Source organism: Vogesella mureinivorans (assembly GCF_007644035.1).
Lineage (GTDB): Bacteria > Pseudomonadota > Gammaproteobacteria > Burkholderiales > Chromobacteriaceae > Vogesella > Vogesella mureinivorans.
In genome coordinates, this window is record NZ_VMTV02000047.1 from 57,672 (window position 1) to 114,824 (window position 57,153).

General features: G+C 62.1%; 52 protein-coding genes (2 of these 52 running past the window's edge). 16 read left to right on the forward strand and 36 right to left on the reverse strand.

Going from position 1 to position 57,153, the window contains the following annotated elements; genetic code table 11:
• Nucleotides 1-1,645, reverse strand: the beginning of a protein-coding gene (locus tag FLQ44_RS01295; RefSeq protein WP_147692711.1) for a pilus assembly protein. 2,018 nt of this gene lie to the left of the window's left edge; 1,645 of the gene's 3,663 nt are visible here — the first part of the coding sequence; the start codon lies at nt 1,643-1,645; its stop codon lies off the left edge, out of view.
• A gap of 298 nt (nt 1,646-1,943) precedes the next feature.
• Nucleotides 1,944-3,800, reverse strand: a complete 1,857-nt coding sequence (gene ilvD, locus FLQ44_RS01300; protein ID WP_147692712.1) for a dihydroxy-acid dehydratase — start codon at nt 3,798-3,800, stop codon at nt 1,944-1,946.
• Between the two features lie 220 nt (nt 3,801-4,020).
• On the opposite strand from ilvD, the gene lgt reads away from it, so the two are divergent.
• Both lgt and FLQ44_RS01310 read left to right on the forward strand, forming a co-directional pair.
• Complete coding sequence (gene lgt / locus FLQ44_RS01305; RefSeq protein ID WP_147692713.1) at nt 4,021-4,815, forward strand: prolipoprotein diacylglyceryl transferase; 795 nt, start codon at nt 4,021-4,023, stop codon at nt 4,813-4,815.
• A gap of 10 nt (nt 4,816-4,825) precedes the next feature.
• Entirely contained in the window at nt 4,826-5,167 is a 342-nt protein-coding gene (locus FLQ44_RS01310; protein WP_147692714.1) for a hypothetical protein, read from the forward strand.
• Nucleotides 5,168-5,263: 96 nt separating this feature from the next.
• Here the strand turns inward: FLQ44_RS01310 and FLQ44_RS01315 are convergent, their stop codons facing one another.
• Complete coding sequence (locus tag FLQ44_RS01315; protein WP_017508524.1) at nt 5,264-5,707, reverse strand: Lrp/AsnC family transcriptional regulator; 444 nt, start codon at nt 5,705-5,707, stop codon at nt 5,264-5,266.
• A gap of 121 nt (nt 5,708-5,828) precedes the next feature.
• On the opposite strand from FLQ44_RS01315, the gene FLQ44_RS01320 reads away from it, so the two are divergent.
• On the forward strand, nt 5,829-6,443 hold the full coding sequence (locus FLQ44_RS01320; protein ID WP_147692715.1) for a LysE/ArgO family amino acid transporter: 615 nt from the start codon (nt 5,829-5,831) through the stop codon (nt 6,441-6,443).
• Nucleotides 6,444-6,552: 109 nt separating this feature from the next.
• Here the strand turns inward: FLQ44_RS01320 and FLQ44_RS01325 are convergent, their stop codons facing one another.
• Nucleotides 6,553-7,440 (reverse strand): LysR family transcriptional regulator, encoded by an 888-nt coding sequence (locus FLQ44_RS01325; RefSeq protein WP_147692716.1) that lies wholly within the window; start codon nt 7,438-7,440, stop codon nt 6,553-6,555.
• A gap of 83 nt (nt 7,441-7,523) precedes the next feature.
• Here FLQ44_RS01325 and FLQ44_RS01330 point away from each other — a divergent pair, with 83 nt between their 5' ends.
• Together FLQ44_RS01330 and FLQ44_RS01335 are read left to right on the forward strand one after the other, a co-directional pair.
• Nucleotides 7,524-8,543 (forward strand): YeiH family protein, encoded by a 1,020-nt coding sequence (locus tag FLQ44_RS01330; protein WP_240801149.1) that lies wholly within the window; start codon nt 7,524-7,526, stop codon nt 8,541-8,543.
• Nucleotides 8,544-9,121: 578 nt separating this feature from the next.
• Nucleotides 9,122-9,475, forward strand: coding sequence for a helix-turn-helix domain-containing protein (locus FLQ44_RS01335; protein ID WP_147692717.1), 354 nt, complete (start codon nt 9,122-9,124; stop codon nt 9,473-9,475).
• 154 nt (nt 9,476-9,629) lie between these two features.
• Here the strand turns inward: FLQ44_RS01335 and FLQ44_RS01340 are convergent, their stop codons facing one another.
• From FLQ44_RS01340 to FLQ44_RS01385, 10 genes are all read right to left on the reverse strand, one after another.
• Nucleotides 9,630-11,972, reverse strand: a complete 2,343-nt coding sequence (locus FLQ44_RS01340; protein ID WP_147692718.1) for a heavy metal translocating P-type ATPase — start codon at nt 11,970-11,972, stop codon at nt 9,630-9,632.
• A 61-nt stretch (nt 11,973-12,033) separates the two neighbouring features.
• Nucleotides 12,034-13,098 carry a magnesium/cobalt transporter CorA gene (gene corA, locus FLQ44_RS01345; protein ID WP_147692719.1) on the reverse strand — a complete coding sequence of 355 codons (1,065 nt, stop codon included), beginning with the start codon at nt 13,096-13,098 and terminating at the stop codon, nt 12,034-12,036.
• 104 nt (nt 13,099-13,202) lie between these two features.
• Complete coding sequence (gene ppx, locus FLQ44_RS01350; protein WP_369126589.1) at nt 13,203-14,696, reverse strand: exopolyphosphatase; 1,494 nt, start codon at nt 14,694-14,696, stop codon at nt 13,203-13,205.
• A gap of 83 nt (nt 14,697-14,779) precedes the next feature.
• Nucleotides 14,780-15,496 (reverse strand): phosphate signaling complex protein PhoU, encoded by a 717-nt coding sequence (phoU, locus tag FLQ44_RS01355; protein WP_017508517.1) that lies wholly within the window; start codon nt 15,494-15,496, stop codon nt 14,780-14,782.
• Nucleotides 15,497-15,630: 134 nt separating this feature from the next.
• Nucleotides 15,631-16,293, reverse strand: a complete 663-nt coding sequence (rpiA, locus tag FLQ44_RS01360) for a ribose-5-phosphate isomerase RpiA (RefSeq protein ID WP_017508516.1) — start codon at nt 16,291-16,293, stop codon at nt 15,631-15,633.
• Nucleotides 16,294-16,321: 28 nt separating this feature from the next.
• A complete protein-coding gene (ispF, locus tag FLQ44_RS01365; protein ID WP_147692720.1) occupies nt 16,322-16,807 on the reverse strand; it encodes a 2-C-methyl-D-erythritol 2,4-cyclodiphosphate synthase in 486 nt (161 codons plus the stop codon).
• A 35-nt stretch (nt 16,808-16,842) separates the two neighbouring features.
• Nucleotides 16,843-17,523 (reverse strand): 2-C-methyl-D-erythritol 4-phosphate cytidylyltransferase, encoded by a 681-nt coding sequence (gene ispD / locus FLQ44_RS01370; RefSeq protein ID WP_147692721.1) that lies wholly within the window; start codon nt 17,521-17,523, stop codon nt 16,843-16,845.
• Nucleotides 17,520-18,251: a DNA polymerase III subunit epsilon gene (gene dnaQ / locus FLQ44_RS01375; RefSeq protein WP_147692722.1), complete on the reverse strand. Its 732-nt coding sequence runs from the start codon at nt 18,249-18,251 to the stop codon at nt 17,520-17,522. Before dnaQ ends, ispD begins: the two co-directional genes overlap by 4 nt.
• Nucleotides 18,252-18,296: 45 nt before the next feature.
• Complete coding sequence (rnhA, locus tag FLQ44_RS01380) at nt 18,297-18,743, reverse strand: ribonuclease HI (protein ID WP_017508512.1); 447 nt, start codon at nt 18,741-18,743, stop codon at nt 18,297-18,299.
• Entirely contained in the window at nt 18,736-19,479 is a 744-nt protein-coding gene (locus FLQ44_RS01385) for a methyltransferase domain-containing protein (protein WP_170252707.1), read from the reverse strand. Before FLQ44_RS01385 ends, rnhA begins: the two co-directional genes overlap by 8 nt.
• A 16-nt stretch (nt 19,480-19,495) precedes the next feature.
• On the opposite strand from FLQ44_RS01385, the gene gloB reads away from it, so the two are divergent.
• Together gloB and FLQ44_RS01395 are read left to right on the forward strand one after the other, a co-directional pair.
• Nucleotides 19,496-20,260 carry a hydroxyacylglutathione hydrolase gene (gene gloB, locus FLQ44_RS01390; protein ID WP_338117446.1) on the forward strand — a complete coding sequence of 255 codons (765 nt, stop codon included), beginning with the start codon at nt 19,496-19,498 and terminating at the stop codon, nt 20,258-20,260.
• A gap of 153 nt (nt 20,261-20,413) precedes the next feature.
• Nucleotides 20,414-22,369, forward strand: a complete 1,956-nt coding sequence (locus tag FLQ44_RS01395) for a LysM peptidoglycan-binding domain-containing protein (protein ID WP_206208607.1) — start codon at nt 20,414-20,416, stop codon at nt 22,367-22,369.
• Nucleotides 22,370-22,498: 129 nt separating this feature from the next.
• On the opposite strand, the gene FLQ44_RS01400 is transcribed toward FLQ44_RS01395, so the two are convergent.
• From FLQ44_RS01400 to ndk, 15 genes are all read right to left on the reverse strand, one after another.
• A complete protein-coding gene (locus FLQ44_RS01400) occupies nt 22,499-23,794 on the reverse strand; it encodes an adenylosuccinate synthase (protein WP_147692724.1) in 1,296 nt (431 codons plus the stop codon).
• A gap of 31 nt (nt 23,795-23,825) precedes the next feature.
• The gene (locus FLQ44_RS01405) at nt 23,826-24,977 is read right to left on the reverse strand and encodes an ATP phosphoribosyltransferase regulatory subunit (protein ID WP_147692725.1); all 1,152 of its coding nucleotides are present in this window, start codon (nt 24,975-24,977) and stop codon (nt 23,826-23,828) included.
• Between the two features lie 96 nt (nt 24,978-25,073).
• Nucleotides 25,074-25,949, reverse strand: a complete 876-nt coding sequence (hflC, locus tag FLQ44_RS01410; RefSeq protein ID WP_147692726.1) for a protease modulator HflC — start codon at nt 25,947-25,949, stop codon at nt 25,074-25,076.
• A 12-nt stretch (nt 25,950-25,961) separates the two neighbouring features.
• On the reverse strand, nt 25,962-27,173 hold the full coding sequence (gene hflK, locus FLQ44_RS01415; RefSeq protein ID WP_147692727.1) for an FtsH protease activity modulator HflK: 1,212 nt from the start codon (nt 27,171-27,173) through the stop codon (nt 25,962-25,964).
• A complete protein-coding gene (gene hflX, locus FLQ44_RS01420) occupies nt 27,160-28,296 on the reverse strand; it encodes a GTPase HflX (protein WP_147692728.1) in 1,137 nt (378 codons plus the stop codon). Before hflX ends, hflK begins: the two co-directional genes overlap by 14 nt.
• Nucleotides 28,297-28,363: 67 nt before the next feature.
• The gene (gene hfq / locus FLQ44_RS01425; RefSeq protein ID WP_017508502.1) at nt 28,364-28,621 is read right to left on the reverse strand and encodes an RNA chaperone Hfq; all 258 of its coding nucleotides are present in this window, start codon (nt 28,619-28,621) and stop codon (nt 28,364-28,366) included.
• An 88-nt stretch (nt 28,622-28,709) separates the two neighbouring features.
• Entirely contained in the window at nt 28,710-30,074 is a 1,365-nt protein-coding gene (gene der / locus FLQ44_RS01430) for a ribosome biogenesis GTPase Der (RefSeq protein WP_147692729.1), read from the reverse strand.
• Between the two features lie 10 nt (nt 30,075-30,084).
• On the reverse strand, nt 30,085-31,224 hold the full coding sequence (gene bamB / locus FLQ44_RS01435; RefSeq protein WP_147692730.1) for an outer membrane protein assembly factor BamB: 1,140 nt from the start codon (nt 31,222-31,224) through the stop codon (nt 30,085-30,087).
• Between the two features lie 2 nt (nt 31,225-31,226).
• Nucleotides 31,227-31,859, reverse strand: coding sequence for a YfgM family protein (locus tag FLQ44_RS01440; protein ID WP_147692731.1), 633 nt, complete (start codon nt 31,857-31,859; stop codon nt 31,227-31,229).
• 16 nt (nt 31,860-31,875) lie between these two features.
• Nucleotides 31,876-33,147: a histidine--tRNA ligase gene (gene hisS / locus FLQ44_RS01445; protein WP_147692732.1), complete on the reverse strand. Its 1,272-nt coding sequence runs from the start codon at nt 33,145-33,147 to the stop codon at nt 31,876-31,878.
• A gap of 56 nt (nt 33,148-33,203) precedes the next feature.
• Entirely contained in the window at nt 33,204-34,478 is a 1,275-nt protein-coding gene (gene ispG / locus FLQ44_RS01450) for a flavodoxin-dependent (E)-4-hydroxy-3-methylbut-2-enyl-diphosphate synthase (RefSeq protein WP_147692733.1), read from the reverse strand.
• Between the two features lie 6 nt (nt 34,479-34,484).
• Complete coding sequence (locus FLQ44_RS01455; protein WP_147692734.1) at nt 34,485-35,327, reverse strand: RodZ domain-containing protein; 843 nt, start codon at nt 35,325-35,327, stop codon at nt 34,485-34,487.
• Nucleotides 35,328-35,349: 22 nt separating this feature from the next.
• Nucleotides 35,350-36,090: a type IV pilus biogenesis/stability protein PilW gene (gene pilW / locus FLQ44_RS01460; protein WP_147692735.1), complete on the reverse strand. Its 741-nt coding sequence runs from the start codon at nt 36,088-36,090 to the stop codon at nt 35,350-35,352.
• On the reverse strand, nt 36,090-37,181 hold the full coding sequence (rlmN, locus tag FLQ44_RS01465; protein WP_147692736.1) for a dual-specificity RNA methyltransferase RlmN: 1,092 nt from the start codon (nt 37,179-37,181) through the stop codon (nt 36,090-36,092). The genes pilW and rlmN overlap by 1 nt, the downstream gene beginning before the upstream one ends.
• Before the next feature lie 87 nt (nt 37,182-37,268).
• A complete protein-coding gene (gene ndk, locus FLQ44_RS01470) occupies nt 37,269-37,694 on the reverse strand; it encodes a nucleoside-diphosphate kinase (RefSeq protein WP_147683833.1) in 426 nt (141 codons plus the stop codon).
• A gap of 185 nt (nt 37,695-37,879) precedes the next feature.
• Here ndk and FLQ44_RS01475 point away from each other — a divergent pair, with 185 nt between their 5' ends.
• Nucleotides 37,880-38,740: an SPOR domain-containing protein gene (locus FLQ44_RS01475; protein WP_240801150.1), complete on the forward strand. Its 861-nt coding sequence runs from the start codon at nt 37,880-37,882 to the stop codon at nt 38,738-38,740.
• Nucleotides 38,741-38,810: 70 nt separating this feature from the next.
• Here the strand turns inward: FLQ44_RS01475 and zapE are convergent, their stop codons facing one another.
• From zapE to FLQ44_RS01500, 5 genes are all read right to left on the reverse strand, one after another.
• Nucleotides 38,811-39,929, reverse strand: a complete 1,119-nt coding sequence (gene zapE / locus FLQ44_RS01480; protein ID WP_147692738.1) for a cell division protein ZapE — start codon at nt 39,927-39,929, stop codon at nt 38,811-38,813.
• Between the two features lie 83 nt (nt 39,930-40,012).
• Nucleotides 40,013-40,909: a cysteine synthase CysM gene (gene cysM / locus FLQ44_RS01485; RefSeq protein WP_147692739.1), complete on the reverse strand. Its 897-nt coding sequence runs from the start codon at nt 40,907-40,909 to the stop codon at nt 40,013-40,015.
• Between the two features lie 217 nt (nt 40,910-41,126).
• Nucleotides 41,127-42,497, reverse strand: coding sequence for an esterase-like activity of phytase family protein (locus tag FLQ44_RS01490; RefSeq protein WP_170252708.1), 1,371 nt, complete (start codon nt 42,495-42,497; stop codon nt 41,127-41,129).
• Nucleotides 42,498-42,648: 151 nt separating this feature from the next.
• Nucleotides 42,649-43,893 (reverse strand): serine hydroxymethyltransferase, encoded by a 1,245-nt coding sequence (glyA, locus tag FLQ44_RS01495; protein ID WP_017508488.1) that lies wholly within the window; start codon nt 43,891-43,893, stop codon nt 42,649-42,651.
• Between the two features lie 124 nt (nt 43,894-44,017).
• Nucleotides 44,018-45,061 carry a hypothetical protein gene (locus FLQ44_RS01500; RefSeq protein ID WP_240801151.1) on the reverse strand — a complete coding sequence of 348 codons (1,044 nt, stop codon included), beginning with the start codon at nt 45,059-45,061 and terminating at the stop codon, nt 44,018-44,020.
• Nucleotides 45,062-45,890: 829 nt separating this feature from the next.
• Between FLQ44_RS01500 and sbcB the strand changes: the two genes are divergently transcribed.
• From sbcB to FLQ44_RS01535, 7 genes are all read left to right on the forward strand, one after another.
• On the forward strand, nt 45,891-47,315 hold the full coding sequence (sbcB, locus tag FLQ44_RS01505; protein ID WP_147692742.1) for an exodeoxyribonuclease I: 1,425 nt from the start codon (nt 45,891-45,893) through the stop codon (nt 47,313-47,315).
• A gap of 152 nt (nt 47,316-47,467) precedes the next feature.
• Entirely contained in the window at nt 47,468-48,238 is a 771-nt protein-coding gene (locus FLQ44_RS01510) for a sulfite exporter TauE/SafE family protein (protein WP_147692743.1), read from the forward strand.
• Between the two features lie 95 nt (nt 48,239-48,333).
• A complete protein-coding gene (gene miaA, locus FLQ44_RS01515; protein WP_147692744.1) occupies nt 48,334-49,278 on the forward strand; it encodes a tRNA (adenosine(37)-N6)-dimethylallyltransferase MiaA in 945 nt (314 codons plus the stop codon).
• A gap of 28 nt (nt 49,279-49,306) precedes the next feature.
• Nucleotides 49,307-49,819, forward strand: coding sequence for a MarR family transcriptional regulator (locus FLQ44_RS01520; RefSeq protein WP_147692745.1), 513 nt, complete (start codon nt 49,307-49,309; stop codon nt 49,817-49,819).
• Between the two features lie 121 nt (nt 49,820-49,940).
• A complete protein-coding gene (locus FLQ44_RS01525; protein ID WP_147692746.1) occupies nt 49,941-51,344 on the forward strand; it encodes an efflux transporter outer membrane subunit in 1,404 nt (467 codons plus the stop codon).
• Nucleotides 51,345-51,369: 25 nt separating this feature from the next.
• Nucleotides 51,370-52,566 carry an HlyD family secretion protein gene (locus tag FLQ44_RS01530; protein ID WP_240801152.1) on the forward strand — a complete coding sequence of 399 codons (1,197 nt, stop codon included), beginning with the start codon at nt 51,370-51,372 and terminating at the stop codon, nt 52,564-52,566.
• Nucleotides 52,567-52,575: 9 nt separating this feature from the next.
• Nucleotides 52,576-54,120, forward strand: coding sequence for a DHA2 family efflux MFS transporter permease subunit (locus FLQ44_RS01535; protein ID WP_147692747.1), 1,545 nt, complete (start codon nt 52,576-52,578; stop codon nt 54,118-54,120).
• An 87-nt stretch (nt 54,121-54,207) separates the two neighbouring features.
• On the opposite strand, the gene FLQ44_RS01540 is transcribed toward FLQ44_RS01535, so the two are convergent.
• Together FLQ44_RS01540 and FLQ44_RS01545 are read right to left on the reverse strand one after the other, a co-directional pair.
• Nucleotides 54,208-54,552, reverse strand: coding sequence for a RidA family protein (locus tag FLQ44_RS01540; RefSeq protein ID WP_026107885.1), 345 nt, complete (start codon nt 54,550-54,552; stop codon nt 54,208-54,210).
• 112 nt (nt 54,553-54,664) lie between these two features.
• The gene (locus FLQ44_RS01545) at nt 54,665-55,846 is read right to left on the reverse strand and encodes a DesA family fatty acid desaturase (RefSeq protein ID WP_147692748.1); all 1,182 of its coding nucleotides are present in this window, start codon (nt 55,844-55,846) and stop codon (nt 54,665-54,667) included.
• Between the two features lie 223 nt (nt 55,847-56,069).
• On the opposite strand from FLQ44_RS01545, the gene FLQ44_RS01550 reads away from it, so the two are divergent.
• Nucleotides 56,070-57,153: the 5' portion of a YdgA family protein gene (locus FLQ44_RS01550; protein ID WP_240801153.1), read on the forward strand. Its footprint extends 497 nt past the window's final position; only the first 1,084 of its 1,581 coding nucleotides appear in the window; its start codon is at nt 56,070-56,072; its stop codon lies off the right edge, out of view.

Consider the following 57,153-nt stretch of genomic DNA (forward strand, 5'->3'; position numbering starts at 1 on the left):
AAGCCGCACCGCTTACCGCACCGGCACTGTGGCTGGACACACTATTGTCGATATCCTTGAAAGCATCTACCAAGCCAAGACGTAGCTGCTCCGGGTCTTCGGCAGAAATGAAACTGCCACGGCTATTAATAGTGGCATGCCACAGGTCATCGATCTTGGCTGCCCCGCTGCCAAACGGGTCCGGCCACGCGAGTGCCCCACTTTTCAGGGCTGGCAGATCGGTTTTGGGGTCCAGTAGGCCATGCTTGCCCAGCGTTAAACCTATGGTGGTCATATGTTGCTGGGTTTGCGGGTTACTCTCTTTGGCTGGCACCAGGTTAGCCAGTGCAGAAAGGTCGGTCTTCCAGTAATGCATCGCCACGTCGGCCAGTGTATCCGCGACCGTATCAGCATACGGGCGGCCTTCATCACTATCGACATTCCCCATCGACAAGCCTGCTTCAGCATTCCAGCTGCCATCGGTAGTCATCAGGGCGAAGGCGCGGCGACACTCGATATTATCTTTCCAGTATTCACTCTGGTACTTATCACCAGCCCAGCGTAAAGCCCCCCGCAATGGGGTTCCGTTCAGGCTGATGGGCAAAGCCAATAGCCGGTCAAAAAAGGTCTGCCGATTGGTGCCGGAAAAATCACCACTCTGCGGCACAAGAAACTCATAGCTGCTGGTGCCACGCAGATTGATGCTGGCCAAGCCTATGCGGTAAGCCGTGCCTAGGTCGGCAAACGCATGGCTACTGGCCGCTTTGAAAGCCAGAAAACGCGAGCGGTAATACTGGAACCAGTTGGCAAAGTTGATCTGTTCCTCTGCTATGGTGCGGCGTATCTTGCCATCCGCCCACGATAACTCGGCACCGGCATTGATCTCGGTGCCATTGGGCAATTTGCGCTTGTACAGCGTGTTGCCGCGCATCTGGTAGCGGGTATAACTACTGGCAAGATTTGGGTTACCCGATGGCCCGGCATCATAGACATAGAATGTCATCGGGTAATAGCTCACCCCGGTAAGCTGCGACACGCTGCGGCTGGCGGCTGCCTGGCGATAATCGCTGGCCGTCGAGCTAAACCAGTGCACGGCAGGCTGCCCAGCACTGGTGCTGGTGTTGGACACCGTCAGGTTAATACTGCCACTACCTTTTTTAGCCGGGTTCCAGTAAGCCTTGCGCGGGTTGGCATTTTGCAACGGCGCATCGACACCAAAGGGCAGGCCATTACTATCCAGCCAGGGGCGATAAGTTCTGGCCGGGTCGTAGTAAACACTATTATTATGGCTAGACCGCAAGTAAATACTATAGATATTATTATCAGCAAAACTAGGCAGGGCCATATAAATCTGATACCAATCATACTTACCGCCATAGGCTGTACTTAAATCGGGGGTGGTATAGTAAAGCGAGGCACCATAAGTATCGTCCGGCAGCGGAAACAGCCAGCCGTGGTAACTATTAGTCACGCCCTCATCCGGCATGATGTCCCACATCATCGACCCGGAATCATCCAGCAAATACAGCACATTGGGCTCTACCACCTGGCCGGCGCCCAACGGTGTAGCCGGAATGGTGAGCGCCAGCGCGCCCCCTGCCAGCCACAAACACCCCGCCATGAAGGCGCTACGCAGCCACCACTCCAAATTTATCAATAAACGCATGCCAGCCCTTTCCTGCGCCAGGCATGGCTAATAAGCACCAAACAGCCTGACATATTACAGACCAACCTATTCATATCGAAAGCACAAGCGATATAAAAGGCAGCCACGGTATTAAACATAAACCTGCATTTCAGATTGCAGCTTATTATGCACAGCCCGCAGCAAGGCATTTATCGACGGCAATAAAAGTAAATGGCCCAGCCAACAGAAAACAACAATGCGGGTGCCAAATAAAAAACCGCCGCACTGCCCGGGGGCAATACGGCGGTTTTTTTAGCGTGATCGCGTGATCGCGTGCTTACTTGCGCTCTACCTGCGATACATCGCGCACCGCGCCGGTATCGGCACTGGTGGTCATGGCGGCATAGGCGCGCAGCGCCGGGCTGACGACGCGCTGGCGGTCCAGCGGCTTCCAGGCCTGGGCGCCACGGGCTTCCTGTGCAGCGCGGCGTGCGGCCAACGTTTCGGCACTTACCGCCAGCTGGATGCCACGATTCGGGATATCGATCTCGATGGTATCGCCCTCTTCCACCAGGCCAATGGCACCGCCTTCGGCGGCTTCCGGCGACACGTGGCCGATGGACAGGCCGGAGGTACCACCGGAGAAACGGCCGTCGGTGAGCAGCGCGCAGGCTTTGCCCAGGCCTTTGGATTTCAGGTAGCTGGTGGGGTACAGCATTTCCTGCATGCCCGGGCCGCCTTTCGGGCCTTCGTAGCGGATCACCACCACGTCACCGGCCACAACCTGGTCGGCCAAAATGGCTGCCACGGCGTCGTCCTGGCTTTCAAACACGCGGGCGCGGCCGGTGAATTTGAGGATGGAATCGTCCACGCCAGCGGTTTTCACGATGCAGCCACGCTCGGCGATATTGCCGTACAGCACGGCCAGGCCGCCGTCTTGCGAGTAGGCGTTGGCCTGGTCGCGGATGCAGCCTTCCGCGCGGTCGTCGTCCAGCGTGGGGTAGCGCATGCTCTGGCTAAAAGCGATGGTGGTGGGCACGCCGCCTGGTGCGGCGCGGTAGAAGCGGTGCGGCTCGCTATCCGGGCCGTGGCGCATGATGTCCCAGGCCTCGATACCAGCGCCCATGCTGGGGCTGTGTACGGTGGGGATGTCGCGCTGAATCAGGCCGGCGCGGTCCAGCTCGGCCAGGATGGCGATCACGCCACCGGCACGGTGCACGTCTTCCATATGGTACTTCTGCGTGGCCGGTGCCACCTTGGACAGGCAAGGCACGCTGCGCGAGATGCGGTCGATGTCGGTCATCTTGAAATCCACCCCGGCTTCGCTGGCGGCGGCCAGCAGGTGCAGCACGGTGTTGGTGGAGCCGCCCATGGCCACGTCCAGGCTCATGGCGTTCTCGAACGCGGCCTTGGTGGCAATGCTGCGTGGCAGCACGCTGTAGTCGTCCTGCTCGTAGTGGCGTTTGGTGATCTCCACAATCAGGCGGCCAGCCTTCAGGAACAGCTCTTTGCGGTCGGCGTGGGTGGCCAGCAGGCTGCCGTTACCCGGCAGGGACAGGCCCAGCGCTTCGGTCAGGCAGTTCATCGAGTTGGCAGTAAACATGCCGGAACAGGAGCCGCACGTCGGGCAGGCGCTGCGCTCTACCTTGTCTACATCCGCGTCGGATACAGCGCTGTTGGCCGCTTCCACCATGGCGTCGACCAGGTCCAGCTTGCGGATGTCGTTGCCCCACTGCACTTTGCCGGCTTCCATCGGGCCGCCGGACACAAACACCACCGGGATGTTCAGGCGCAGCGCGGCCATCAGCATGCCGGGGGTGATCTTGTCGCAGTTGGAGATGCACACCAGCGCGTCGGCGCAGTGGGCGTTTACCATGTATTCCACGCTGTCGGCGATCAGGTCGCGGCTGGGCAGGCTGTACAGCATGCCGCCATGGCCCATGGCGATGCCGTCGTCCACGGCAATGGTGTTGAATTCTTTGGCTACGCCGCCGGCGCGCTCGATTTCACGCGCTACCAGCTGGCCCATATTGTGCAGGTGCACATGGCCGGGCACGAACTGGGTAAAACTGTTGGCAATGGCAATAATGGGCTTCTGGAAGTCTTCGTCCTTCATGCCGGTAGCGCGCCACAGCGCACGGGCACCGGCCATATTGCGGCCTGCGGTAGAGGTTTTGGAACGGTATTGCGGCATGGCTTTATCCTTTGGGTCTCTTTGCCTGCGCCACGGGGGCACAGCCTGAATCTTGTCCTGTTTACGCGCATCGCCGCTTCTGTGAGCAGCTGGCAGGAACTTCCGGGTGCGTGAAGTTTCTGTTAATGGCACCATCCCGTCATGATCGCGTCGGGACGCCACCTGGCGCTTTCCGTATAATTTAGATCTTCCTTTTACCGCAAACACACATTACTGACAAATGCTGATCCATCCTCAGTTTGACCCCGTAGCCATTCACCTGGGCCCGCTGGCCGTGCACTGGTACGGCCTGATGTACCTGCTGGGCTTTGGCCTGTTTCTGTGGCTGGGCAATCTGCGCGTAAAAAGCCAGCCATGGAGCGGCTGGTCTGCCAAAGACCTGGACGACTTCCTGACCTGGGCCGTGCTGGGCGTGGTGCTGGGCGGCCGCCTGGGCGAGGTGCTGTTTTACCAGCCCGGCTACTACCTGCAGCACCCGGCAGAAATCCTGATGGTGTGGAAAGGCGGCATGAGCTTCCACGGTGGCTTTATCGGCGTGCTGGTGGCCATGGCGCTGTTTGCGCGCAAGCAAGGCAGCAGCTTCTGGCAGGTGGCCGACTTTGTCGCCCCGCTGGTACCCACAGGGTTGGCCGCAGGCCGCGTGGGTAACTTCATCAATGGTGAGCTATGGGGCCGCGTGGCACCGGCCGACCTGCCGTGGGCGATGGTTTTCCCGCGCGTGGACATGCTGCCGCGTCACCCGTCGCAGTTGTACCAGGCGCTGCTGGAAGGCGCGGCGCTGTTTGTCATCCTGTGGCTGTTCTCGGCGCGCCGCCGCCCGGTGGGGCAGGTGTCGGCGGTGTTCCTGATGGGCTATGGCAGCTTCCGCTTTATTGCCGAGTTCTTCCGCACCCCGGACGCCGGCATTTTCGGCCAGTCCGACGTGATCAGCATGGGCCAGTGGCTAAGCCTGCCGATGATCGTGGCCGGCATTGCGCTATACCGCTGGGCTGCCCGCCAGCCGCAAACTGCCTGAGGAGCCTGCCATGAAAGCCTTTATCCCGCTGCTGCTGTGCAGCCTGCTGGCCGGCTGCGCCACCTACCAGTGGCGCCACGGCGACGGCACCCGCAACTTTGATGCCGAAAGCTACCCGTGCAAACAGGAGGCCGCCAAAACCTTCCCGCCCGAGATGCGCGAGCGCGTAGCGCGCCCGGCGTCGTTTCAGCCGCCACGGCAGGTCTGCGGTGCCAACAACCAGTGCACCTGGACGCCGGGCTACTGGGAGCCAGAGCGCCGCGAAAGCTTTGACGCCAATGCCGAGCAGCGCGAAGACATGTACCGCAGCTGCATGAAAGCCAAAGGCTGGGCGTACATCCGCGTGGATTAAGCGCCTGCGGCTAACCTTGGCCGCAACGAACAAGGCCCTGCCGCATGGCAGGGCCTTGTTGTTTGTAGAGTGACCGTACTAGCAGGCGGCCACCACCTAACGTGGCGGGCACACCGGCCGTGCCGATAGCGGCGTAGACAGAATGATGCTGGTGCGCGTCTCGCCCAGGTCGTTCAGGTGCGACACCAGCAGCTCCAGGTGCTGCACATCGCGCGCCAGCACGCGAAACACATAGGAATCCACCCCGGTCACGTGGTGGCACTCTTGCACCTCCGGCATGGCGGCCAGCCTGTCCAGCAGCGTTTTCTTGGCCGGCTGCGGCACGGTAATGCCCACCAGCGCCGACAGCGCATACCCCGCCTTCAGCGGCGCCACTACCGCGTGGTAACCACGTATCACCCCCGCCTCTTCCAGCCGTTTGACGCGCTCCGACACCGCCGGCACCGACAGCCCCACCGCCTGCGCCAGCTCGGTCAGCGATTGGCGGGCGTTGTCCTGCAGTGCGGCCAGAATGGCCCACGATTTGGCGTCTACTTCCATTTGTTAAGCCTTTCTGCCGTTTGGCCTGAATTTCTTAGGCCAGCATAGCGCATCGCCTGCATCACGGCATGGGCAGCCACCGCACGCCACGCCACACTATGCAGCAGCAAAGGAGAACACCATGAGCCTGTTTCTGGAAGCGGCCGCCATCGGGCTGGCCATTGCCGCGCCGGTGGGCCCCATCGGCCTGCTGTGCATTGAACGCACGCTGCGCCGTGGCCCGGCCACCGGTTTTGTCACCGGCCTGGGCGCCGCCAGCGCCGATGGCCTGTACGCCAGCGCCGGTGCCGCCGGCATGGGCACGCTGCTGCACCTGCTCAGCGCTATCGCCACGCCGATGGCGCTGGCCGGTAGCGCCCTGCTGCTGTACATGGGCGTGGGCTCGCTGCGCCGTGCTGCGGCCAACCATGCCGCCCAGGCGAGCGAAAACGGCGGGCTGTTGGCGGCCTACCTGTCGGCACTGGGGCTCACCCTGAGCAACCCGATGACCATGCTGTCGTTTATTGCGGTGTTTGCCAGCCTGGCCGGCGGCCAGCAACCCGGCCCGGCGGATGCGGTGCTGATGGTGGCCGGCGTGTTTACCGGCTCGGCGCTGTGGTGGCTGCTGCTGGCCTACGGCGGCGGGCGCCTGCTGGCCCGGCTGGGGCCGGCCGGGCAACGGCGTATCAACCAGCTGTGCGGCGTGCTGCTCATCAGCTTTGCCGCGCTGATGGCCTGGCGCACGCTGGCAGGCTAAACACGGTTAGCAAGCACCGCTAACACAAGCTGGCAGCGCACCTGGGCCAAGGCGCGGCGACGCAGACAGTAACCGTGGTACGGCAAGGCAGCGCAGGATCTGGGTTGGGTTAGCGGCCCTCAGGCGCCAGGCCGTCCAGCTGCAGGAAGGCGCGCATGCTGCTGCCCGGCGCCTTATCGCGGTGGCGGATGCACCACAGCGTGCGCTGCAACGGCGGCAAGGCGGTGTGCAGCGGTACCAGCGCGCCGCTGTCCAGCAGCTCGGCCACCACGCGGCGCGACAGGCAGCTCACCCCCAGACCGGCGGCCACCGCACGTTTGATGGCCTCGGAATCGCCCAGCTCCATTTCCACGTTCAGGCTACCCAGATGCGGCAGCAGCACGCGCTCTACCTCCTCGCGGGTGCCGGAGCCCGCCTCGCGCAGCAGCCACGGCGCACCAGCCAGCTCGGCCAGGCTCACCGGCCGCCCCGCCAGCGGGTGGTTGGCCGCAGCAAACACCAGCAGCTCGTCTTGCTGCCACGGCAAGCTGTGCAGCGCCGGGTGGTGGCACGGGCCTTCTATCAGGCCAAAGTCGGCCTGCAGTGCCGCCACCGCCGCCACGATGTCGCGGGTATTGGCCACCTGCAGGCTGACGCGGCATTGCGGCCAACGCTGGCGCAAGGCCGCCAGCCGCTGCGGCAGCAAATAGTTGGCAATGGTGGTACTGGCGCCCAGCCGCAGCGACAACGCCGCCTCGCCAAACAGGTCTTGCAGCGCCGCGGCGTCGTCCAGCAGCGCCCGCGCCCGTGGCAATAGCGCGCGGCCGTGTTCGTTCAGCTGCAGGCCACGGCCGATGCGGTCAAACAGCGGCACGCCCAGCGCCTGCTCCAGCTGCGCCAGCGCCTGGCTGGCGGCAGATTGCGACAGCGCCACCTCGGCCGCCGCCCGCGTCACCGACTCGCAGGCGGCCACCGCAGCAAATACTTCCAGTTCACGTAGCGACAGTCTTAGCGGCATGATTGATCGGTTTTAGTGATTGGTATCATTCATATTATCCGTTTTACCACTGAATAGCAGCCCACTAAGCTTGGCTTATTCACATGGGCAATAACGATATGAAGATTCTGGATAAGCAACACGGCCTGCTGCTGGCGGGTGCGCTGGCACTGGCTTCGCTGTGGCTGGCCACCCTGCAATGGTTGGCCGCACACGGCGTGTCCGCCCTCACGCTGGCCATGCTGCTGGGCATACTGGCGGCCAACCTGGGCCCGCGCCACACCCGCCCCGCCCCCGCCACGCTGGCGTTCTGCAAGACCACCCTGCTGCGCGCCGGCATCGTGCTGTTCGGCCTGCGCCTCACACTGGGCGAGCTGGGCCAGCTGGGCGCCACCGTGTGGCTGATCGACGCGGCAGTATTGTGCAGCACCTTCGCGCTGGCGCTGTGGGCCGGCCCGCGGCTGGGGCTGGACCGCGAAAGCAGCGTGCTGATCGGCGCCGGCAGCGCCATCTGCGGCGCGGCGGCGGTGATGGCCACCCAGCCGGTGATCCGCGCCAGCGGCGAGCGCGCCAGCCTGGCGGTGGCGGGCGTGGTGCTGTTTGGCAGCATCGCCATGCTGCTGTACCCGGCGGCCTACCCGCTGCTAGCCAGCCTGGGGGTGAGCGACACGGCTTATGGTGTGATGACCGGCTCCACCCTGCACGAGGTGGCGCAGGTGGTGGCCGCCGGCAAGGCGGTAAGCGAACAGGCGGCCAACGCCGCGGTGCTGACCAAGATGCTGCGCGTAATGATGCTGGCGCCGTTCCTGCTACTGCTGGCTGCGTGGTGGCAACGCCGCCAGCCGCAGGCCAGCGGCCAGCGTGGCCGCATCACCATCCCGTGGTTTGCCTTCGGCTTTGTGGCGATGGTGGCGCTGAACAGCAGCGGCTGGCTGCCGGCCAGCGTGGTGGCCCCGCTGCAGCAGCTCACCACCCTGCTGCTAGCCACCGCCATGGCCGCACTGGGGCTGGACACCCGCGCCAGCGCCATCCGCGCCGCCGGCTGGCCACCGCTGCTACTGGCCGGGCTGCTGTTTGGCTGGTTGATGGTGGGCGGCGGGCTGTTTAACTGGCTGCTGGGGTGAGCGGTGTCACGACCGGGGCCGTAGCCTGGATAAAAACCGTAACCCGGATAAGCCGCTGGCGCATCCGGGTAAATCCATTGACACAGCTGGCCACATGACTAGAGGGAGCAGACCCTGCGGTCTAATGTCAGTCAGTTAGGCGAATGTACATGGCTATCAAGTAGGAGAGCGTGAGTGAAGCGCCCCTTCCCGTTGGCGCGAGCCGGGCAAAATGGTGCGCCCCAGGTTTTAAGACGCCGATTTGTGTGAGCCCCGAGCCGTTAGCGAGGGGCGAGTTCGGCGGTGCCTGGGGCGCACCATTTTGCCTGGGGTTTCGAGCAGCCCCGGGTTGCGGGGGTATGAAAAGGGGGCGGCAATCCGCCCCCTTTCCCGTCTGCCGGGCGGAACCGGCATTTAAGCATCGTCCGCATCGCGGACACGAAAGCACGCTTCAACGCGACAAACCTCTAGCAAAAAAATGCCAGTCAGCCTTAACTGACTGGCATTACCCCTGTGGCCAACCTTTTTTGACCAAACCGGCTACCCGAGTGAAGGCGCGTTGGAGATTGGGTAGAGACGAGAAGCTGTAGAATGGCAGTATGAAAGAGATTCTTATCAGACAAATACTCGCGACCAACCTCCGTAATTGGATGAACTCTGCGGAGGGTGAGTTGGGTACACAACTTGGTCTTTCATCAAAAGCAGGTATTGCACAATCGACTATCGGGCGAATGCTTAGCTGTCAAAATTCGGCCAATATCGATGTCGTTGAGCAGATCGCCCGGGCATTTGGGCGATCTGCTTCAGAGTTGCTTGAAAACCCGACCTCTGGCCACATTCAATACGACAGGACTGGATATGATGGTCTTTCTACTGAAGATCGCAGCAGCATTGAGCGGTATATTGCCTTTGTAATATCAGAGTCCAAAACCTGTAAACAGAGAGTGGACTAAGAGCACCGAGGGTGGGAGCAGGCACTGCAACTCATCAATCAACCACGAGGCAATGCTTGGTTGCACATCACCAACCCTGCGCACTCGCCCCCGGATGCGCCGTTGGCTTATCCGGGCTACCAGTGGCTACACACGCCACACAGCACACCTCTCATCACCGCCAGCGCCGCAGCAGCAGCGCGTTGCTCACCACCGACACCGAACTTAGCGCCATGGCCGCGCCGGCCAGCACCGGGTTGAGCAGGCCCAGCGCGGCCAGCGGGATGCCCAGCACGTTGTAAACAAAGGCAAAGAACAGGTTCTGGTGGATCTTGCCCAGCGTGGCGCGCGCCAGGCGCAGCGCGTCGGCCAGGTGCTGCAGGTTGCCGTGCATCAGCGTGACATCCGCCGTGTCGATGGCGATGTCGGCACCGGCGCCCATGGCAAAGCTGACGTCGGCTACCGCCAGCGCCGGGGCGTCGTTGATGCCGTCGCCCACCATGGCCACGCGGCGGCCGGCGGCTTGCTGGCGCTGGATGTAGGCGGCCTTGTCCTGCGGGCGCTGGCTGGCGTGTACCTGGCGTATGCCAGCCTCGGCGGCGATGGCGTCGGCGGTGGCCTGTTTGTCGCCGGTGAGCATCACCACCTCTACCCCCATGGCGTGCAAGGCGGCCACGGCGGCGGCGGAGCTTGGCCGCAGGCGGTCCGCCAGGGCCAGCAGGGCCAGTGGCGTATCGCCGGCAGCCAGCGCCAATACGGTTTTACCCTGCGCGTACAGCGCTGCGGCCTGCGGCGGCAGCTGGCCCAGCGCCCACTGCGGCTCGCCCAGGCGGTAGGGCTGGCCGGCAATCTGGCCGCGCACACCATGGCCGATGTCGCTGTCAAAAGCGGCTAGATGCGGCAGCACCAGCTGGCGGGCGGTGGCGGCCTGCACGATGGCTTGCGCCAGCGGGTGCTCGGCGCCCTGCTCCAGCGTGGCAGCCAGCGTGAGCACCGCGTCGGGCTCGATGCTGGCCAGCGGGATGATGTCGGTAAGCTGCGGCTTGCCTTCGGTCAGGGTGCCGGTTTTGTCCACTACCAGCAGGTCGATGTTGGCAGCATGCTGCAGGGCGGCGGCGTGGCGAAACAGTATGCCGCGCCGCGCGCCCACGCCCACGCCCACCATCACCGCCGTGGGCGTGGCCAGGCCCAGCGCGCACGGGCAGGCAATCACCAGCACCGCCACGGCGTGAATCAGCGCCTGCTGCCAGCTGCCGCTCCACCAGGCAGTGGCCAGCAGCGTGAGCGTGGCCATGGCCAGCACCACCGGCACGAAAATGGCCGAGATGCGGTCGGCCAGCGCTTGTATCGGCGCCTTGCTGCCCTGCGCCTGCGCCACGGCGCGCACGATGGCGGCCAGCTGCGTGGCCTGGCCCACGCTGGTGGCGCGTACCTTGAGCATGCCGCCGGCGTTCTGGGTGCCCGCGTACACGGTGTCGCCTTCGCCACGCGCTACTGGCAGGCTTTCGCCGCTGAGCGCGCTTTCGTCCAGCACCGCGCTACCGGCCAGCACGGTGCCGTCCACCGCTAGCCGCTCGCCATGGCGCAGCACCACCACATCACCAGGCAACAGCTTGCCGATGGCGACCTCGTGCAGCTGGCCGTCGCGTTCCACGTTGGCCGTTTTGGGCGACAGCGCCAGCAGCGCCTCGATGGCACCGGCGGTGCGGCGTTTGGCGCGGCTTTCCAGCAATTTGCCCAGCAACACCAGCGTGATGACCGACACGCTGGCCTCGAAATACACGTGCTGGCTGTGGTCTGCGGCCAACGTTACCCACGCCGACAGCAGCCACGCCACGCTGGTGCCCAGCGCCACCAGCACGTCCATATTGGCGGCGCCGCTGCGCAGCGCGTGGTAGCCGCCGCGATAGAAACGCCAGCCCACGATGAACTGCACCGGCGCGGACAGCAGCAGCTGCCATTCGCGCGGCAGCCAGCCGTGGTGGCCGCCGCCGAACATGGCCACCATCTCGCCGACAAACGGCAGCGTTAGCAGCAGCGCCAGGGCAAACCAGGCCAGCTCGCGGCGGTCGTCGTGCTGCGGCGTGGCCGGCGCGGCATCATCCAGCACGCTGGCGCCAAAGCCGGCGCCCTGCACCACGGCCACCAGCTGTTCGGGGGTATACAGGCCGCTGGCAAAACGCAGCTGCGCGGTTTCGCTGGCCATATTGACGCTGGCCTGCACACCGGGCTGGCGGTTTAGCACTTTTTCGATACGTTGGCCGCAGGCGGCGCAGCTCATGCCGCTTAGCGCCAGCGTCAGCACGCTGTCCGGCACGCTAAAGCCTGCGCGGGCGATGGCGTCCAGCACTTGCTGCAACGAGGATTGCACCGGGTCGTACTGGATATCGGCGCTTTCGCTGGCAAAGCTGACGCTGGCGGCCACGCCGGGCAGGCGGTTCAGCAGTTTTTCGATGCGCAGTGCGCAGGCGGCGCAGCTCATGCCCGTGACGGGCAGGTGCAAATGGGCGGTGTTCATGCGGCATTACCGGGTAACAGACAGCACCATCCTATACCCCACAGGGGTATTTAACAAGCTGCTACAGCCAGCGCCGGCGCCAGAACACCAGCAGCAAAGCGGCGGCGATCAGCAGCATCAATCCAATGATGTAGAAGTAGCCGTAGTGCCAGTGCAGCTCGGGCATATTGTCGAAGTTCATGCCGTAGATACCGGCAATCAGCGTTAGCGGCATGAAGATGATGGTGATCACCGTGAGCACGCGCATCTGCACGTTCAGGCGGTTGGACTGCGCCGACATGTACAGGTCCAGCATGCCGCCGATGGCTTCGCGCGCGGCTTCCAGCGATTCGATCAGGTGCAGGGTGTGGTCGAAGGCATCGCGCAGGTACACCATGGTGTCGCGCTGGAAGAAAGCGTAATCGCCACGGGTCAGCGTATTGAGCACTTCGCGCAGCGGTACCAGTGCGCGGCGCAGGCGCATGGCGTCCTGCTTCTGGCGCTGGATGCGCGCCAGGATAAAGCGGTCGTGCCCGCTCAGCACCTGGCGGTCCAGGTCTTCGACACGGGCGTTGAACTGGTCCAGCACGCCAAAATAGTCGTCGATGATGGCGTCCAGCAGCGAATAGCCCAGGTAGTCTGCCCCCAGCTGGCGCACCAGGCCACGCCCGGCCTGCAGCCGCTCGCGCAGGCTGGTAAACACGCCCAGCGGCTGGGTCTGGAAGGTCAGCACAAAGCCGCTGCCGATCACCAGATACACCTGGTCGTGCACCAGGCGCTGGCCTTCCGGCTGGTAGCGGTACACGCGGGTGGCTATGAACAGGTAGCTGCCGTAGTCGTCCACCTTGGGCCGCTGGCGGATGTTGGCAATGTCTTCCAGCACCAGCGGGTGCAGGCCAAAGCGCTGGCCGATGGCTTGCAGCACGGCAGGGTCGGTTAGCCCGTACACGTTCAGCCACAGGTTGGGCAGCTGCGCCCGGTGCGCCAGGCCTTCTTCTACCGTGGCAAAGCGGGTCTCCAGGTAGTCGTCGGCGGTGTACTCCACCAGCGAGATACTGCTGGCCACCGCATCACCAGCCGATGCGGCCAACGTACCGGGGGCCTCGCCTAGCGTGGGGTGGCGCTGTTTCAGCTCGGGGTGGCGCATGGCTGTCCTTTTTTGCAACGCTGATACGTGACAAAGCCGCACCGGGGTGCGGCCAGGCTGGGTGACAGCGGCCTGCGCCGCTGCGGTTCATGCTGCCCGCGGGGCTAATCGCCGCGCAGCTCCAGTGCCACACCAATGGCACGCCACTGGGCGATTTCCTGGCGGAAGGCAGCGGTGGTAAGCGGGTTGGCCGCCAGCCAGTCTTTGCCTACGGTCAGCGCGTAGCCGTTCAGGGTGGGCGTCAGGCCGTGTACGGCGTTGATGTCCAGCTCGTTACGGCTGCGGTAGAACAATGCGGCCAACCTGAGCGACAGCACAGCAGGCCACAGGGCCGGGTCGGCTACCTCTTTTACCATTTTGCCCATGTCACCACGGTGACCCAGCACGATGGTAGCCAGGGTGCTTTGTTCGCGGCGCGAAAAACCGGGCATGTCGGCATTGGTCAGCACATAGGCCGAATGCTTGTGATAGGCAGCGTGGGCGATGGTCAGGCCGATTTCGTGCACTTTGGCCGCCCAGATCACGCGCTTGAGCATGTCCGGGTCCAGCGCGTCGCCCGATACCAGGCGGAACAGGCGTTCGGCCAGCGCGGCCACACGCTGCGCTTGCGGTACGTCTACGTGGTAGCGGCGCTTGAACTGGGTGATGGTGGAATCGCGCATGTCTTTTTCGCGCTGGCGGCCCATCAGGTCGTACAGCACGCCGTCGCGCAGTGCGCCGTCGGTCACGATCATCTGTTCGATGGCCAGCGATTCGAAAATGGCGATCATGATGGCCAGGCCACCCGGCAGCACCGGCGCACGGTCATCTTTCAGCCCCTGAATCCGGATCTCCTTGCTGTGCCCGCAAGCGATCAGGTCGTCGCGCAGGCGCTTCATGCCACGCAGGGTGATTTCGCCATTGCTCCAGCCGTTGGCTTCCATCATGTCGCGCAGCGCGCGCGCCGTGCCGGAGGTGCCCACGGCCAGCTGCCATTCGCTGGCCGGGTATTCGTGCACGATGCGCTGGATTTCGTTACGGGCAGCCAGCTCGGCGTCCCGAAAAGCGTTCTTGCTGATCTTGCCATCCACAAAAAAGCGTTTGCTGAACACTACGCAGCCCAGCGGCAGGCTTTCGGTTACGTGGGCTTTGTAGCCGCTACCAATGATGAATTCGGTAGAGCCACCGCCAATATCTACCACCAGGCGGCGCTCTTTGGTGGCCGGCAGGCTGTGGGCGGCGCCCAGGTAAATCAGGCGGGCTTCTTCGCGGCCGGCAATGATTTCGATGGGGAAGCCCAGCAGGCGCTCGGCTTCCACGATGAATTCGGGGGCGTTTTTCGCCACGCGCAGGGTGTTGGTACCCACCACGCGTACCTGTTTCGGGTCCAGCCCGCGCAGGCGCTCGCCAAAACGGCCCATGCAGGCCAGGGCGCGCTGCAGGGTTTCGCTATCAAGGGTTTTGTCGTCTTGCAGGCCACCGCCCAGGCGCACGGTGTCTTTGAGGGAATCCAGGGTATACAGCTGGTCGTCTACCACGCGGGAAATCTGCAGCCTGAAGCTGTTGGACCCCATATCTACGGTAGCCAGCACGTCAAACGGGGGCTTAACGGAGCTCAAATGTCACCCCTTCTCTCTTGTCAGTAGGTCAATAAAAAACGGCGGTAACCGATGTTACCGCCGCTTGGCCCTGCGTGCCACGCTTATTGCGTAGCAGCATCACCCAGAGATTCGCGCTTTTTGTCTTCCAGCGAGGTGTGGCGAATGTCTTTGCCCTTCACCAGATACACCACGTATTCGGAGATGTTCTTGGCGTGGTCGCCGATACGCTCGATGGCTTTGCAGATGAACATGGTGTCGATGGACATGCTGATGGTGCGCGGGTCTTCCATCATGAAGGTCACCTGGGCACGCAGCTCGGACGCGTAGTCCTGGTCCAGCAGCAGGTCTTGCTCGGCCAGCTCGATGGCGGCGGTAGCGTCCAGGCGGGCAAAGGCGTCCAGGGCGCGGTGCAGCATGCCCAAGGCGACTTCGGCCATTTTGGCGGCTTCACGGAAACGCGGTGCCGGGTAGCGGCCGGTCTGGTACATGGTGCGGCCAACGCGGGCAATCTTTTGCGCCTCGTCGCCAATGCGCTCCAGGTCGGTAATGGTCTTGATGACGGTGATCACCATGCGCAGGTCGCTGGCGGCTGGCTGGCGGCGCGCAATGATGTGCTGGCAGTCTTCGTCGATCTGCACTTCCAGCGCGTTGACCTTGGTGTCGTCGGCCACCACTTTGTCCAGACGGTCGACATCGCCGCTTTGCAATGCGTCCATGGCGGCACGGATTTGCTGCTCTACCAGCCCGCCCATCTGCAGTACGCGGGTACGGATGGTTTCGAGCTCCAGGTCAAACTGTTTGGAAATATGTTCGGGCATGGCAACCTCGTCGGGAATTGACTCAACGCGTCATGATATGGCGGCCAGATGACAGTTATGTTTCATCTGCACAGAAAAGGCCGACCCGGCACCGGCTTGCAGCAGCAAACCAACACCGGGCCGGCCCACCGGGTTTAGCGCAGCTCTTTTACCCCGTCTGGCGTACCCAGCAGCAGTACGTCGGCACGGCGCTGGGCAAACAGGCCGTTGGTGACTACGCCCACGATCTGGTTGATCTGGTTTTCCAGTTTTACCGGCTCGGCAATCTGCAGGCCGTGTACATCCAGAATGATATTGCCGTTATCGGTGGTAACACCCATGCGCCATTCCGGGTGGCCGCCCAGCTTCACCAGCTCGCGCGCCACGTGGCTGCGCGCCATCGGGATGACTTCTACCGGCAGCGGGAACTTGCCCATGATCTCCACGTACTTGCTCTGGTCGGCAATGCAGATGAACTGCTGCGCCACGGCCGCCACGATTTTCTCGCGCGTCAGCGCCGCGCCACCGCCCTTGATCATGTGTAGATGGTGGTTTACCTCGTCGGCACCGTCTACATACACCGGCACTTCGTCCGGGCCCACGGTGTTCAGGTCGAATACCGGAATGCCGATGGCTTTCAGGCGCTGGGTAGAGGCCTCGGAGCTGGAAACCGCGCCCTTGATGCGGCCTTTGATCTTGGCCAGCTCGTCGATAAAGAAGTTCACGGTGCTGCCGGTACCCACGCCGACGATGCAGTCTTCCGGTACGAGCTTGACGGCAGCCTGGGCTACCAGTTGTTTCAGTTGGTTCTGGTCCATGTGTGGCACTCCAAAAGGGAAAGAAAAATCAGTTTGCGGGCACCAGCAGGCATACGGCCTGCGTTTCTATTGCCTCGGCGCGGCCCAGATAGCCAAGCTTTTCGTTGGTCTTGCCTTTCACATTGACGCACGCCACGTCGATGTCCAGCAGCTGGGCAATGCGCGCGCGGATGGCGTCGATATGCGGTGCCAGCTTGGGCGCCTGGGCAATGATGGTGCTATCCACGTTCACCAGCTGCCAGCCGGCGGCACGCACGCGGCGCATGGCTTCTTGCAGCAGCACGCCGCTATCGGCGCCTTTGAACGTGGGGTCGGTATCGGGAAAGTGGCGGCCAATGTCGCCCAGCGCGGCGGCGCCCAGTACGGCGTCGGTAATGGCGTGCAGCAGCGCGTCGGCGTCGGAGTGGCCAAGCAGGCCTTTGTCGTGCGGGATCGTTACCCCGCCCAGGATCAGCGGGCGGCCTTCTACCAGGCGGTGTACATCGTAACCCTGGCCTATACGAAACGGTGTCATGTCTTGTCCTTGCAAAAGGTTGGCCGCAGCCGATGTCAGGCCTGGCGCGCGGCCAGAATGGCTGCGGCCAGCGCCAGGTCACCCGGCCAGGTCACCTTGAAATTCTGTGCTTCGCCGGCCACCAGCCGTGGCGCATGGCCCAGTAGCTCGATGGCGGAGGCTTCGTCGGTAATGGCGGGGTTGGCCGCATCGTGCAGCGCCTCGGCCAGCAGGCCGGCGCGGAACATTTGCGGGGTTTGTGCCAGCCACAGATTATCGCGCGGCACGGTATCGGCAATGCGGCCAACCTTGCCCAGCTTGACGGTGTCGGCTACCGGCTGCGCCAGAATGCCGCCAATGGCGTCGTCGCCTACTTCGTCCAGCAGACGCTGCAGCGCAGCGGGGCTCAGGCAGCAGCGCGCGGCGTCGTGCACCAGCACCCAGTCGTCCTCGTCGGCGGCGAGCGCCGCCAGGCCGTTGGCCACGCTTTGCGCACGGCTGGCACCGCCCACGCGCAGCACTGCCAGCTTGGCTTGCGGCCAACTATAGCTGTCAAACCATTCGTCGCCAGGGGAGATCACCACCACCACGCGGTCTATGGCGGCACAGCCGCAGAGCACGTTGATGGTATGCGCCAGCAGTGGCTGGCCGTGTAGCAGCTGGTACTGCTTGGGGGTGGCGCTACCAAAACGGCTGCCATGACCGGCGGCCGGTATCAGGGCAATGCGCTGGCTCATGCGGCGGGCTCCGCCGCCGGCGGGTTTTCGATGTTGCGCCACAGGCAGCTGCCTTTGACGCTTTTATCCAGCAGGTCCAGGTAGGCCTGGTGTTCGGCCAGCTCGTCGGCGCTGGGCTGCAGGACGGCCAACGGTTTGCGCTCGAAGGCCATGCGCATGCCGCTGGCGCTGTTGTCGTTTTCGGCCAGGCCGGCGTCCATCAGCAGGCTGTCCTGGCCACGCGTCATCCACAGGTACACTTCGGACAACAGCTCGCAGTCGATCAGCGCGCCGTGGTAGGTACGGTTGCTGCGGTCGATCTCGAAACGGTCGCACAGCGCGTCCAGGCTGTTGCGCTTGCCGGGGAAGCTGTCGCGTGCCATGGCCAGGGTATCGATCACCCCGCCGGCTACCTTGGCGACCGGCAACATGCCCAGGCGCTTGAACTCGGCGTTCATGAAGCCCACGTCAAACGGGGCGTTATGGATGATGAGCTCGGCACCGTCGATAAAATCCACCAGCTGCTGCGCCACCTCGGCAAAACGCGGCTTGCCTTCCAGGCTGGCCAGCGAGATGCCGTGCACGCGCTCGGCGTCCGGGTCGATATCGCGCTCGGGGTGAATGTACAGGTGCAGGCTGCGGCCGGTCAGCTTGCGGCCGTCCATCTCCAGGCCGGCAAATTCGATAATGCGGTGGCCCTGGTTCGGGTCCAGGCCGGTGGTTTCGGTATCAAGAATGATCTGACGCATGATGGGCTTTCGGCTGGCAGCCGCGCAGGCTGCCGGTAACACAGGCTAGCGCAGGCTTTCCACGCCGGCATTAGCCAGCTGGTCGGCGCGCTCGTTGAATTCGTGGCCGGCGTGGCCTTTTACCCAGCGCCACTCCACATGCGGGTGGCCATTACGCAGGGCGTCCAGCTGTTGCCACAGGTCGGCATTTTTAACCGGTTCCTTGCTTGCGGTTTTCCAGCCACGGGTTTTCCAGCCGTGTATCCACTCGGAAATGCCTTTTTGCACGTATTGCGAGTCGGTGTACACCACAATGCGGCACGGGCGCTTCAGTAGCTGCAGGCCCTGTATCACCGCCATCAGCTCCATGCGGTTATTGGTGGTGCCGTGCTCGCCACCGAACAGCTCTTTTTCCTGCCCCTTGTAACGCAGCAGCACGCCCCAGCCACCGGGGCCGGGGTTGCCCTTGCAGGCACCATCGGGGTAAATCTCGACGATAGCGTCGTCACTCATGGCTTGTCTCGTTCGCTTGGGTTCGGTTAATGGGTTGGCGTTCGTTGCCACTGGCTACCGCCAGCGACCTGGCCGGCTTGGCACGCTGCCAGCGCGGCATGATCAGGCGCATGCCACGCTGACGTTTGATGGCCACCACACCATAGGCGCCCGCCAGCTGCGGCCAACAGTATTCGCCGGCTTGCTCCATGAAGCGGCAGCGGGCTAGCCAGTCGGCACGCGCGAAAGGCGGCGAGTATGCCATGAACCGGGTGGCGGTGGTTTCCAGTTGCAACAAAGTCATCCAGTCTTTCAGGCGGCTGATGCCGACAAAGTTGCCACACCAGGGCACACCACTCCGCCGGTACAACAGCCGGCTGGCACCCCATAATGAAAACGGGTTGAAGCCGGTGAGCACCAGCCGGCCTTCGGGTAGCAAAACGCGCTCGGCTTCACGCAGCACCTGGTGCGGCTCGCTGGTAAAATCCAGCGCATGCGGCAGCAGCAGCAAATCCAGGCTTTTGCTGTCAAACGGCAGGTAGGCCGGGTCACACACCACATCGGCCTGGCCATCCATACCGGCATAGCCATGCCAGGGTATGCGGCTGCACGCCAGAAAGTCTTCCGCCCCCAGGCCCAGCTGCACGGCGCGAAAGCCGAAAATATCCGCCACGGCATGGTCGAAAAAAGCCTGCTCGCGGCATAACAGGTCTTGGCCCGGTGCGGTACACGCCAGCCAGTCCGCAAATTCTTCCATTGTTTCGGGATACATCATGGCCGACATGTTTCGCCTCACCCCGGTTAGCGCGTTTACCGACAATTATATCTGGGTTTTGCATGACCACCGCCGCGCCATCGCGGTAGACCCGGGCGATGCAGCGCCGCTGCAAGCCTGGCTCGCGCAGCAGCAATTGCAGCTGGAAGCGGTGTGGGTTACCCACCACCACGCCGACCATATCGGCGGCCTGCCCGCGCTACTGGCCGCCTGGCCGGGGTTGGCTGTGTACGGCCCGCCAGATATTCCGGCAGTCACGCACCCGTGCGGGCAAGGTAGCACAGTTCCTGCCTTTGGCCGCGCCGCGCAGGTGCTGGCCATACCTGGCCATACGGCCAACCATCTAGCCTACTACCTTGCACCTCATCTGCTCTGTGGTGACACCTTGTTTGGTGCCGGCTGCGGGCGGGTATTCGATGGCACCATGACAGACTTGTTCCATTCCCTGCAAAGCTTGGCCGTACTGCCGGCGGACACACTGTGCTACCCCGCGCACGAATACACCCTGTCCAACCTGGCCTTTGCGGCGGCAGTAGAGCCTGGCAACCACGCCATTACCGCCCGGCTACAGCGCGACCAGGCCACCCGTGCGGCCAACTTGCCCACCCTGCCTACCCTGCTGGCCGACGAGCTGGCTACCAACCCCTTTTTGCGCACCACACAGGCGGCAGTAAGCCATGCAGCCCAGCAGCATGCCGGGCAAGAAATCACTCACGAAGAAGGCATTTTTGCCACACTACGACAGTGGAAAAATAACTTTTAGACAAAATTATCAAGCAACTGTAAAAAATCACTAGCCAAGCTGCTTAAAACTCACTAAAAATCAGCAAAAATCAGGGCCTTGAGTATTTTTTATGACTTATTACTTGCTCAAGCCGTGTTAGCATCGCCCGCATAGAGAAAACAGGCCCCGCCCATGAAAAAGCTTACTCCGCTCGCATTGTCGGTCACCCTCGCGCTGTCCCTGCCCATGCTGGCCCATGCCAACAACGCCGCGCCACTAGCCAGCTACCCGGCTAGTAGTGTGGACGACGGCCTGTCCGCAGGCTTGGACATGATGCTGCAGAATACCAGCCCGCTGCGTAATGGCGACAGCGTATGGACCCGTGCGCGCGAAGGCTTCCAGATGACCGAGGTCAACCCGGAGCTGGTACGTCGCCACGAGCGTAACTTTTCAGGCAAGTCGGCTTACTTCAAACGCACCATGGACCGCGGCCGCAAGTACCTGTTTCACATCATGAATGAGGTTGAGCGCCGCGGCATGCCGACCGAAATCGCCTTTCTGCCCGTGGTAGAAAGCGCCTTCGTGCCAGGTGCCAAGTCGCACGTTGGTGCCTCCGGCCTGTGGCAGTTCATGCCCGCCACCGGTCGCCAGTACGGCCTGGAGCAAACCTGGTGGTACGACGGCCGCCGCGATGTCACCGAATCCACCCGCGCTGCGCTGGATTACCTGCAAAACCTGTACAACATGTTTGGCGACTGGAGCCTGGCGCTGGCCGCCTACAACTGGGGCGAAGGCAACCTGTCCCGTGCCATCGCCAAAGTCCGCGCCCGTGGTGAAGTGGAAACCTACGAAAACATCCAGATGCCGGCAGAAACACGCAACTACGTGCCCAAGCTGCTGGCCGTGCGCAACATCATGCTGGAGCCGGAAAAATTTGGCCTGAAGCTGGACCCGTTCCCGAACAAACCCACCTTTGTGGCCACCAGCAATGGCCGCCATATGAACATCGACATTGCGGCCAAGCTGGCCGAGATGCCGGTAGCCGAGTTCAAAGAGCTGAACCCGGCGTTCAACCTGCCGGTGTATGCCCACAAACCAGGCCGACAAATGCTGCTGCCTGCCAACAAACTGCACAAGTTTGAAACCAACCTGGCCAAATGGGACAAACCCCTGTTGACCTGGCAGGTCTTTGTACCGGAAAGCGACACCACCACCGGCGAGCTGGCCAGCCAGTTTGACATGAACCCCAACGAGCTGATTGCCGCCAACAGCCTGAAAGGCAATGCCCTGCCTGCAGGCCGCCCGGTACTGGTAGCGCTACGCAATGACCGCACGGCACCTGCACTGGAAAATACCGACATCCCATCCCCGGCAGCAGAAAACGCCACCTTGGTAGCCTTTGCGGCCAACGCCGGGCCAATGGATGCGCCAAAACAGGCAGCAGAACCCATCAGGCCTAACACACAACCGAATACCATCAAGACAGCCGAAGCCCAACCGCTACGCACGCTGCAAAAAGCCGAGCCTGCCCGCAGCGATGTCAGCCCTACCCGTAGCGAACGCCCCGAGCCCGCGCCGGTACGCGTCGCCACCCGCACCGAGCCTGCCATCGTAGCCAGCCGCAGTGAGCCACGCTTTGAGCCGATTCGCGCCGAGCTGGTAAAGCCAGAGGTGGTAAAAGTGGTGGCCAAGGCCGACACCACCGGTTCGCTGGGTGACAACATCCCGGTGAGCAACCCGGACAAAGTCGTCAGCGCCAGTGCCAGCCTGCACACCGTGGCCCCTGGCGACACGCTGTACAATATTTCCCGTCGCTACAGCATGAGCGTTGCCGACCTGCGCAACCTGAACAGCCTGCAGGACGACACCGTCAAGCTAGGCCAGGTGCTGAAAGTAATTGGTACCAGCAGCACCGCCGTGGCCAGCGCCACCGACAGCAGTGCGCTGCGCCCGGCATCCTACAGCCGCCCGGCAGCCGCCTCGGCTGCCGTGGCGGTGGACTACATCGTGCAACGCGGCGATACCGTATTCAGCATTGCCCGCAAGTTTGGCGTAGCGCATACCGACATCCTGCGCTGGAACAACCCGGAACAGCTGGCCAATCTGCAGCCGGGCCAGAAATTACGCGTGCAGAATAGCGGCCTCTGATCGCCGCCTGCCATGCTGGAAAGCCCCTTGCACAAGCAAGGGGCTTTTGTTTGCCGGCAAATAAAAAGCCCGTCACATGGACGGGCTTTTTGCTACACCACGCCGGCAAACGCCGGCGGTATCAGGCCATTACAGGCCAAACGGGTGGCGCAGTACGATGGTTTCTTCGCGATCCGGGCCGGTAGACACGATATCGATCGGCGCACCGCATACTTCTTCGATGCGCTTCAGGTAGGCTTGGGCATTCGCTGGCAGGTCTTCCCAACGCTTGACACCCACGGAGCTATCGCTCCAGCCTGGCATGGTTTCGTAGATCGGCTCGCAACGGGTCACGGCATCGGAACCGAATGGCAGAATGTCGACCACTTCGCCGTTCAGCTTGTAACCTACGCACAGCTTGATTTCTTCCAGGCCGTCCATCACGTCCAGTTTCATCACGCACAGACCGGACACACCGTTGATCTGGATGGAGCGCTTCAGTGCAGCAGCATCAAACCAGCCACAGCGACGCGGGCGGCCGGTAACGGAACCGAACTCGTTACCACGCTTGGCCAGGAAAGCGCCAATGTCGTTTTCCTGCTCGGTAGGGAACGGGCCGGAACCCACGCGGGTAGCGTAGCCCTTCACGATACCCAGCACGTAGTTCAGCATCTGCGGTGCCACGCCAGCGCCTGGTGCAGCAGCGCCAGCCACACAGTTGGACGACGTCACGTACGGGTAGGTACCGTGATCGATATCCAGCAGCGTACCTTGTGCGCCTTCGAACAGGATAGGCACACCGGCTTTGTCCAGGTCGTGCAGGATGCGCGATACGTCAGCCACCATCGGCTTGATGCGCTCGGCCTGCTTCATGGTGTCAGCCAGAATGGTGTCAAAGTCTACCGGTTGGGCGTTGAACAGCTTGGTCAGCAGGAAGTTGTAGTACTCGACGTTTTCTTTCAGCTTGCTCACAAAGCGGTCGGTATCGAACAGGTCGATCACCTTCAGCGCGCGGCGCGCTACCTTGTCTTCGTAGCACGGGCCGATACCACGGCCGGTGGTGCCGATCTTGGCATCGCCTTTGGCGGCTTCGCGGGCCTGGTCCAGTGCAATGTGATACGGCAGGATCAGCGGGCAACCCTCGGCGATTTTCAGGCGGGCCGATGCATTGACACCTGCGGCCTCCAGCTCGTCGATTTCTTTCAGCAGTGCTTCTGGCGACAGTACAACACCGTTGCCGATAAAGCATTCCACGCCATCACGCAGGATGCCGGACGGTACCAGGCGCACCACGGTTTTCTTGCCGTTTACCCACAGGGTATGGCCCGCGTTATGACCGCCCTGAAAACGCACTACCGCACGGGCGTGGTCTGTCAGCCAGTCAACAATCTTGCCCTTGCCCTCGTCACCCCACTGGGTACCGATTACCACGACATTCTTGGACATTGGAAAAAACCTCTTCTCTTCAGAAATCACATTACTTGAAAGGCACAAGCTGCCACTCGCCCGACACCATGACCAGCTCGCGGTCGCAGTTCAGTGCTTCGGCAGATTCGCCCAGATAGTCGATGATGACCCGCTCGCCAGCAGCGCGCAGCTCAGTCACTTTGCTTGTCGCCTGCGGTAACAGGCGGGCCGCCAGCTTGATACCCTGCGCACTGTCTTTCTGCGGCAGGATGCGCACCAGATCGCGCAGATCCAGGCTAAAGCCTGTGGCCGGACGGGCACGGCCAAAGCGGCGGCCAACGTTGTCGTAGCGGCCGCCACGCGCCAGCGCCTCGGACCAGCCGGGGGCGTAGGCTGCAAACATCAGGCCGGTATGGTAGGCATCACCACGCAGCTCGGCCAGGTCAAAGCTGACCTGCACACGGTCACCCACAGCCGCTGCAATGGCGGACAGCTGCATCAGCGCCAGCTCGATTTCCGGCAGCGATGGCAGACGGGTACGGGCTTTGTCCAGCACGCTGGCCGGGCCATACAGCTCAGGCAGGGCCAGGAAGGCACTGCGATACGGCTCGGCTACGCCGGCTACCATCTCGCTGATGGTGGCCACATCTTTGGCTTGCAGGGCGGCAAACAGCTCGCGCCCCTGCTCGGCCGACAAGCCTGCAGCAGCGGCCAGGCCACGGAAAATACCGATATGGCCTACATCCAGCCTCAGCTGGCCCACGCCAACCTGCTGCAGTACATCCAGCATCAGGCTGATGATTTCCACGTCGGCCTCGATACCGGCATAGCCGTACAGCTCGGCCCCCACCTGTAGCGGCTCGCGCGAGCTCATCAGGCCGGACGGGCGGGCATGCACCACGCTACCGGCGTAGCACAGGCGTGTTACGCCGGTGCGGGCAGACAGCAGATGAGCATCGATACGCGCCACCTGCGGGGTGATGTCGGCACGTAGACCCAGCTGACGGCCAGACAGGTGGTCGTCCAGCTTGTAGGTTTTCAGGTCCAGCGTGGCGTCGTCGCTAGACACCAGGGCATCGGCGTACTCCACCAGTGGCGGGAGTACCAGTTCGTAGCCGGACAGGCGAAACAGGTCCAGCATGGCCGACTTTGCGCTTTCTACCTGGCGGGCAGTAGCGGGCAAAATATCGGCAATATGTTCGGGCAGCAGCCAGTTACGCATTGTTTTTTGCACACAAGAAAAGGCGGGATGCGTGATCCCGCCTTGTTTTTATCGCAACCCGGCAGGTGCCGGGCTGTCGCAAGTCACACCATTTTATCAGCGTGGCTTCGGTTGCGCATTCTTGAAATACTTGAAGAATTCTGAACTTGGGTCCAGAACCATCACGTCACTCTTGTTACGGAAGGTTTGTTTGTACGCTTCCATGCTCCGCCAGAAGGCATAAAACTCGGGGTTTTTACCATAAGCCTGCGCATAAATCGCCGCGGCTTTCGCATCGCCTTCGCCCTTGATAGCTTGGGCTTTGCTGTAAGCATCGGCCAGTACTACCTCGCGCTGACGGTCCGCATCGGCGCGGATACGTTCAGCTTCCGCCCCGCCCTCACTACGCAGCTGGTTGGCTACGGTGCGGCGCTCGGAGTTCATGCGCTCATAAACGGAAGTGCTGATTTTATCCGGAAAATCCACGCGCTTTAAGCGGACATCGAGAATTTCCATACCAATCTTCTGCGCATCGACGTTGGCACGCTTGCGCACCAGCTCCATTACCTCGTCACGCTTGCCGGAAATGACATCTGCTACCGTCTTCTGGCCAAACTGGGCACGCAAGCCATCGTTGATGGTCTGACGCAGGCGCTGCACGGCCACGGTCTCGTTACCACCCACGCTCTTGTAGAACTGCTCTACATCGCGTACGCGCCATTTTACAAAGCTATCCACCAGCACATTTTTCTTTTCGCGGGTGTTGAACAGCTCTGGTGCTTCCGGGTCGATGGTCTGGATGCGGCGATCGAAATAACGCACGTTTTGCAGCAGTGGCACTTTGAACTGAATGCCCGGCTCTTTCACCACTCGCACCACTTCACCAAACTGGAACACCATGGCGAACTGGCGCTGGTCTACGGTATACAGCGAGCCAGAGGCCAATAGCAAGGCCCCGGCAACACCCAGTACTACAGGAAAGAAACGATCCATCTTGCTATCCTTTTAGCGGCCACGAACAACGTCGCGCTCTACCGGCGGGCGTGCCATGTTCTGGTTAGGCTGGGCTGCAGCATCAGGAGCCGGCGCTGCCGGGGCAGGCTTGGCCTCGGCGGCTTTATCACTGGCAGTTTGCTGCATCAGTTTGTCCAGCGGCAGGTACAGCAGGTTGCTACCGGCTTTCTGATCTACGTAAACCTTGCTGCTGTTGGTCAGCACTTGCTGCATCATGTCCAGATACAGGCGGTCACGCATCACTTTGGGGGCTTTACTGTACTCGGCCAGCACGCTCTGGAAGCGCGCTGCATCACCCTCGGCAGTGGAAATCACACGCTGGCGATAGCCGTCGGCCTCTTGGGCTAGCCGGGCTGCCAGGCCCTGTGCTTTCGGGATGACGTCGTTAGCGTAAGCCTGGCCTTCGTTACGCAGCTTTTCCTTGTCCTGCCCTGCTTTTACCGCATCATCAAAAGCAGCAATCACCGGCTCCGGCGGCTGCACATCATTGATGTTGACCTTGGCAATGCGCACGCCCATGCCGTAGCGATCCAGAATCTGCTGCATGATGCGCTGGGTATCTACCGCGATCTGGCCACGGCCTTCGTTAAGCACGAAATCCACCTTGTTGCGGCCAACTACTTCGCGAATAGCCGTCTCGGCAGCCTGCTTCACCACATCCTGGGCGCCCTCTTCCAGTGCCAGGTTGTTGAACAGGAATTCACGTGCATCCTTGATGTCGTACTGCACCGAAAGCTGCACATCGATGATGTTCTGGTCTTCGGTGAGCATCAGCGACTCTTCTTCTACCCGGCTCTTGGCCGAGCCGCGATAGCCGATTTCGACGCTACGCACTTCGGTCAGGTTGACGATTTCTACCTGCTCGAACGGATAAGGCGCATGCCATTGCAGGCCGGAATCACTGATGCGGTCAAAGCTACCCAGGCGCAATACGACGCCCTGCTCGCGCGCATCGACCACGTAGAAACCACTGGCCAGCCACAGGCCGCCCAGAATGGCCACAATGCCTGCAGCACCAAACTTCATGCCACGTTCGGAAGGCATGCCGCTATTGCCGCCGCCAAAACCATTATTGTTGCCGGGCTGCGCAGACTTGCCGCCCAGCAGACGCGACAGCTTCTGGTTCAGCTGGCGAAAGATTTCTTCCAGATCTGGCGGGCCGTCATCAGGACGCTTGCCGCGGTTATCGTCATTCTGTGCCATGGTGATCTACTTTTTCTGTGGTTTGCGAGTGAGTCGTTGCCAACGCCCTTTCGGCAATGGCTTCGCGCAGGAGTTCCAGGCCGGCACCAGACAGTGCGGAAACCCGGACACCCTCTACCGCGCCGTATTCGTCATACAGGATGGCCGGAGGCAAGCCGCGCAGGTCGGTCTTGTTCCACACCATCAGCTGCGGTACGTGATCGGCACCGATTTCTTTCAGGACTTTGTTGACCTCTTCTACCTGGCGCTCCCGCATAGGGTTGGCCGCATCAACCACGTGCAGCAGCAAATCAGCCGAAATGGTTTCTTCCAGCGTGGCGCGAAAAGAGGCCACCAGCGAGTGGGGCAAATCGCGGATGAACCCCACCGTATCCGATAACACGATAGACACATCCGTGTTGATGAACAGGCGGCGGCTGGTGGTATCCAGCGTGGCAAACAGCTGGTCGGCCGCGTAGGCACCGGCCTTGGTCAGACCATTGAACAGCGTGGATTTACCCGCATTGGTATAGCCAACGATAGATACGGAGGGCAAGCCAGAACGATCACGGCTACGGCGCTGGGTTTTGCGCTGCTTTTGCACGGTAGCCAGGCGGTCTTTCAGTGCCTTCACGCGCAAGCCCAGCAGACGACGGTCGGTTTCCAGCTGGGTTTCACCCGGGCCACGCATGCCAACCCCACCCTTTTGCCGCTCCAGGTGAGTCCAGCCGCGTACCAGGCGGGTAGACATATGCGTTAGCTGGGCCAGCTCTACCTGCAGCTTGCCTTCGTGACTGCGTGCACGCTGGGCGAAGATATCCAGAATCAGCGTGACACGGTCTATCACACGGCACTGCAGGATGCGCTCCAGGTTGCGCTCCTGCCCCGGCCCCAGTGCGTGGTTGAAAATGACCACATTGGCATCGGTTGCCTTGACCAGCGCAGCGATTTCTTCCACCTTGCCCTTGCCGGCAAACAGTGCGGCGTCCGGGCGCTGACGCTTACCCTTGATCAAGCCAGTAACGGCAACACCGGCCCCTTTTATCAGCTCCAGGCATTCGCTGACGCCATCTTCATAATCCGCCTCGCCAAAGTCGAGACTTACCAGTACTGCTTGGTCACCAAGATCAGGACGATCAAACACGCAGGGGGACTTTCAATAAAGAAGGCTGACCAGCGTATGCCGGCCAGCCTTGGGGTAAGACTAGGGGTTACGCGTCTTGCGAGTCCGACTTGGCACCGTGGTGCTCGTGCGGGATGTTCACTGGGCGGGCAGGAACCACGGTAGAGATGGCATGCTTGTACACCATCTGGGTTACCGTGTTTTTCAGCAGAACCACGTACTGGTCAAACGACTCGATCTGACCCTGCAGTTTGATGCCGTTCACCAGGTAGATGGATACCGGTACGTGCTCTTTACGCAGGATGTTCAGAAACGGGTCTTGTAACATTTGCCCTTTGGCGCTCATTTTTGTTCTCCGATTCGATGCAGTTTTTGTAATTCAGTACAAGCGAGCTGGTGCTAACAGTCTTTTTAGCATAAAAAATTCCAGCAGACTATTTGAACCCCTTGTGGCGCAGCAAACTTACCTTGGTACCTGTCGCTTCGACCTCAAACGGGTTGCTATTCGATTTGTATTGTACACGCAGCGGCGTACCTTGCAGGTGGAACGCCTTGCGGAACATGCCTTCCAGATAGCGGGTGTAGCTGTCCGGAATCTTGTCCAGCGAGTTACCGTGAATCACGATAATCGGTGGGTTCATACCACCCTGGTGGGCATAACGCAGTTTCGGGCGAACCTGGCCGGCACGTGGTGGTTGCTGGCGCTCGGTGGCCAGCTGCAGGATACGTGTCAGTTTTGGCGTAGGCAGCTTGCTCATGGCCGCTTTGTACGCTTCATCAATAGATTTGAACAAGTCGCCCACACCACGGCCTTGCAGCGCGGAAATATAGTGGAACTTGGCAAAATCCAGGAAACCCAGCTTGCGCAGGATATCTCGTTTGATGGTGTCTTTCTGATGCAGTTCCAGATCTTCCCATTTGTTTACTGCTACCACCAGTGCACGGCCGGCTTCCAGCGCGAAACCGGCGATGGTGGCATCCTGCTCGGAAATATCCAGCTGCGCGTCCAGAACCAGCACCGCCACGTTGGCATCTTCCACAGCCTGGATGGTCTTGATCACCGAGAACTTCTCGATGGCTTCGTTCACCTTGCCGCGGCGGCGCACCCCTGCCGTATCGATAATGGTGTATTTGCGGCCATCGCGCTCAAAATCAATATAGATGCTGTCACGAGTGGTACCGGCCTGGTCGAAAGCGATCACGCGCTCCTCGCCCAGCACGGCATTCACCAAGGTGGATTTGCCCACGTTCGGGCGGCCGATCACCACGAATTTCGGGTGATGGGCTTTTTCTTCTTCCTCGGCTTCCGGGAAGTTTTCCAGCACCAGCTCTACCAGCTCACGCACACCGTCACCGTGCGAGGCGGAAATCGCCAGCGGCTCGCCCAGAGCCAGCTCGTGGAACTCGGCGGCAGCCATGGCGTTGCTCACGCCTTCAGCCTTGTTTACCGCCAGGTAAACGGGCTGATTGGACTGGCGCAGGCGGTTGGCAATGATCTTGTCCTGCGGGGTAAGACCCACGCGGCCATCCACCAGGAAAATGATGGCATCGGCTTCGTCTACGGCCTGCAGGGTTTGCCTGGCCATTTCGAACAGGATGCCTTCGTCCACTACCGGCTCGAAACCGCCGGTATCTACCACCAGGTAGGGCTTGCTGGCACCACGGCCGTGGCCATAGTGACGGTCGCGTGTCAGGCCCGGCTGGTCTGCCACCAGGGCATCACGGCTACGGGTCAGTCGGTTAAAAAGTGTAGATTTGCCCACATTCGGGCGGCCCACCAGGGCAATAGTCGGTTTCATTGTGTACTACTTACTTCGTCAGCGCGGACAGGTTGCCGTTGTTATCCAGCACGTAGGCCACGTCGCCGCTTACCAGCGGGCGTGGCATGGTGCCGTTTACTTTCAGGCTGCTGCGGCCAACTATACGTCCATCAAGGGATGAAAGCAGATGTGCATAGCCTTCACCATCAATTACCAGCAATTGATCGCCCAGCGTTACCGGGGCAGATACATTGCGGTAGCGGAAATCATCCTGTTTCCATAGGTTGCGACCTGAGTCGGCATCAAATGCCCAGATCGCGCCATCTTCTGCCGTCACGAAGACGGTCTTGCCATCGGATACCAGACCACGGCTACTGCTCAGGTCGCGCGCCCACAGCTGCTGGCCACCACGCGAATCGAAGCATGCCACACGGCCCTGATACGCTACTGCGCACACACGGCGGCCATCAAACATGGGCTGGCTGACGACATCGGTAACACGCTCCAGCTCGCTGGCGCCACGGGCATTGGCCACCACAGACTGCCACAGCTGATCGCCACGCTCGGCGGCGTAGGCTGTCACCTTGCCGGCAGCTTCGCCTACCAGCAATACGTCACTGCCTTCGACCTTGATCTGCGGCGTCGTGGCACGCACGGTCAGCGCTGGCTGCGCTTGCCACTGTGTCCATACCTGGCGGCCGGTTTTCAGGTCGAAACCCGACACACGGCCGTCGCCAGCGCGTACTACCAGCACGCGGCCTGCCAGCTGTGGCGGCTCGGCCAACACGCTGGTAAGCGTCTGCTTCCATACCAGCTTGCCATCGGTGCCGCTCAAAGCCAGCAATTCGGCACGATCATTCCCCACAAACAGCAGGCCATCGTCCACAGCCACGCCGGCAACCAGCGCCTGTTTTACATCCAGTGTCAGCAGGGTTTTGCCGGTTTGCGCGTCCAGCTGCTGGATTTTGCCATTAGCACCCGCTACCCACAGCTTACCTTGTTCGATAAACGGGGAAAACAAGCCGCGGCCGGCATCCGGCACACTGGCTTGCCACAGTATCTTTGGCCCCACAGACGCTTGCAGCGGTTTCAGCGGTGTAGGCTGGTAGGCGGATTCGCCCTCAAACCACGACGCGCAGCCACCCAGCGCAGGCAAAAGTGCAGCACACAGCAACAGTCGGCGCATCATGGTTAGCTCCCCAACGAATCAAGTTTGGCCTGGATAAACTCGCGCACAGGGGCCTCCGGTGCGGATTTTGCCAGCGCAGCCTTGTAGGCTTCGCGGGCGCCACCCAGGTCGCCACGGGCTACCAATACATCGGCTTTCAGGTCCAGGAACATGGCATCAAACGCTACCGGGTGTGCCATAGCCAGCTCGGCCAGAGCGACATCGTATTGCTTTTCGTCTAGCAGAACCGCAGCCAGACGCAGACGGGCTACCGCCTGCAGGGTCTCATCCTTGTCGGCATGCTCGATCACCCATTTCAGCTGGCTGCGGGCAACGCCCAGCTCTTTGCTGTCAAATGCCAGCTTGGCAGCCAGCAGGCTACCGTTGGCCGCATAAGCCGACGCTGCGTAGTCTTTTTGCAGGGTGGCCACAGTCGCCTTGGCTTTATCCAGCTGGCCAGCTTGCAGCTGCTGCTCCAGCTGGCCATATACCACGGCGGCCTGCTCGGCCTGGTTTTTCTGGTAGGTTTGCCAGGCTTTATAACCGATAAAGCCCAGGGATACGGCCAGCACGGCGCCGCCGATCAGCTTGCCCCACTGCGCCCAGAAGCCCTTGAGCGCGTCTATCTGTTCTTGTTCCTGCAGGTCGTAAGCCATGCGGCCCCCTTGTAATTTAAGACTTGAAGCGGGAAACAGCGGCGGCCACATCGGCGGCAGCCACGGTTTCCTGAGCAGCCTCGGCACGCAGTGGCTTGACCACCACCTGCGCGTTGGCCACTTCGTTTTCACCAATGATCAGCGCTACAGCGGCGCCACTGCCATCGGCCTTTTTCATTTGCGACTTGAAGCTGCCGTCGCCCATATTCTGCACAACACTGCAGCCTGCAGCACGCAGGGTTTGCGCCAGCTGCATGGCGTAGGCTGCGGCACCCGCACCTTGGTTTACGATAAAGACATCCGCACCACGGCGCGCTGGCAGCAAGCCTTTTTCGGCCAACAGCAGCAAGACACGCTCCATGCCCATGCCAAAACCGATACCCGGTGCCGGTTTACCACCCAGCTGCTCGATCAGGCCATCGTAACGGCCTCCGGCACACACGGTGCCTTGTGCGCCCAGCTCGGTGGTCACCCACTCGAATACCGACAGGTTGTAGTAATCCAGGCCACGCACCAGACGCGGGTTTTCCACGAACGGGATACCCAGCGCGCTGATCATGGCTTTCCAGCCTTCGTAGTGGGCACGCGAGGTGTCGCCCAGGTAGTCGTACAAGCGTGGCGCGTTGTTGGCCATGTCTTGCAGTGCCGGGTTCTTGGTATCCAGCACGCGCAGCGGGTTGGTGTACAGGCGGCGCTTGCCGTCTTCATCCAGTATATCAACGTGCTTTTCCAGGTAGGCAATCAGCGCTTCGCGGTGTGCGGCGCGCTCTTCCTTGTTACCCAGCGAGTTGATTTCCAGCTGCACGCTGCCGGCCAGCCCCAGGCGCTGCCACAGGTCGGCGGTCATGGCGATGATTTCGGCATCGATATCCGGGCCAGCCATGCCCAGTGCTTCTACGCCGATTTGGTGGAACTGGCGATAGCGGCCTTTCTGCGGGCGCTCGTGACGGTACATCGGGCCCATATACCACAGCTTTTGCGTGGTGTTGTACAGCAGGTTATGCTCTACCACCGCGCGCAGGGTGCCGGCAGTACCTTCCGGGCGCAGCGTCAGCGGGTCGCCGTTCAGCCGGTCTTCAAAGGAGTACATTTCCTTTTCAACGATATCGGTGACTTCGCCAATGGAGCGCACAAACAGCGGCGTCGGCTCCACGATGGGGGTACGGATGTTGGCGTAGCCATAGTCGTGCAGCCAGCCGCGCAAAACGGTTTCAAAGTATTCCCACTGCTGCGACTCTGCCGGCAGCACATCATTCATGCCACGCACAGCCTGGATTTTCTGGGCCATTCTCATACTTTCTTTTGCTTGATCATGTGCAGCGGCGGCCAACACTGGCCACCGGCTTAAACCTGTTTGATAGGGATGGTACGCGCCACCACCTCGCGGCGCTTGGCACCACCCACGCCGTAGCGGGTGTGTACGTAGTTTTCCACCAGCGCCTTGAACTCCAGCGCGATATTGTCGCCCTTGAGTGTCACGTCTTTCTGGCCATCCACGTACACCGGTGCCACCGGTACTTCACCGGTACCAGGCAGGCTGATGCCGATATCGGCCAGCTTGGACTCGCCCGGGCCGTTCACCACACAGCCCATCACCGCCACTTTCATGTCTTCCACGCCGGGGTACTGCAGGCGCCAGATAGGCATCTGCTCGCGCAGGAAGGTCTGGATGCTGTCGGCCAGCTCCTGGAAGAAAGTACTGGTGGTACGGCCACAGCCGGGACAGGCGGTGACCAGCGGGGTAAACGAGCGCAAACCCATGGTTTGCAGCAGCTCCTGCGCCACCACCACTTCTTTGGTGCGCGCCTCGCCCGGCTGCGGGGTCAGCGAAATGCGGATGGTATCGCCAATGCCTTCCTGCAGCAGCACGGCCAGGGCGGCGCTGGAGGCCACAATGCCCTTGCTGCCCATGCCAGCCTCGGTCAGGCCCAGGTGCAGCGGAAACTCGCAGCGGCTACCCAGGTCGCGATATACGGTGATCAGGTCTTGTACGTTGCTGACCTTGCACGACAGCAGGATCTGGTTGGCGGGCAGGCCCAGCTCCATGGCCTTGTCGGCGGATTCCAGCGCCGACACAATCAGCGCCTCGCGCATCACCACGTCCAGCGCCTTGGGGTTGGCCGCATGGTTATTGGCGTCCAGCATGCGTGCCAGCAGCACCTGATCCAGGCTGCCCCAGTTCACGCCGATACGTACCGGCTTACCGTATTCGGCAGCGGTGCGGATCAGGTAGGCAAATTTATCGTCGCCTTTGGCACCCTTGCCTACATTACCGGGGTTAATACGGTACTTGCCCAGCGCGCGGGCGCAGTCCGGGTAGTCTTTCAGCAGGCGCTCGCCGTTAAAGTGGAAATCCCCTACCAGCGGCGCCGCACAGCCCATATCGTCCAGACGCTGGCGAATCTCGGCGACGCGTGCGGCTGCCTCGGGGCTGTTTACCGTGATGCGCACCACCTCGGAGCCAGCCTGGGCCAGCTCGAATACCTGCTGTGCCGTGGCAGCGGCGTCGGCGGTATCGGTATTGGTCATCGACTGCACCATCACCGGGTGCTCGGAACCTACCATCACATGGCCTACCGCTACCTGCAGCGTTTTACGGCGTTTGATCGTTGCGTCCATCTGCTATCAGTTCAATTCCAGTTTGGCGGTAGCACCGCGCGTCTTGTCTTTCAGATCTATCACAGCCCCGTCGTAGCTCAACACCACCTGCGGAGCATTGCCGATTTTCAGCTTGAATGGCGGAACGCCGCGCACTTCCTGGCTTTGGCCCGCACGGATCAGGCCGTACACCAGCTTTTTACCGCTGGCATCCACCACCGACACCCAGCTATCGGCACCGGCCTGTACACGCACCGCTTTCTGCCCAGCCTGCGCCACAGGGGCAGAGGCTGGCTTGCTGGCTACCGGTGCCGGTACGGCTGTCACCGCACTCGCCGGGCTGGCCGTCGCCACAGCAGAAGCCACAGGCGCCACCACTACCGCCACGGGGGCACTGGCGGGCTCGCTTTGCGGCGCGCTGGCCAGCGCATCACTGGCCGTCTGGTGCAGCATGGGCACCAGCTCACCCTGCGGTGCGGCGGTTTCTGTACTGCCATCCTGCTGCTGCCAGGCGATCAAGGCCGCCACCACCAGCGCAGGCAGCAGCAGCCACCAAAGCTTGCTACCCATAGCAGGCTGCGCCTCGGCTGCCTGCGGTGGCGGGGCGCGATCTACCGGGCTGGACGGGTACTCTTGCTCCAGCAGCGCCATCAGCGGCGCACTATCCAGCTCCAGAAAACGGGCATAGTTGCGCACAAAGCCACGGACGAAGGTTGCGCCAGGCAAGCGGGCAAAATCGCCAGCCTCCATCCACTCAAGCTGACGCAGGGACAGTTTCAGGCGGTCGGCTACATCGTGCAGACTCAGGCCCCGCTCAACGCGGGCATCACGCAGTTGCTGGCCGATTTGTTGTGCAGCAGAAGAGGTCATATCCTGGGCATACTTCCTGGGATCAGGTCCCGCTCAAGAGCTGTTGGGTTTCTAGGCTATCCGGGTGACGGCTTTTCAGCATGCCAGCCAAGCGTTGCTCGGTGGCCGCGTCTTTCTTGAGCCGCGCCAGCTTGACGCCCAGCAGTAATTCGGCCGGGCCAAAACGCTTTTCGTTGTTACCCAGCCGCTCAAAATAAAATTGTGCCAGCTGCGCATTACCGCCCTGCAACGCCAGGCGCGTCAGCTCGCGCAGCGCCGATGCATCGTTCGGTGCGCGGCGCAGAGCCTCCAGCAGCAGCTGGTTGGCCTCGTCGTTACGGTTCATCTGCCCCAGACAAATTGCCTTGTTGATCAATGCAGTGTGGGGGGCAGAGAAAAACGGGTCGGCCAGCGCCTGATCAAACCGCGCCAGGGCTTCGTCAAAGCGGCGGCGGTTGCACAGGAACAAGCCGTAGTTATTGTTGACTTCCGGGTTGCTGGCTTGAATGGACAGTGCCTTGCGAAAAGATGCCTCGGCCTCGCCATCCACCCGCAGCTGCATGTAGATCAGGGCGCGGGCCAGATAGCCTGCCTGAAAGCTTGGGTCTACCGCAATGGCCTGATCGGCGTTTTCCAGCGCCACGCGCATATTGCCGTAACGCATGTACTCGATGGCCAGCTGGGCACGCATCTCGGCCAGTTCGCGTGGCGGGGCTGCAGCCAACGCCATCTGGGCAGCGCACAGCGCCGCCAGCAAACCAGCCAGGATACGTGTTTTATTCATCAGCCTTTATCCTCTGCGATACGGATCCACTTTTCCTGGCGCCGCGTCTTGTCCTGCACCTGCCCGGCCAGCTGGCCACAGGCAGCATCGATATCATCGCCACGGGTTTTACGCACGGTCACGATAAAGCCGGCTTCCTGCAGGATTTCGCGGAACGCGCGGATGGCGTTATTGCTGGAACGATCGTAGCCGGAGTTCGGAAACGGGTTAAACGGGATCAGGTTGAACTTGCACGGCACATCGCGCACCAGGGCGATCAGCTCGCGAGCATGTTCCGGCCTGTCGTTCACCCCGTCAAGCATCACGTATTCAAAGGTAATGAAATCGCGCGGCGCCTTGACCAGGTAGCGCTGGCAGGCCGCCATCAGCTCTTTCAGCGGGTATTTCTTGTTCAGCGGCACAATCTCGTCGCGGATGCGGTCATTGGACGCGTGCAACGATACCGCCAGCGCTACCGGACAGGCCTCTTTCAGGCGGTCCATCTGCGGCACCATGCCCGAGGTAGACACCGTCACGCGGCGGCGGCTCAAACCGTAGGCGTGGTCGTCCAGCATGATTTGCAGGGCCGATACCACGTTGTCAAAGTTGGCCAGCGGTTCGCCCATGCCCATCATCACCACGTTGGACACCACGCGTTCGTTACGCGGGGTCACGCCCATGGCCTTGTTGGCCCACCACAGCTGGCCAATGATTTCGGCCGTGCTGAGGTTGCGGTTGAAGCCCTGACGGCCGGTAGAGCAGAACGTGCATTCCAGCGCACAGCCTACCTGAGATGATATGCACAAGGTGCCGCGATCATCCTCGGGGATGAATACGGTTTCCACACCATTGCCGGTGCCAACGTCCAGCAGCCACTTGCGGGTACCATCTTCTGATTCCTGCGACACCATCAAGTCCGGTATACCCACCAGCGCGGTGTCGTGCAGCTTGGCACGCAGGCTTTTGGCGATATCGGTCATGGCGTCAAAATCGGCCTCACCCATCTGGTGCATCCAGCGCATGATCTGCTTGGCACGAAAAGGCTTTTCGCCCATTTCGGCAAAGTGTTCAGTCAGCTGGTTCAGGTTGAAGTCGAGCAGGTTGGTCTTCATGTGCATCTCGGATAAAGGCGGCCACCCTTGGGCAGCCGCCGGGTACAACTGGTTCCGCATGCGGCCAGAGTTGGCCGCAAACGGCGATTAGCGTGCGGTTACTTCGGTAGCAGCAAAGAAGTAGGCGATTTCGATCGCTGCGTTTTCCAGGCTGTCGGAACCGTGAACGGCGTTGGCATCGATGGAATCAGCGAAGTCGGCGCGGATGGTACCGGCGTCAGCTTTCTTCGGGTCGGTAGCGCCCATCAGTTCGCGGTTTTTCAGCATGGCGTTTTCGCCTTCCAGCACCTGGATCATCACCGGGCCGGAGATCATGAAGGACACCAGATCGTTGAAGAAAGGACGCTCTTTGTGTACAGCGTAGAAGCCTTCGGCTTCAGCGCGGGACAGCTGTTTCAGCTTGGCGGCAACGATCTTCAGACCGGCGGTTTCGAAACGGTCGTAGATTTTACCGATTACGTTCTTGGCAACGGCGTCCGGCTTGATGATGGACAGAGTGCGTTCGATAGCCATACAAATTCTCCCAGTTTGCAAGTGAAATGGTTACACTTGGCATGCGCATTTCAGGCTTGCCAGTGACCCAATTTTGAGGAACCCGGCATTTTACCAGTGTTCACCAGCGTTTGCTGCACAGAATTTAATCAGCGATGAATCCACCCTCCTCCGATCCGCGCACCACTTCTGATTCCGCAACAGCCATGACCCCCGAGCTGAAAAAACGCCTGGCCATGGCCGCAGGCCTGGTGGCCATTGCCCTGGCTGCCATCCCGGTACTGGACAGCATGTCCGGCAAGAAGCCGGAAACCACGCCCACCAGCGTACCGGTCAGCTCCGGCCGTATCATCAATAAAGAAGCCGCGTCCGAGCCCACCCTGGTGATCGCGCAGCTGCCGGAAAGCAGCGCCCCGGCCGCCGCCAGCACCCCGGCAATAGCCACGCCATCACCCGCTACACCCGACCTTGGCAAGACACCTGCGGCCAACCTGGGGCAGACCAGCCCACTACCTGCTACTGCAGCCCCAGTCACCCCCGCCATGGCCACCGCCACGCCGGCAGGCAAAACCAGCAGCCCGGCCCCCGCACCGGCCAGCAGTAAAGCCACCGCCGTGGCCGCTCCGGTCGCCACACCAGCACCCGCTGCCAAGCCAGCCACAGCGCCAGTAGCGCCCCCTGCTGCCAAAGCAGCCACTACGCCACCCGCACCGGCCGCAGCGCGCAGCAGCGGCAAAACCAGCCCGGTAAACGAGATTGAGCTACCGCCGGCCGCAGCTCCCGCCACGCCACAGGTAGCCAGCAAGGCCCCCATGCCGACACTGCCCGCCGTAAAAGCCGCCCCTGGCGGCGCCTCGCTGGGCTACCAGGTACAGCTGGGCTTGTTCGCCAGCCCGGGCAACGCAGAAAAACTACTGGACGACCTGAAAAAGCGCGGCATCAGCGCCCGCACCGAAACCCGTGTGCAGTTAGGGCCGTTCAATACCCGCGCCGAAGCCGAAGAAGCCATGGCCAAGCTCAAAGCCCTGGGCTACCAGCCACTGCTGGTGCCTGCTGGCGCGCACTAGCGGCCCGCTACCCTGCCCGCAAAAAAGCCGCAGCACACGCTGCGGCTTTTTTGCGGGCTACACCCTGGCATCAGGTCTCGCTCACCCCTTCGCCAATCTTGAAGTTATCCACCAGATGCGGCAGCTCCAGATAGGTGCGCGACTGCATTTCGGTCAGGCGGCTAGCCGTGCGGAAAAATTCGCTGGACTGGGTACCTTCGGTGTAGATCTGCTCCGGCTCCACGGCACACGACGCCACCAGCTTGACGCGATGGTCGTAAAACACGTCAATCAGCCAGGTAAAGCGCCGCGCCATGGCGGCGTCGCGCGCGGCCAGCTTGGGGATATCCGACACAAACACGGTATGGTATTCGCTGGCGATTTCCAGATAGTCGGTCTGCGCACGCGGGCCATCACAAATGGCCAGAAAGTCGAACCAGATCACGCCAGGCACGTGGCGTTTGAGCGTAATCTCCCGCCCCAGCACGCTCAGCATATGGCTTTCTTCCGGCGTTGCCCCCGCCAGGCGCTCGAACATGGCCTGCATCTTCTGCTCGGCCGCTGCGCCTGCCGGCACATGGAACAAGGGCTCGCGCGTGAGCTCGCGCAGGCGGTAGTCGTTGCCGCCATCCACATTCAGCACGTCCAGATTAGCCTTGAGCAGCGCGATGGTGGGCAGGAAATTGCTGCGCATCAGGCCGTTGGGGTACAGGTTGTCCGGCGGGTAGTTCGAGGTCATCACGCAGATGATGCCGTGTGCAAACAGCTCGCTGAACAGCCGGCCCAGAATCATGGCGTCGGCGATATCGCTGACGTGAAACTCGTCAAAACACAGCAGGCGCACGTCTTTGGCAATACGCGCCGCCACGGTTTTCAGCGGGTCGGCTTCGTTGGATACCGTGCGCAGCTGCTTGTGGATTTCGGCCATGAAATGGTGAAAATGCACGCGGCGCTTGCGCTCGTACGGTACACAGCTAAAGAACGCATCCATCAGGAAGCTCTTGCCGCGCCCTACCCCGCCCCAGAAGTACAGGCCACGTGGCACGTCCGGCTTGCGCAGGCTGCGCCCCAGAAAGCGGTTGCGCTTGCCCTTGAAATCGACCAGCGCCTGCCACAGGGCATCCAGCCGCTCGATGGCGGCTGCCTGGGCCGGATCATGGATAAAGCCTTCTTGCTGGCTGGCGGCCTGGTACCAGGCTTGCGGGCTCATGGAGCCATCGCTTGGCGGCGAAAACACGTGTTGGGACATAGTGGTATGGGGTGAAGGTTGGCCGCATGCGGCCAACCCTGCGCTCAGGAAAATAGACCGGTAGAAAGATAACGGTCGCCACGGTCGCAGACAATAGAAACAATCACGGCATTCTGTAATTGCTCATTAAGTCGCAAGGCTACGGCCAGGGCGCCGCCGGACGACGGCCCGGCCAGAATGCCTTCTTCACGCGCCAGGCGGCGGGCGGTGTCCTCGGCGGTTTGCTGATCTACCAGCAGCAGCTCGTCTATGCGCGAGAAGTCGCAGATCTTGGGCAGGTATTCGTCTTCCCACTTGCGGATGCCGGGAATCTGGCTGCCTGGCTGCGGCTGCACGCCAATAATCTGGATGGACGGGTTTTGCTGTTTCAGGTAGGTAGCGGTACCCATGACCGTGCCGGTAGTGCCCATGCTGGACACAAAGTGCGTTACCGTGCCGGCGGTATCACGCCAGATTTCCGGGCCGGTGCCTTCGATGTGCGCCAGCGGGTTATCAGGGTTGCCAAACTGGTCCAGAATGCGGCCAACCCCTGCCGCCTGCAGGCGGCGTGCTTCGTCGATAGCACCGGGCATGGACGCTTCTTTGGGCGTGAGCACCACCTCGGCACCGTAGGCGCGCATGGTATCCACGCGTTCCTGGCTGGCGTTTTCCGGCATCACCAGCATCATCTTGTAGCCCATCATGGTGGCGGCCATGGCCAGCGCAATGCCGGTATTGCCACTGGTGGGCTCGATCAGCGTGTCGCCGGGGCAGATATCGCCGCGCGCTTCGGCATGGCGAATCATGGACAGCGCCGGGCGGTCTTTTACCGAGCCGGCGGGGTTATTACCCTCCAGCTTGACCAGCACCACGTTGCTGCTATTGCCAGGCATGTGCTTCAGGCGCACCAGCGGGGTGTTGCCGACAAAGTCTTCCAGATATTTGAATTCAGGCTGGGTCATCACACTCTCCTCGTTGGCCGCATTATAAAGCGAGGATGGGCAGGATTTGGCATGCCGGGCCAGCCGCAGCGCACACCCAATAAAATTACCTGTTTATTTTCATGAGCTTACAAAAAATCCGCCTTTGTAATATTAAGCTCTGTTCATATAACCGCGCACCACCATAAAAAAGCCCGCCCCGGTCTATGGGGCGGGCTTTCTAGCGGTAAAGACCTGATTACATCAGCTCTTTCAAAGGCTTCTGCAGCGTAATGAGCCACAGCTGGGTGGCCTCGCCATTGGCGGCCACACCCAGGCTGGCACCCGCTTGCGGCTGCCCCTGCTTGTCTACCAGCTTGCCGCCTGCCACACGCAGCTCGTCCAGCTTCATGCTGCTGCCGCGCAGCTCGCTGGCCACGCCAAAGTCGTTATCGTTGATCACCGCCAGCGTGCTGCCGTCCACCAGCGCCAGGCCTTCGCTTTTTTCTGCCGTCCAGCCCAGCGCGCGCAGGTCGATCACGGTTTTCTTGCGTGCCTGCTGCACACCCGCTGCGGCCAACGCGGTGCTATCGCCGTACTCCAGCGCACGGCCATCGGCCAGCTGTTTGCCGCTGATATCGCTGGCGGCGGCCATGTCGATCAGCACGATATCGTTATGCATGCGCTTGTCTTTGTCTTTGCCCTGCTCGATCACGGCAAACAGCGTATCGGACAGCGCCACGATGTCGCCCAGCTTCATGTCGCCGGTTTTCTTGAAGTGTGCCGACACCGGGTAGGCAAACTGGCGCACGGCGCCGGTTTTCGGGTCCAGCTCCACCACACGGGTAAACAGCGCGTCGTTGCGGGTTTTGCCGTCTACGTCCAGCGTGCTCTGCACAATGGCTACCACTTTGCCGGCGGGCGTCACCGCCACCCCTTCAAAGCCACGGTTGGGCTGGCGGGCGGCCAGCTCGGCCGGCAGGCCCTGGCCCGGCGCGTAGCGCTGCAGAATCTCGCCGCTCTTGCCGTCTACCTTCACGATGAAGGGGCCGTATTCGTCCACGATCCACAGGTTGCCTGCTGCATCCACGTCGATACCTTCCGGATCCAGGCCGTTGGCGTCGTAAGGCAAGGCGGCCAACTGTTCGCTCAGGCCCAGCTCACCGCTGGCACCGACCTGCCCCGGCGCGAGCGGGCGGCCGCTGATGGGCTTGCCGTTCTGCTTTAGCGGCAGGCTTTTAATGACTTCGGCTTTGTCGGCCAGCGATACACGCAGCTGGGTGAGGGTGGGGGTGTAATCAGGGGCGGCAAATACCTTGCTGGCACGCTTGCCACCGGCCTCGGCCACGTCTGGCGAATCCACATTGGGGCCACGGTCGGTCAGCGACCAGAACTCCAGCGCCGAGGTGGCTTTCTCGTAACCTTTAAAGCGCAGGCCGGAGCCCACTGCCAGCGGCAAACCTTGCGGGAAGGCCGCCTTGGCTTGGCCGGCGTAGGGCACAAACGGGGCGACAACATCGTAGCGCTCCAGCGCAGCAATGTTCGGCTCGCGGGTTTCCAGCAGGGTAAATGGCTCGGCCAGCGCAGGCAGCGCCGCAGACAGCAACAGGGGCAGGAGCAAACGTTTCATGGTGCATTCCATCAGGCGTAGGGGCGATGCGGCCAACTTATAACAAACAGGTGACAAAACCGTGACATAACGACAGCGCAAAAAAACACCGCGCTTCTAGCGAAGGCGCGGTGTTTTGTACACAACAGCCGCCCGCAGGCGGCCGGGGTGATTACTTGGCGTACACCGGGAAGCGGCGAGCCAGGGCGGTAGCCTGCTCGGCTACGCGGGCCAGCACGGCGTCGTCGTTCGGGTTGTCCAGCACGTCGGCAACCAGGTTGGCCACGATGCGGGCTTCTTCTTCCTTGAAGCCGCGGGTGGTGATGGCCGGGGAGCCGATACGGATACCGGAAGTCACAAACGGGCTTTCCGGGTCGTTCGGGATGGCGTTTTTGTTGACGGTGATGTGCGCTTTGCTCAGGGCAGCATCGGCAGCCTTGCCGGTCAGGCCTTTAGGGCGCAGGTCTACCAGGAACACGTGGCTCTCGGTACGGCCAGAGATAATGCGCACGCCGCGGGCAGCCAGGGTTTCTGCCATGGCGGCAGCGTTTTTCAGGACCTGCTCCTGGTAGGTCTTGAATTCCGGCTGCAGCGCTTCTTTGAAGGCTACGGCTTTACCGGCGATAACGTGCATCAGTGGGCCGCCCTGCAGGGTCGGGAACACGTTGCTGTTCAGCGACTTCTCGAACTCGGCTTTGGCCAGAATGATGCCACCGCGCGGGCCACGCAGGGTCTTGTGGGTGGTGGAGGTCACGAAGTGGGCGTGCGGTACCGGGTTCGGGTACACACCAGCAGCCACCAGGCCTGCGTAGTGGGCCATGTCTACCATGAAGTAGGCGCCTACCTTGTCGGCGATTTCGCGCATGCGGGCCCAGTCAAAGCGCAGGGCGTAAGCGGAAGCACCACCGATGATCAGCTTCGGCTTGGTTTCCAGCGCTACGCGCTCCATGTCGTCGTAGTCGATCTCTTCGTTTTCGTTCAGACCGTAAGCCACAATGTTGAACATCTTGCCGGACAGGTTGGCCGGGGAGCCGTGGGTCAGGTGGCCACCGTGGCCAAGGTTCATACCCATGATGGTATCGCCCGGCTTCAGGATGGAGAAGTACACGGCCTGGTTGGCTTGCGAACCGGAGTGCGGCTGTACGTTGGCGTACTCGGCGCCAAACAGCTGCTTCACACGGTCGATGGCCAGCTGCTCTACCACGTCAACGTGCTCGCAACCGCCGTAGAAGCGTTTGCCCGGGTAGCCTTCGGCGTACTTGTTGGTCAGCTGGGAACCCTGGGCTTCCATCACGGCCGGGCTAGTGTAGTTTTCCGAGGCGATCAGCTCGATGTGATCTTCCTGGCGCACTACTTCTTCGCTCATGGCGGCGGCAAGTTCCGGGTCGTACTGGGCAATCTTGATATCTGCAAACATCGTCGACAATTCCATCAAAGGGTTATGGATGAAAAAATTCTAGCGCATTACGGCCACCGGCCGAAATGAACAAATGGCGAAGAAACAATGAATTGGATTCATGTTCCTTCGCCATTCTGTTGTCTTACTGCAGGGTCTGGCGCTGCGGCCAGTCGTCTGCGGTGAAAAACAGCGGGATGCCATCGCGGCTTTCCGGCTGCACATCCGGCACCAGCCGCACATCGCTTACCTGGCACTCGGCCATCAGCAGGCGGAAACTGGTTTCGATCTGGCCCACCACATCCTGCGCGGCCAGTGGCCACACAAAGCCACCCCAGTCTTTTTCGTTACCGGCAGCCGACACGGTAAAGTGCAGCTCGCCATTATCGTGGGCGGACACCACCGCCACCGGCTCCTGCCCCTGATCGCGCAACAAGCGGATCTGGCTGCTGGCAAACACCTGCAGCGCCACCTCCAGCCGGGCATGGTTGGCCGCAGCAATGGCTTGCATCAGCGGCATGGGCGGGCGCGGAATCGGGAACAGCGTCACGCCGTCGGTCTTGAGCTGGTCGCCCAGGAACTTCATCAGCGGCACACCCCAGGCACCCACACTGCCACCCAGCTTCACGGGGGCAGCTTCGCCCTCTTCCTGGATGGCCACGCCCAGCAGGTAGCGCAGGAACACGCCTTCGTCCTTGGCGGTGATGGCCGCAGCCGGCAGGTCCAGCGGCAGGCCACGGGCCGCATCGGCCAGCTGGCGGGTATAGCGGTAAATCTGAGCCGACGAGATATCGACAATCGAATCCGGGTGCAGCAGCTTGCCAGACAGGAACACCTCGGCCCCTGGCGCAAACAGGCCATGCTGACGGAACAGGCCATTCAGGCCGTCCACATCGGCAATGCGCTCCGGCAGCGTCACTTTATTCTTGCTGCCCACCACCAGTACCACCGGCACGGCAAACACCACCGCGTGGCGGCCACTGTCCGGGCGCTCGGCGGCATCGCGCAGGGCGTCCCACAGGATCTGGTAGGTTTGCTGCGAGGTCACCATCGCCAGCGCTACCGACAGCGACAGCAGCTCTTCACGCTCCAGCATCTCCAGCAGCGCGGCACGCAGGGAGTCCTGCCACATGGCGCGGTCGTCTTCGGTACGTGCATTCGCAATGGACTGCGCGTAGTGGATCAACATATTAGAAGGGGAAGATTCGGGGTACTGACGCGGATCGGGCAAAACGGGGCTTAAATCGCTCATTGCTGACAACCGGTGGGATGGGCAAAGACGGTATTTTCGCACAGGCGGGCAGCAAGGGCGAGCCCGTAACCGGTGCTAAATGCAGATTAGCGCAGGGGCATGGCGGGCAAACGCCGCAAAAGCCGGCCGCTGCGACACCTGGCGTGCAGCACGGCAGCAACGAGCAAGCGCTCGATTTTCATGTTCGAACATTCGATGTATCCAAGGCGCGACCAAATGTTATATTTTTTGCGCTTTTGTAAATTGTATACATTGACACTGCCCAGCGAGGTCTGGATAATCCGTCCTTGTTGAGATGCAGCAATTGCTTCTTGATAGTTTCTCCTCTATTTCTCCTTTGTAGACTTGGCGCGGGCATCAAACCCCGCGCATTTTTTTGCCTGCCGTTCGCGCACTGCAAAATCAGCCACTTAGCGCTGTCCACTCCCACACTACGCTTTACGCCCCACACCCGACACACTCTGCATTCTGCCGGCTGCCATACATTCCCCAGCACGAAACACCCCTATACCGTCCGTAAGGCGCATAGCCTGCCAGCGTGAAATGGATGTTCACATGAACACGCCGCCGCATTCGGATATGTTGTTATACGAAAATTCACAACACGGTAACGCCGCCGCATTCTGCACAAAACAGCCACCAGGCAGCGGGCATCGTGGCAGCAAGGCCCGCCCGTGGCAGCCCCCCCCACCCGTGCAGCACCACGCCGGCTTGGCCGCCAGCGGCCACGGTGGGACAATCGCCTTTTACGCCCGCCCGCCCCGCCATGACTCAGACCACTTTTTTCTGGCACGACTACGAAACCTTCGGCGCCGTCCCCCGCAGCGACCGCCCGGCGCAGTTTGCCGGCATTCGCACCGATAGCGAGCTAAACGAAATAGGCGAGCCGGTGATGCTGTACTGCCAGCCCACGCCGGATTTCCTGCCTTCGCCCGAAGCCTGCCTGCTGACCGGCATTACGCCACAGCGCTGCGCCGAGCTGGGCGTGCCGGAGCACCAGTTTGCCGCCGCCATCGAGCGCGAGCTGGGGCTGCCGGGTAGCATCGGCGTGGGTTACAACTCCATCCGCTTTGACGACGAAGTGACGCGCTACCTGCTGTGGCGCAACCTGAAAGACCCGTACGCGCGTGAATGGCAGCACGGCTGCAGCCGCTGGGATCTGCTGGACGTGGTGCGCACCACCTACGCGCTGCGCCCGGAAGGCATACAGTGGCCACGCCACGACACCGGCCTGCCCAGCTTCAAGCTGGAGCACCTCACTGCGGCCAACGGTCTGGCGCACGAGGCCGCGCACGACGCGCTGTCCGACGTGCGCGCTACCATCGCCCTGGCGCGGCTGATTCGCCAGCGCCAGCCCAAGCTGTTCGACTTTTGCCTGGACCTGCGCAAGAAAGACGCGGTGCGCCACCAGATCAGCCAGCACGCACCGCAGCCGCTGGTACACGTGTCCGGCATGTTTGGCAGCGAGCGCGGCAATGTGGCCATTGTGTGGCCGATTGCCGACCACCCGAGCAACAAGAACGAAGTATTGGTCTGGGACCTGGCGCACGACCCGCGCCAGCTGGCAGGGCTCTCGCCAGAAGACATCCGCCTGCGCCTGTTTACCCGCACTGCCGATTTGCCGGAAGGCGTCAGCCGGCTGCCGCTCAAGAGCATCCACGTCAATAAATCGCCCTTTGTGTGCAACAAGCTGGCGGTGCTGAGCGACGCGCGCGCCGCCGAGCTGGGCATAGACAAGGCGCTGGCGCTACAGCACGCCACCTACGCCGCCGCCCTGCCCGACCTGACCCCGGTATGGAAAGCCGTGTTCCGCCGCGAGGCGGGCGAGGCACCAGACGTAGACGAAAACCTGTACGGCGGCTTTGTCAGCTATAACGACCGCCGCATCCTGAACCGGCTGCAGCAGCTATCCGCCGCCGAGCTGGCCGCCGAGCGGCCGGCGTTTGAAGACAGCCAGCTCACACGCCTGCTGTGGCGCTACCGCGCGCGTAACTTTCCGCACAGCCTGAGCGCAGAAGAAGCCCAGCATTGGCAGCAGTGGTGCCAGCAAAAGCTGCACAGCGGCCAACCTGGCGGGCGCAGCCATGCCAGCTTCCAGCAAGAGCTGGCCACCCTGGCCGCCAACGCTACGCCTGCACAGCACACCATCCTGCAAGCCCTGCAAGACTGGGCGAGCCAGCTGCCGCAGTAGCCCATCTGCCAGCCAGCCGGGCAAGAGACAAGCCGGCTGGCTGGCGTTTTCTTTATTCGCTTTTTGAATAACTAACCATGAAATTCGTCTAAAGGCGAATAAACCCTTCGGTTAGCATGGCCCCCTTGTCAGTAAATACCGAAGGGTGCCCCATGGACTTGGGCTATGTGATTGCAGGCTTGGCCGTGGGCTTTATCGTGGGCCTCACCGGTGTGGGTGGCGGCTCGCTGATGACCCCCATCCTGCTGTGGTTCGGCATCAACCCCGCCACCGCCGTCGGCACAGACCTGCTGTATGCCTGCATCACCAAGATGGGTGGCGTGTGGGTACACCACAAGCAAAAGCACATCGACTGGCACATTACCCGCCTGCTGGCGCTGGGCAGCGTGCCTGCCGCACTGTTTACTGTCACCGCGCTGCACTTTTTGCAGCTGGAAACCGCCCATATCAATAAAGTCATCAAGGTCACACTCGGCTTTGCGCTGATGCTGACGGCCGTGGCTATCCTGTTTAAACCGTTCATCCTGAAACAGCTGGCGCGCATCAGCCCGCCGCGCCCAGAGGGCTATGTACCGGTAAAAGCCACCATCGCCACCGGCGTGGTACTGGGTGTGATCGTAACGCTGAGCTCGATTGGTGCCGGTGCCCTGGGCACGCTGGCGATTTTTGCGCTGTACCCGCTGCTGCCTACCGCACGGCTGGTGGGCACCGAAATCGCCCACGCGGTGCCGCTTACCCTGGTCGCCGGCCTGGGCCACGCCAGCATGGGCAATATGGACTACGGCTTGCTGGGCCAGCTGCTGGTGGGCTCGCTGCCGGGCATCTGGCTGGGCAGCCACATGACGCGCCGCGTGGCCGAGCAATGGCTGCGCCCCGCCCTAGCCATCATGATGGTATTGATCGGCGCCAAACTGGTGATGTAGTGCCAGAAACACACCGCAAAAAGCCGCCTGGTGCGGCTTTTTCTTTTAGCGCCTTGTGCGACAATAGCGGCCTTTATTTTGCACCTGGCTACCCGATGACTTCTCCCCACCGCGCCATCCTGCTGATGGGCCCCACCGCTTCCGGCAAAACCGGCCTGGCGCTGGCGCTGGCGCAGCGTTTTCCGGTAGAGATCATCAGCGTGGATTCCGCGCTGGTTTACCGCGACATGGATATTGGCACCGCCAAGCCCACCGCCCAGGAAATGGCCAGCTGCCCGCACCACCTGATCGACATCATCGACCCGACGGTGTCGTACTCGGCGGCGCAGTTTCACGCCGATGCCAACCGCCTGATTGCCGACATCTGCCGCCGTGGCCGCGTTCCGCTGCTGGTGGGTGGCACCATGCTGTACTTCAAGGCGCTGCTGGAAGGCTTGTCCGACCTGCCGCAGGCCGACGCCGCCACCCGTTCGCAGCTGGAAGAAGACGCCGCCCGCCTGGGCTGGCCCGCCATGCACCAAAGGTTGGCCGCAGTGGACCCGGAAACCGCTGCGCGGCTGGCACCCAATGACGCACAGCGCATACAGCGCGCCCTGGAGGTCTACCTGCTCAGCGGCCAAGCCATGTCGCAGCTTATCCGCCAGGGGCGCGACGACGCCGCCAGCTTTGCTACCCTGCGCCTGGCGCTGCAGCCGGCCGACCGCGCCTGGCTGCACGAGCGCATCGCGCTGCGCTTTGAACAAATGCTGGCGCAAGGCTTTCTGGATGAGGTAACGCAGCTGCGCCAGCGCTACGCCGGGCTATCGCTGGACCTGCCATCCATGCGCTGCGTAGGCTACCGCCAGGCCTGGGAATACCAGGACGGGCTGTATGATATGGCCGAGCTGCGCTACCGTGGCATCGCCGCCACGCGCCAGCTAGCCAAGCGCCAGCTCACCTGGCTGCGCAGCATGCCACAGAATACGCCGCTAGACTGCCAGTCGGCCGATTTGCTCACCCCGGTGGCGCAGCAGGTAGAAGCCTGGCTGGCTGCTTGTTAAAATTAGTAACGCACGTTACCATATTGCCATGTCCGAATACCCTACCTGCTGCAATAGCTTCATCCCGTGCGAACAAGCCGTGGACACCATCTCGCGCAAGATGCCCGGCGCCCCGCGCGAAGAAGTGCTGCTCACCCGGCTGTTCTTTCATATCCAGCCCTACCTTACCGGCTACTTCAACGAAACGCTGAAATGCCACGATATGAACGAAACCACCTGGATGGCACTGATGGTGCTGTACTCGCGGCCAGAGCAACGCATCAGCCCGTCCGAGCTATCGGACGCGCTGGCCTTTTCGCGCACCAACGCCACCCGCGTGGTGGACGACCTGTGCCAGCGCGACATGATGCAGCGCCTGCCTTCGCAAGAAGACCGCCGCAAAACCGAGCTGATCCTCACGGAAAAAGGCCTGGCCTTTATCGCCATGGTCATGCCGGAACAGCGCCAGCGCATGCGCGAGCTATGGCAGGATTTCAGCCCCGAAGAGCGTGCCTTGCTGGATGGCATGCTGCGCAAGCTCTTACGCAAAGTAGGCGGCTGATACAATCTGTTTCATACAGACTACAAGCCGATGCAATAGTATTGGTGTGATTAGGATAGAACCGGCTTGTGTGACACAGCCGGTTTTTTGACGCCCAACTAGTAACGCAGGTGATAATTACATGCGTAATATAAATACCCGCATGCCCGCCATTGCCCTACTGCCGTTAAGCCTGCTGCTGGCCAGCTGTGCCACACCGGATGTGGCCCCGCCCACAGCCAGCCTGCTCAGCCAGGAAAGCCTGGCCATTCAGCCTGCCAGCCAGCTGCCTGCGGCCAACTGGTGGTCTGCCATGAACGACCCGGTACTGGACCAGCTGGTCTCGGTAGCCCTGTCGCGCAGCCCGCGCCTGACCATGGCAGACGCCCGGCTACGCGCCGCCCGCGCCAGCAGCGATAGCGTTGCCAGCAGTGACGGCTTGCGCGTCAACGGCAGCGCCGGCTTTACCCGCGAACGCAGCTCCGAATACGGCAACAACCCGCCCGCCTACCGCGGCATCTATACCAACCTGGAAACCGTGGGGCTGGACGCCAGCTACCGCTTCGACTTCTGGGGCAAAACCCGCGCCCAGCTGGCTGCCGCACGCGGCCAGGCCCGCGCCGCCGAGCTGGAAGCCGACGATGCCCGCCAATGGCTGGCCTGGGCGGTAAGCAGCCAGTATCTGGAATGGCGCACCGCCCAGCATGCCCTGCAGCTGCTGCGCGAAGACCTGTCCCAGGCCGAAGCTTTGCTGCAAAGCGGCCAGACCCGCAGCAAACACGGCCTGGCCGCGCCCGAAGAGCTGGCGCAGCTGCAAGCCCAGCAGGCAGAAAGCCGCGAACGCCTGGCACGTGCCAGCCAGCGCGAAGCGCAGGCCAGCCACGCGCTGGCCGCGCTCAGCGCGCAGCCGCAAGCCAGCCTGGCCCAGCTGCCGGATGCCGCGCTACCGCAATGGCAGCTCGACACCCGCCCCTACAGCACCAGCATGCTGGGCCAGCGCGCCGACATCCAGGCTGCCCGCGAGCGGGTAGAGGCTGCCAGCGCCACGGTCCGTGCGGCACGTGCCGATTTTTACCCCGACCTGCGCATTGGCAGCCTGGCCGCGCTGTCGTCATCCGAGCTATCCAATTTGCTGAACCCCGGCGCGCGCCTGCTGCGCTTTGCCCCGGCGCTGACGCTGCCCATCTTCAGTAATGGCGAGCTGAACGCCCGCCTGTCCGGGCGCACCGCCGACTACGAACAAGCCGTGGCGCAGTACAACCAGACCCTGCTGGCCGCCGTACAGGAAACCGCCGACCGCAGCAGCCAGCTACACAGCCTGGCGCAGGCCGAAACGCAGGTACTGGCCGCCCAAGCCGCACGCCAAGAGGCAGCACGCGTACTGCAAGCCCGCGTAACCAGCGGCCTGGCATCGCGCAGCCAGTGGCTGGCAGAAAACCGCCGCTACACCCAGGCTCGCCTCACCACACTCGAAACCCGTGCCCAACGCCTGCAAGCGCAGGCCGCACTGTTGCGTGCGCTGGGTAGCCAGCGTACCGCCAGCTAGGCACTGCGCGCTAAAAGGATAAAACATGGAAAACACGATGGAACCCCAGCAGCCCAACGCCCGCCGTACCGCCCTCACCCGCTTGACCCTGGCCCTGGCGCTGGCAGGCCTGGCCGGCGGCGCCTACTGGTTTATCGCGGTGCGCCACCACCAAAGCACCGACGACGCCTACGCCGCCGGTAACCTGATCCCCATTTCCGCCCAGGTGGCCGGCAGCATCCGCGCCATTCATGCCGACGACACGCAAACCGTCCAGGCCGGTGATGTGCTGGTAAGCCTGGACAAAAGCGATGCCACGCTAGCGCTGGCCCGCGCCGAAGCCGACCTGGCGCAGGCCGTGCGCCAGACACGCCAGCTGATTTCGGTCAGCGGCAAGGCCGACGCCGTGGTAACGCAGCGCGAAGCCGACCTGGCACGCGCCCAGGCCGATGCCGCCCGCAGTGCAGGCGACCTGGCCCGCCGCGAAGCCGCCGCCAAAGAGCAGGCCATTTCGCAAGAAGAAGTCCAGCACGCCCGCGATGCGGCCAACACCGCCCGCGCCCAGCTGGCCGCGGCCAGTGCCGCGCTGAACGCTGCACGCGAAGACCAGCAAGCCAGCCGCGCGCTGGTGCTGGCCGATAGCGCCGAAAAGCAGCCCGCCGTGGCCCGCGCCGCCACCGCGGTACGTGAAGCCTGGCTGGCGCTGTCGCGCACCGACATCCGCGCCCCGCTCGCCGGGCAAATCGCCCGCCGCAGCGCCCAACCGGGCGCCCGCATTGCCCCCGGCACACCGCTGATGGCCGTGGCCGCGCTGGACAACGCCTGGGTGGATGCCAACTTCAAAGAAGGCCAGCTGCAAGACCTGCGTATTGGCCAGCCGGTAGCAGTACACGCCGACCAGTACGGCGACGATGTCACCTTCCACGGCAAAATCGCCGGCCTGGCTGCCGGCACCGGCAGCGTGTTTTCGCTGCTGCCGGCACAAAACGCCACCGGTAACTGGATCAAGGTGGTACAGCGCGTACCGGTGCGCATTACGCTGGACCCGGCCGAGCTGAAAGCCCACCCCCTGCGCCTGGGCCTGTCCATGCACGTGAGCGTGGACACCAGCCAGCAGGATGGCCCGCTGCTGAGCGCCGCCCCCAAAGCGGCACCGGTGCTGGCCACCAGCGTGTTTGACGGCAAGCTGGCCGAGGCCGACCGCCGCGTGGCGCAGATTGTTGCGGCCAACATCGGCAAATAAGGAGCCCGCATGGCACACCCCCCGCTACAAGGCCGCTCGCGCACGCTGGTGACCCTGGCGCTGTCGCTGGCAACCTTCATGCAGGTGCTGGACACCACCATCGCCAACGTGGCCATCCCCACCATTGCCGGCGACCTGGGCGCCTCCACCAGCCAGGGCACCTGGGTGATTACCTCGTTTGGCGTGGCCAACGCCATTGCGGTACCCATCACCGGCTGGCTGGCCAAAAAGCTGGGCGAAGTGCGGCTGTTCCTGATCGCCACCATCGGTTTCGTGCTGTCGTCGCTGTTGTGCGGCCTGGCGCCCAGCCTGGAGCTGCTGATCCTGTTCCGCGTGCTGCAAGGCGCGCTGGCCGGGCCGATGATTCCGCTGTCGCAAAGCCTGCTGCTGCAAAGCTATCCGCCCGAGAAGCGCGCCATTGCCATGGCGCTGTGGACGATGACCATCATCGTGGCGCCGATTTTCGGCCCCATTCTGGGCGGCTGGCTATCGGACAACTGGCACTGGAGCTGGATTTTCTTCATCAACGTGCCGGTGGGGGTGTTGGCTGCCTGGCTAAGCTGGCGCGAGCTGCGCCACCGCGAAACCACCATCCTGCAGCTGCCTATCGACAAGCTTGGCCTCATCTTGCTGGTGCTGGGCGTGGGCTGCCTGCAGATGATGCTGGACCGCGGCAAGGAGCTGGACTGGTTCCACTCCACCGAGATCGTCATCTATGGCGTGGTAGCGCTGCTGAGCCTGTCTTACCTGGTGGTGTGGGAGCTCACTGACAAGCACCCGGTGATCGACCTGTCGCTGTTCCGCGACCGCAACTTTACCGTGGGGGTGATCTCGGTCAGCGTGGGCTTCATGCTGTACTTCGGCGCCATCGTGCTGATGCCGCTGCTGATGCAAACGCAGATGGGCTTTACCGCCACCGAAGCCGGCCTGGCCACCGCACCGGTGGGCATTCTGCCGGTGCTGCTGTCGCCGATTATCGGCAAGAACGCGCAGCGGCTGGATATGCGCTGGGTGGTGACGGTGAGCTTTCTGGTATTTGCCCTGTGCTTCTGGTGGCGTGCCGTCACCTTCAACCCGGATATGACCTTTGCCGACGTGGTGTGGCCACAGTTTGTGCAGGGCATTGCGCTGGCGGGTTTCTTCATGCCGCTGACCACCATCACGCTGTCCAATATGAAACCGCAGCAGCTGGCCAGCGCCTCCAGCCTGTCCAACTTCATGCGTACGCTGGCCGGCTCGGTGGGCGCCTCGCTCACCACCTGGCAGTGGGAGCACCGCGAAGGCATCCACCATGTACAGCTTACCGACCACATCAGCCTGTACAACGAAAGCACGCGCCAGACGCTGGCTGGCATGCAGCAGCTGGGGCTAAGCCAAGAACAGGCCGCTGCGCTGATTACGCGCGACATCAGCCGCCAGGGGCTGTTTATCGGTGCCAACGAAATCTTCTGGCTGGCGGCGGGGCTGTTTTTGCTGCTAACCGGCCTGGTGTGGCTGGCACGCCCGCCCAAGGCGGTGCCCGGTGCCGCACCGGTGGTGGACGCAGGGCACTAAAGCGCAACACTGCGGCCAACGTTGGCCGCACAATGCAACAAGGGCAAGGTCTGGCGACCTTGCCCTTGTTTTTTACTGCCGCAAAACCTAGCGTGCAGCCACGATGCGGATCTCTACCTTCCAGTCCGGGTGCGCCAGCTTGGCGCCTACCGTGCAGCGCACCGGCGCGTGGCCTTCGGCTACCCAGGCGTCCCAGGCTTCGTTCATCTGGTCGAATTCGGCCAGATCGGGCATGAAAATGGTGGCTTCGATAATGCGGGTTTTGTCGCTATCCAGCTCGGCCAGCACTTTGTCTACCAGCGCCAGGGTTTCGGCGGTTTGCTCGCGGGCGTTACCCTGGCCGCTTTCCGGCACCTGTACGGTGTAGATCAGGCCGTTTACCACCACGGCTTCGGACATGCGTTTACCTGGCAGATGACGATAGATACTCATGGCAGCTCCTGTAGCAATAACAAGGGAAAGCGCGGATTGTAGCGCAGCCATGCCAGCCGGCTGCAATAAAAAAGCGCCGCATCAAGCGGCGCTTTGGCGGGCAGTAGCAGGCTTAGGCTACCGCGGCAGTACGCAGGCTTTGCGCAAAGCGCTGCAGCGATTCGATACCGCTGGCCTCGGCGCGGTTGCACCAGTCCTGCAGCTCTTTCAGCAGCTCGTCACGGGTCAGCGAGGAACGCTCCCACAGGCGGGTCAGCTCCTGGCGCATGCTGTACACGGTGTTCAGCACCTGGCTCTTGGCCAGCACGGCGGCCAGCTGGGCGCGCTCGGCCATCGGGGTGTCTTTGGCATCCTGCTTCAGCCACACCTTCATCTTGCGCGCCAGGTCGGTATTGCCCAGCTCCGGCAGCTGCAGCTTGGCTGCTTCGGCACGGTACACATCCTTCAGCTCGCGCGCGTAGCGGGCCGCCACGGCGTAGCGGTTGGCGATGATGGCTTGCAGGTGGTCCAGGTCCAGCTGCGGGTTGGCCGCATTCTGCACCAGACGCGGTGCTACCTTGCGCACTTTGGCCAAGCCCAGGATTTCCATGATGCGGATATACATCCAGCCGATATCAAACTCGAACCACTTGTACGACAGCTTGGCCGAGGTACCAAAGGTGTGGTGGTTGTTGTGCAGTTCTTCGCCACCAATCAGGATGCCCCACGGCACGATATTGGTAGAGGCGTCTTCGTTTTCGAAGTTGCGGTAGCCCCAGTAGTGGCCAATACCGTTGATCACGCCAGCGGCAAAAAACGGAATCCACGCCATCTGCACGGCCCAGATCGCCAGGCCGGCGCCGCCGAACAACACCAGGTTGATGACCAGCATCAGCAAGATACCCTTGCCGGTCTGGCCGGTGTACACGTGGCGTTCCAGCCAGTCGTCCGGGGTGCCGTGGCCGAATTTTTCCATGATGCTGCGGTCTTTGCAGGCCTCACGGTACAGCTCGGCGCCTTGCCACATGACCTTGTTGACACCCAGCACTTGCGGGCTGTGCGGGTCTTCGGCGGTTTCGCAGCGCGCATGGTGTTTGCGGTGGATGGACGCCCACTCCTTGGTGACCTGGCCAGTGGTAAGCCACAGCCAGAAACGGAAGAAGTGGCTAGGAATCGGGTGCAGATCCAGCGCACGGTGCGCCTGATGGCGGTGCAGGAAAATGGTGACAGAGGCAATGGTGATGTGGGTGAGCACCAGCGCCACCACGATATAGCCCCACCAGGGCAGGTCGATCAGACCGTTAAGCCATTCCATTTATGGGTCAAACCTCATGGTACGTAGAAACAATGCCTCATTTTACACCCATTACTTTAATGAAACCCAGCACATTCGCCAGCATACCCCATAGAAAACTGCACAAAATGCCATGGAAATTCAATGAACAAGCGCACCGCGGCCAACATCGGCCCGCATGCCGATTCATAAGCCGGCGCAGGTATTGTAAGATGCCCGTTCATTTCGTTTTTCAGGCCGGATCGTGAACGTTAACAAGCAACACCTCAAACTGGCTGCCGCCGGTATCGCCGGTGCCTTCGTACTGTACGGTGGCTTTGCCTACTGGGCCGGCATCAAGGCCGAAGAAACCCTGGCCGAACAGCACCGCATGATTGCCGCGATGTCGGTCTTCACGGTGAAATCGCACCAGTACGAGCGCGGCTGGTTCTCGTCCGAAGAAACCACCGAGCTGGCGCTAAACCAGCAGCTGCTGGGCCCCTACATCGGCCTGCTGCCGGAAAACCTGCGCCCGCTGCTGGGCGGCACGCTGCGCTACCGCCACCAGGTACGCCACGGGCTGCTACCCGGCCTGTTTGACATGGACCTGCGCCCGGCGCGCGCCATTGTGCGCACCGAGTTCGACATGAGCGACGCCACGCGCAAGACACTGCAGCGCTTCTTTGGCGACGCGCCCCCGATTACCGTGATTAACCGCCTGGGCCTGACCGGCGGTGGCGAGCTGGCCGTGACCGTGCCCACCTTCGACTACGAAGAAACGCTGGCTGGCGTGAAAATGGGCTGGAAAGGCTTTGACCTGAAAGTCAATTACCAGGCCGGCTACAAGGAATACCACGTCGAATCCACCAGCCCGGGCTTTACGCTGGAAGCCGGCCCCAAAGGCCGCTTTGCCTTCGACGGCGTGAAATACCTGTCCGAAGTACGCCCCGGCAACAGCGGTGTAAAACTGGGCAGCAGCGAGCTGACAGTGGGCGATATCAAGCTCAACTGGAACGAAGCCATCCCCTACAGCATCAAGCTGAACGAGCTGATCTACCTGGTGGGCCGCGTGCGCGTGGGCGAGTTCATCAACCCGTCCGGCGAATTCCGCCCGTCCAACGTCGGCCTGTCCAAGCTGAAATACCAGATTGTCACCAGCGAGCAGGACGACTTCGTCAACACCCGTGGCAAGCTGGATTTCGAGCGCTTTACCTACAACGACAGCCTGTACGGCCCGTTCAAGCTGGATATTTCGGCCAACCATCTGCACGGCCCTACCCTGGTGAAGCTGGACGACGCACTGGGCAAGCTGCCCTTCCAGGGCCTGGAACCGGCGCAGCTGCGCAAGA

Bases quoted from the DNA above. Each gene is read 5' to 3' on its own strand.
- ilvD (WP_147692712.1), bottom strand. From the start codon at position 3,800: ATGCCGCAATACCGTTCCAAAACCTCTACCGCAGGCCGCAATATGGCC.
- lgt (WP_147692713.1), top strand. From the start codon at position 4,021: ATGCTGATCCATCCTCAGTTTGACCCCGTAGCCATTCACCTGGGCCCG.
- FLQ44_RS01310 (WP_147692714.1), top strand. From the start codon at position 4,826: ATGAAAGCCTTTATCCCGCTGCTGCTGTGCAGCCTGCTGGCCGGCTGC.
- FLQ44_RS01315 (WP_017508524.1), bottom strand. From the start codon at position 5,707: ATGGAAGTAGACGCCAAATCGTGGGCCATTCTGGCCGCACTGCAGGAC.
- FLQ44_RS01320 (WP_147692715.1), top strand. From the start codon at position 5,829: ATGAGCCTGTTTCTGGAAGCGGCCGCCATCGGGCTGGCCATTGCCGCG.
- FLQ44_RS01325 (WP_147692716.1), bottom strand. From the start codon at position 7,440: ATGCCGCTAAGACTGTCGCTACGTGAACTGGAAGTATTTGCTGCGGTG.
- FLQ44_RS01330 (WP_240801149.1), top strand. From the start codon at position 7,524: ATGGGCAATAACGATATGAAGATTCTGGATAAGCAACACGGCCTGCTG.
- FLQ44_RS01335 (WP_147692717.1), top strand. From the start codon at position 9,122: ATGAAAGAGATTCTTATCAGACAAATACTCGCGACCAACCTCCGTAAT.
- FLQ44_RS01340 (WP_147692718.1), bottom strand. From the start codon at position 11,972: ATGAACACCGCCCATTTGCACCTGCCCGTCACGGGCATGAGCTGCGCC.
- corA (WP_147692719.1), bottom strand. From the start codon at position 13,098: ATGCGCCACCCCGAGCTGAAACAGCGCCACCCCACGCTAGGCGAGGCC.
- phoU (WP_017508517.1), bottom strand. From the start codon at position 15,496: ATGCCCGAACATATTTCCAAACAGTTTGACCTGGAGCTCGAAACCATC.
- rpiA (WP_017508516.1), bottom strand. From the start codon at position 16,293: ATGGACCAGAACCAACTGAAACAACTGGTAGCCCAGGCTGCCGTCAAG.
- ispF (WP_147692720.1), bottom strand. From the start codon at position 16,807: ATGACACCGTTTCGTATAGGCCAGGGTTACGATGTACACCGCCTGGTA.
- ispD (WP_147692721.1), bottom strand. From the start codon at position 17,523: ATGAGCCAGCGCATTGCCCTGATACCGGCCGCCGGTCATGGCAGCCGT.
- dnaQ (WP_147692722.1), bottom strand. From the start codon at position 18,251: ATGCGTCAGATCATTCTTGATACCGAAACCACCGGCCTGGACCCGAAC.
- rnhA (WP_017508512.1), bottom strand. From the start codon at position 18,743: ATGAGTGACGACGCTATCGTCGAGATTTACCCCGATGGTGCCTGCAAG.
- FLQ44_RS01385 (WP_170252707.1), bottom strand. From the start codon at position 19,479: ATGGAAGAATTTGCGGACTGGCTGGCGTGTACCGCACCGGGCCAAGAC.
- gloB (WP_338117446.1), top strand. From the start codon at position 19,496: ATGGCCGACATGTTTCGCCTCACCCCGGTTAGCGCGTTTACCGACAAT.
- FLQ44_RS01395 (WP_206208607.1), top strand. From the start codon at position 20,414: ATGAAAAAGCTTACTCCGCTCGCATTGTCGGTCACCCTCGCGCTGTCC.
- FLQ44_RS01400 (WP_147692724.1), bottom strand. From the start codon at position 23,794: ATGTCCAAGAATGTCGTGGTAATCGGTACCCAGTGGGGTGACGAGGGC.
- FLQ44_RS01405 (WP_147692725.1), bottom strand. From the start codon at position 24,977: ATGCGTAACTGGCTGCTGCCCGAACATATTGCCGATATTTTGCCCGCT.
- hflC (WP_147692726.1), bottom strand. From the start codon at position 25,949: ATGGATCGTTTCTTTCCTGTAGTACTGGGTGTTGCCGGGGCCTTGCTA.
- hflK (WP_147692727.1), bottom strand. From the start codon at position 27,173: ATGGCACAGAATGACGATAACCGCGGCAAGCGTCCTGATGACGGCCCG.
- hfq (WP_017508502.1), bottom strand. From the start codon at position 28,621: ATGAGCGCCAAAGGGCAAATGTTACAAGACCCGTTTCTGAACATCCTG.
- der (WP_147692729.1), bottom strand. From the start codon at position 30,074: ATGAAACCGACTATTGCCCTGGTGGGCCGCCCGAATGTGGGCAAATCT.
- bamB (WP_147692730.1), bottom strand. From the start codon at position 31,224: ATGATGCGCCGACTGTTGCTGTGTGCTGCACTTTTGCCTGCGCTGGGT.
- FLQ44_RS01440 (WP_147692731.1), bottom strand. From the start codon at position 31,859: ATGGCTTACGACCTGCAGGAACAAGAACAGATAGACGCGCTCAAGGGC.
- hisS (WP_147692732.1), bottom strand. From the start codon at position 33,147: ATGGCCCAGAAAATCCAGGCTGTGCGTGGCATGAATGATGTGCTGCCG.
- ispG (WP_147692733.1), bottom strand. From the start codon at position 34,478: ATGGACGCAACGATCAAACGCCGTAAAACGCTGCAGGTAGCGGTAGGC.
- FLQ44_RS01455 (WP_147692734.1), bottom strand. From the start codon at position 35,327: ATGACCTCTTCTGCTGCACAACAAATCGGCCAGCAACTGCGTGATGCC.
- pilW (WP_147692735.1), bottom strand. From the start codon at position 36,090: ATGAATAAAACACGTATCCTGGCTGGTTTGCTGGCGGCGCTGTGCGCT.
- rlmN (WP_147692736.1), bottom strand. From the start codon at position 37,181: ATGAAGACCAACCTGCTCGACTTCAACCTGAACCAGCTGACTGAACAC.
- ndk (WP_147683833.1), bottom strand. From the start codon at position 37,694: ATGGCTATCGAACGCACTCTGTCCATCATCAAGCCGGACGCCGTTGCC.
- FLQ44_RS01475 (WP_240801150.1), top strand. From the start codon at position 37,880: ATGACCCCCGAGCTGAAAAAACGCCTGGCCATGGCCGCAGGCCTGGTG.
- zapE (WP_147692738.1), bottom strand. From the start codon at position 39,929: ATGAGCCCGCAAGCCTGGTACCAGGCCGCCAGCCAGCAAGAAGGCTTT.
- cysM (WP_147692739.1), bottom strand. From the start codon at position 40,909: ATGACCCAGCCTGAATTCAAATATCTGGAAGACTTTGTCGGCAACACC.
- FLQ44_RS01490 (WP_170252708.1), bottom strand. From the start codon at position 42,497: ATGAAACGTTTGCTCCTGCCCCTGTTGCTGTCTGCGGCGCTGCCTGCG.
- glyA (WP_017508488.1), bottom strand. From the start codon at position 43,893: ATGTTTGCAGATATCAAGATTGCCCAGTACGACCCGGAACTTGCCGCC.
- FLQ44_RS01500 (WP_240801151.1), bottom strand. From the start codon at position 45,061: ATGTTGATCCACTACGCGCAGTCCATTGCGAATGCACGTACCGAAGAC.
- sbcB (WP_147692742.1), top strand. From the start codon at position 45,891: ATGACTCAGACCACTTTTTTCTGGCACGACTACGAAACCTTCGGCGCC.
- FLQ44_RS01510 (WP_147692743.1), top strand. From the start codon at position 47,468: ATGGACTTGGGCTATGTGATTGCAGGCTTGGCCGTGGGCTTTATCGTG.
- miaA (WP_147692744.1), top strand. From the start codon at position 48,334: ATGACTTCTCCCCACCGCGCCATCCTGCTGATGGGCCCCACCGCTTCC.
- FLQ44_RS01520 (WP_147692745.1), top strand. From the start codon at position 49,307: ATGTCCGAATACCCTACCTGCTGCAATAGCTTCATCCCGTGCGAACAA.
- FLQ44_RS01525 (WP_147692746.1), top strand. From the start codon at position 49,941: ATGCGTAATATAAATACCCGCATGCCCGCCATTGCCCTACTGCCGTTA.
- FLQ44_RS01530 (WP_240801152.1), top strand. From the start codon at position 51,370: ATGGAAAACACGATGGAACCCCAGCAGCCCAACGCCCGCCGTACCGCC.
- FLQ44_RS01535 (WP_147692747.1), top strand. From the start codon at position 52,576: ATGGCACACCCCCCGCTACAAGGCCGCTCGCGCACGCTGGTGACCCTG.
- FLQ44_RS01540 (WP_026107885.1), bottom strand. From the start codon at position 54,552: ATGAGTATCTATCGTCATCTGCCAGGTAAACGCATGTCCGAAGCCGTG.
- FLQ44_RS01545 (WP_147692748.1), bottom strand. From the start codon at position 55,846: ATGGAATGGCTTAACGGTCTGATCGACCTGCCCTGGTGGGGCTATATC.